At 68.7% G+C, this 55,499-nt stretch carries 59 protein-coding genes; 24 read left to right on the top strand and 35 right to left on the bottom strand.

The window, feature by feature from the left end; genetic code table 11:
• Positions 1 to 94: 94 nt before the first annotated feature.
• Genes ASE48_RS08835 through ASE48_RS08845 form a run of 3 tightly spaced genes read right to left on the bottom strand, consistent with a single transcriptional unit; the run spans position 95 to position 1,778 of the window.
• A complete protein-coding gene (locus tag ASE48_RS08835; protein ID WP_057166704.1) occupies positions 95 to 412 on the bottom strand; it encodes a GNAT family N-acetyltransferase in 318 nt (105 codons plus the stop codon).
• 7 nt (positions 413 to 419) lie between these two features.
• Entirely contained in the window at positions 420 to 1,277 is an 858-nt protein-coding gene (locus ASE48_RS08840; protein WP_057166705.1) for an SDR family oxidoreductase, read from the bottom strand.
• Between the two features lie 9 nt (positions 1,278 to 1,286).
• Positions 1,287 to 1,778, bottom strand: coding sequence for a YbaK/EbsC family protein (locus tag ASE48_RS08845; RefSeq protein ID WP_057166706.1), 492 nt, complete (start codon positions 1,776 to 1,778; stop codon positions 1,287 to 1,289).
• A gap of 211 nt (positions 1,779 to 1,989) precedes the next feature.
• Between ASE48_RS08845 and ASE48_RS08850 the strand changes: the two genes are divergently transcribed.
• Positions 1,990 to 2,622: a sigma-70 family RNA polymerase sigma factor gene (locus ASE48_RS08850; RefSeq protein ID WP_162264207.1), complete on the top strand. Its 633-nt coding sequence runs from the start codon at positions 1,990 to 1,992 to the stop codon at positions 2,620 to 2,622.
• On the top strand, positions 2,619 to 2,921 hold the full coding sequence (gene rsrA, locus ASE48_RS08855; protein WP_057166708.1) for a mycothiol system anti-sigma-R factor: 303 nt from the start codon (positions 2,619 to 2,621) through the stop codon (positions 2,919 to 2,921). Before ASE48_RS08850 ends, rsrA begins: the two co-directional genes overlap by 4 nt.
• 95 nt (positions 2,922 to 3,016) lie before the next feature.
• On the opposite strand, the gene ASE48_RS33800 is transcribed toward rsrA, so the two are convergent.
• Positions 3,017 to 3,091, bottom strand: a complete 75-nt coding sequence (locus ASE48_RS33800) for a 50S ribosomal protein bL37 (RefSeq protein WP_085976028.1) — start codon at positions 3,089 to 3,091, stop codon at positions 3,017 to 3,019.
• 158 nt (positions 3,092 to 3,249) lie between these two features.
• Here ASE48_RS33800 and ASE48_RS08860 point away from each other — a divergent pair, with 158 nt between their 5' ends.
• Positions 3,250 to 3,465 carry a biotin/lipoyl-binding carrier protein gene (locus ASE48_RS08860; protein ID WP_057166796.1) on the top strand — a complete coding sequence of 72 codons (216 nt, stop codon included), beginning with the start codon at positions 3,250 to 3,252 and terminating at the stop codon, positions 3,463 to 3,465.
• 20 nt (positions 3,466 to 3,485) lie between these two features.
• Positions 3,486 to 4,982 (top strand): sensor histidine kinase, encoded by a 1,497-nt coding sequence (locus ASE48_RS08865; protein WP_057166709.1) that lies wholly within the window; start codon positions 3,486 to 3,488, stop codon positions 4,980 to 4,982.
• Between the two features lie 125 nt (positions 4,983 to 5,107).
• Here the strand turns inward: ASE48_RS08865 and whiB1 are convergent, their stop codons facing one another.
• From whiB1 to pcaH, 12 genes are all read right to left on the bottom strand, one after another.
• Positions 5,108 to 5,362 carry a transcriptional regulator WhiB1 gene (whiB1, locus tag ASE48_RS08870; protein WP_029373613.1) on the bottom strand — a complete coding sequence of 85 codons (255 nt, stop codon included), beginning with the start codon at positions 5,360 to 5,362 and terminating at the stop codon, positions 5,108 to 5,110.
• A gap of 256 nt (positions 5,363 to 5,618) precedes the next feature.
• Positions 5,619 to 6,566: a diacylglycerol/lipid kinase family protein gene (locus ASE48_RS08875; protein ID WP_057166710.1), complete on the bottom strand. Its 948-nt coding sequence runs from the start codon at positions 6,564 to 6,566 to the stop codon at positions 5,619 to 5,621.
• A gap of 144 nt (positions 6,567 to 6,710) precedes the next feature.
• Complete coding sequence (locus ASE48_RS08880) at positions 6,711 to 7,223, bottom strand: M15 family metallopeptidase (RefSeq protein WP_057166711.1); 513 nt, start codon at positions 7,221 to 7,223, stop codon at positions 6,711 to 6,713.
• Positions 7,224 to 7,232: 9 nt separating this feature from the next.
• Positions 7,233 to 7,637 (bottom strand): YchJ family protein, encoded by a 405-nt coding sequence (locus ASE48_RS08885; protein WP_057166712.1) that lies wholly within the window; start codon positions 7,635 to 7,637, stop codon positions 7,233 to 7,235.
• Positions 7,624 to 8,553: a LysR family transcriptional regulator gene (locus ASE48_RS08890; RefSeq protein ID WP_057166713.1), complete on the bottom strand. Its 930-nt coding sequence runs from the start codon at positions 8,551 to 8,553 to the stop codon at positions 7,624 to 7,626. The genes ASE48_RS08885 and ASE48_RS08890 overlap by 14 nt, the downstream gene beginning before the upstream one ends.
• 71 nt (positions 8,554 to 8,624) lie before the next feature.
• The gene (locus ASE48_RS08895) at positions 8,625 to 10,931 is read right to left on the bottom strand and encodes a CaiB/BaiF CoA-transferase family protein (protein ID WP_057166714.1); all 2,307 of its coding nucleotides are present in this window, start codon (positions 10,929 to 10,931) and stop codon (positions 8,625 to 8,627) included.
• A 5-nt stretch (positions 10,932 to 10,936) separates the two neighbouring features.
• The gene (locus ASE48_RS08900) at positions 10,937 to 12,133 is read right to left on the bottom strand and encodes an acyl-CoA dehydrogenase family protein (protein WP_057166715.1); all 1,197 of its coding nucleotides are present in this window, start codon (positions 12,131 to 12,133) and stop codon (positions 10,937 to 10,939) included.
• Position 12,134: 1 nt separating this feature from the next.
• The gene (locus ASE48_RS08905) at positions 12,135 to 13,226 is read right to left on the bottom strand and encodes an acyl-CoA dehydrogenase family protein (RefSeq protein ID WP_057166797.1); all 1,092 of its coding nucleotides are present in this window, start codon (positions 13,224 to 13,226) and stop codon (positions 12,135 to 12,137) included.
• A 99-nt stretch (positions 13,227 to 13,325) separates the two neighbouring features.
• Positions 13,326 to 13,688, bottom strand: coding sequence for a 4-carboxymuconolactone decarboxylase (gene pcaC / locus ASE48_RS08910; RefSeq protein WP_082614073.1), 363 nt, complete (start codon positions 13,686 to 13,688; stop codon positions 13,326 to 13,328).
• Complete coding sequence (locus ASE48_RS08915; RefSeq protein ID WP_057166716.1) at positions 13,685 to 14,878, bottom strand: lyase family protein; 1,194 nt, start codon at positions 14,876 to 14,878, stop codon at positions 13,685 to 13,687. The genes pcaC and ASE48_RS08915 overlap by 4 nt, the downstream gene beginning before the upstream one ends.
• Complete coding sequence (pcaG, locus tag ASE48_RS08920) at positions 14,875 to 15,429, bottom strand: protocatechuate 3,4-dioxygenase subunit alpha (protein ID WP_057166717.1); 555 nt, start codon at positions 15,427 to 15,429, stop codon at positions 14,875 to 14,877. The genes ASE48_RS08915 and pcaG overlap by 4 nt, the downstream gene beginning before the upstream one ends.
• A complete protein-coding gene (gene pcaH / locus ASE48_RS08925; RefSeq protein ID WP_057166718.1) occupies positions 15,426 to 16,241 on the bottom strand; it encodes a protocatechuate 3,4-dioxygenase subunit beta in 816 nt (271 codons plus the stop codon). Before pcaH ends, pcaG begins: the two co-directional genes overlap by 4 nt.
• Before the next feature lie 72 nt (positions 16,242 to 16,313).
• On the opposite strand from pcaH, the gene ASE48_RS08930 reads away from it, so the two are divergent.
• The gene (locus ASE48_RS08930; RefSeq protein ID WP_057166719.1) at positions 16,314 to 17,063 is read left to right on the top strand and encodes an IclR family transcriptional regulator; all 750 of its coding nucleotides are present in this window, start codon (positions 16,314 to 16,316) and stop codon (positions 17,061 to 17,063) included.
• Positions 17,064 to 17,066: 3 nt separating this feature from the next.
• Here ASE48_RS08930 and ASE48_RS08935 read toward each other — a convergent pair whose 3' ends face one another.
• From ASE48_RS08935 to ASE48_RS08945, 3 genes are all read right to left on the bottom strand, one after another.
• Positions 17,067 to 18,407, bottom strand: coding sequence for an MFS transporter (locus ASE48_RS08935; protein WP_057166720.1), 1,341 nt, complete (start codon positions 18,405 to 18,407; stop codon positions 17,067 to 17,069).
• Positions 18,408 to 18,470: 63 nt separating this feature from the next.
• Positions 18,471 to 19,331, bottom strand: a complete 861-nt coding sequence (locus ASE48_RS08940; protein ID WP_057166721.1) for a shikimate dehydrogenase — start codon at positions 19,329 to 19,331, stop codon at positions 18,471 to 18,473.
• 146 nt (positions 19,332 to 19,477) lie between these two features.
• On the bottom strand, positions 19,478 to 20,122 hold the full coding sequence (locus ASE48_RS08945; RefSeq protein ID WP_057166722.1) for a TetR/AcrR family transcriptional regulator: 645 nt from the start codon (positions 20,120 to 20,122) through the stop codon (positions 19,478 to 19,480).
• Between the two features lie 65 nt (positions 20,123 to 20,187).
• Between ASE48_RS08945 and ASE48_RS08950 the strand changes: the two genes are divergently transcribed.
• Genes ASE48_RS08950 through ASE48_RS08960 form a run of 3 tightly spaced genes read left to right on the top strand, consistent with a single transcriptional unit; the run spans position 20,188 to position 22,771 of the window.
• Positions 20,188 to 21,933 (top strand): bifunctional sugar phosphate isomerase/epimerase/4-hydroxyphenylpyruvate dioxygenase family protein, encoded by a 1,746-nt coding sequence (locus tag ASE48_RS08950; protein WP_057166723.1) that lies wholly within the window; start codon positions 20,188 to 20,190, stop codon positions 21,931 to 21,933.
• A 20-nt stretch (positions 21,934 to 21,953) separates the two neighbouring features.
• Positions 21,954 to 22,394, top strand: coding sequence for a type II 3-dehydroquinate dehydratase (aroQ, locus tag ASE48_RS08955; protein WP_057166724.1), 441 nt, complete (start codon positions 21,954 to 21,956; stop codon positions 22,392 to 22,394).
• Positions 22,391 to 22,771 carry a hypothetical protein gene (locus ASE48_RS08960; protein ID WP_057166725.1) on the top strand — a complete coding sequence of 127 codons (381 nt, stop codon included), beginning with the start codon at positions 22,391 to 22,393 and terminating at the stop codon, positions 22,769 to 22,771. The genes aroQ and ASE48_RS08960 overlap by 4 nt, the downstream gene beginning before the upstream one ends.
• On the opposite strand, the gene ASE48_RS08965 is transcribed toward ASE48_RS08960, so the two are convergent.
• The 3 genes from ASE48_RS08965 to ASE48_RS33385 are packed head-to-tail and all read right to left on the bottom strand — an operon-like array spanning position 22,768 to position 24,952.
• A complete protein-coding gene (locus ASE48_RS08965; RefSeq protein WP_057166726.1) occupies positions 22,768 to 23,253 on the bottom strand; it encodes a GNAT family N-acetyltransferase in 486 nt (161 codons plus the stop codon). The two genes, ASE48_RS08960 and ASE48_RS08965, sit on opposite strands and share 4 nt — an antisense overlap.
• Complete coding sequence (locus tag ASE48_RS08970) at positions 23,250 to 24,341, bottom strand: isochorismate synthase (RefSeq protein WP_057166727.1); 1,092 nt, start codon at positions 24,339 to 24,341, stop codon at positions 23,250 to 23,252. The genes ASE48_RS08965 and ASE48_RS08970 overlap by 4 nt, the downstream gene beginning before the upstream one ends.
• On the bottom strand, positions 24,338 to 24,952 hold the full coding sequence (locus tag ASE48_RS33385) for an acid phosphatase (RefSeq protein ID WP_057166728.1): 615 nt from the start codon (positions 24,950 to 24,952) through the stop codon (positions 24,338 to 24,340). The genes ASE48_RS08970 and ASE48_RS33385 overlap by 4 nt, the downstream gene beginning before the upstream one ends.
• Positions 24,953 to 25,009: 57 nt before the next feature.
• On the opposite strand from ASE48_RS33385, the gene ASE48_RS08980 reads away from it, so the two are divergent.
• Positions 25,010 to 25,834, top strand: coding sequence for a ParA family protein (locus tag ASE48_RS08980; protein WP_082614076.1), 825 nt, complete (start codon positions 25,010 to 25,012; stop codon positions 25,832 to 25,834).
• A gap of 4 nt (positions 25,835 to 25,838) precedes the next feature.
• Here the strand turns inward: ASE48_RS08980 and ASE48_RS08985 are convergent, their stop codons facing one another.
• Positions 25,839 to 27,056, bottom strand: a complete 1,218-nt coding sequence (locus tag ASE48_RS08985; RefSeq protein ID WP_057166730.1) for an Rv3212 family protein — start codon at positions 27,054 to 27,056, stop codon at positions 25,839 to 25,841.
• Positions 27,057 to 28,625 carry a DEAD/DEAH box helicase gene (locus ASE48_RS08990; protein ID WP_082614077.1) on the bottom strand — a complete coding sequence of 523 codons (1,569 nt, stop codon included), beginning with the start codon at positions 28,623 to 28,625 and terminating at the stop codon, positions 27,057 to 27,059.
• Positions 28,626 to 28,920: 295 nt separating this feature from the next.
• Between ASE48_RS08990 and ASE48_RS08995 the strand changes: the two genes are divergently transcribed.
• On the top strand, positions 28,921 to 29,637 hold the full coding sequence (locus ASE48_RS08995; RefSeq protein ID WP_082614078.1) for a ferritin-like fold-containing protein: 717 nt from the start codon (positions 28,921 to 28,923) through the stop codon (positions 29,635 to 29,637).
• 4 nt (positions 29,638 to 29,641) lie between these two features.
• On the opposite strand, the gene ASE48_RS09000 is transcribed toward ASE48_RS08995, so the two are convergent.
• On the bottom strand, positions 29,642 to 30,526 hold the full coding sequence (locus ASE48_RS09000) for a hypothetical protein (protein WP_057166731.1): 885 nt from the start codon (positions 30,524 to 30,526) through the stop codon (positions 29,642 to 29,644).
• 212 nt (positions 30,527 to 30,738) lie between these two features.
• Here ASE48_RS09000 and ASE48_RS09005 point away from each other — a divergent pair, with 212 nt between their 5' ends.
• The gene (locus ASE48_RS09005) at positions 30,739 to 30,987 is read left to right on the top strand and encodes a DUF3107 domain-containing protein (RefSeq protein ID WP_057166732.1); all 249 of its coding nucleotides are present in this window, start codon (positions 30,739 to 30,741) and stop codon (positions 30,985 to 30,987) included.
• Positions 30,988 to 31,006: 19 nt separating this feature from the next.
• On the opposite strand, the gene ASE48_RS09010 is transcribed toward ASE48_RS09005, so the two are convergent.
• Positions 31,007 to 31,666 carry a TetR/AcrR family transcriptional regulator gene (locus tag ASE48_RS09010; protein ID WP_057166733.1) on the bottom strand — a complete coding sequence of 220 codons (660 nt, stop codon included), beginning with the start codon at positions 31,664 to 31,666 and terminating at the stop codon, positions 31,007 to 31,009.
• A gap of 344 nt (positions 31,667 to 32,010) precedes the next feature.
• Between ASE48_RS09010 and ASE48_RS09015 the strand changes: the two genes are divergently transcribed.
• The 3 genes from ASE48_RS09015 to ASE48_RS09025 all read left to right on the top strand — a co-directional run bounded on the left by ASE48_RS09015 (position 32,011) and on the right by ASE48_RS09025 (position 35,188).
• Positions 32,011 to 33,012 (top strand): DUF3152 domain-containing protein, encoded by a 1,002-nt coding sequence (locus tag ASE48_RS09015; RefSeq protein ID WP_057166801.1) that lies wholly within the window; start codon positions 32,011 to 32,013, stop codon positions 33,010 to 33,012.
• Positions 33,013 to 33,120: 108 nt separating this feature from the next.
• Positions 33,121 to 34,296 (top strand): adenylyltransferase/sulfurtransferase MoeZ, encoded by a 1,176-nt coding sequence (gene moeZ, locus ASE48_RS09020; protein ID WP_057166734.1) that lies wholly within the window; start codon positions 33,121 to 33,123, stop codon positions 34,294 to 34,296.
• A 37-nt stretch (positions 34,297 to 34,333) separates the two neighbouring features.
• The gene (locus ASE48_RS09025) at positions 34,334 to 35,188 is read left to right on the top strand and encodes a TIGR02569 family protein (protein ID WP_057166735.1); all 855 of its coding nucleotides are present in this window, start codon (positions 34,334 to 34,336) and stop codon (positions 35,186 to 35,188) included.
• 77 nt (positions 35,189 to 35,265) lie between these two features.
• Here ASE48_RS09025 and ASE48_RS09030 read toward each other — a convergent pair whose 3' ends face one another.
• Positions 35,266 to 35,562 carry an MGMT family protein gene (locus ASE48_RS09030; protein WP_057166736.1) on the bottom strand — a complete coding sequence of 99 codons (297 nt, stop codon included), beginning with the start codon at positions 35,560 to 35,562 and terminating at the stop codon, positions 35,266 to 35,268.
• A gap of 2 nt (positions 35,563 to 35,564) precedes the next feature.
• Entirely contained in the window at positions 35,565 to 36,356 is a 792-nt protein-coding gene (locus tag ASE48_RS09035) for an alpha/beta hydrolase (protein ID WP_057166737.1), read from the bottom strand.
• A 94-nt stretch (positions 36,357 to 36,450) separates the two neighbouring features.
• Between ASE48_RS09035 and ASE48_RS09040 the strand changes: the two genes are divergently transcribed.
• Together ASE48_RS09040 and ASE48_RS09045 are read left to right on the top strand one after the other, a co-directional pair.
• The gene (locus ASE48_RS09040; RefSeq protein ID WP_057166738.1) at positions 36,451 to 39,555 is read left to right on the top strand and encodes an ATP-dependent DNA helicase; all 3,105 of its coding nucleotides are present in this window, start codon (positions 36,451 to 36,453) and stop codon (positions 39,553 to 39,555) included.
• Positions 39,552 to 42,800 carry an ATP-dependent helicase gene (locus ASE48_RS09045; protein WP_235570966.1) on the top strand — a complete coding sequence of 1,083 codons (3,249 nt, stop codon included), beginning with the start codon at positions 39,552 to 39,554 and terminating at the stop codon, positions 42,798 to 42,800. The genes ASE48_RS09040 and ASE48_RS09045 overlap by 4 nt, the downstream gene beginning before the upstream one ends.
• Here the strand turns inward: ASE48_RS09045 and ASE48_RS09050 are convergent.
• Positions 42,785 to 43,189 carry a DoxX family protein gene (locus tag ASE48_RS09050; RefSeq protein WP_057166739.1) on the bottom strand — a complete coding sequence of 135 codons (405 nt, stop codon included), beginning with the start codon at positions 43,187 to 43,189 and terminating at the stop codon, positions 42,785 to 42,787. The genes ASE48_RS09045 and ASE48_RS09050 overlap by 16 nt on opposite strands.
• Before the next feature lie 42 nt (positions 43,190 to 43,231).
• Here ASE48_RS09050 and ASE48_RS09055 point away from each other — a divergent pair, with 42 nt between their 5' ends.
• Positions 43,232 to 44,323 carry a potassium channel family protein gene (locus ASE48_RS09055; RefSeq protein WP_057166740.1) on the top strand — a complete coding sequence of 364 codons (1,092 nt, stop codon included), beginning with the start codon at positions 43,232 to 43,234 and terminating at the stop codon, positions 44,321 to 44,323.
• Between the two features lie 6 nt (positions 44,324 to 44,329).
• Entirely contained in the window at positions 44,330 to 45,253 is a 924-nt protein-coding gene (gene nudC, locus ASE48_RS09060) for an NAD(+) diphosphatase (protein ID WP_057166741.1), read from the top strand.
• Positions 45,254 to 45,256: 3 nt separating this feature from the next.
• On the opposite strand, the gene ASE48_RS09065 is transcribed toward nudC, so the two are convergent.
• Both ASE48_RS09065 and mrx1 read right to left on the bottom strand, forming a co-directional pair.
• The gene (locus ASE48_RS09065) at positions 45,257 to 45,562 is read right to left on the bottom strand and encodes a hypothetical protein (protein WP_057166742.1); all 306 of its coding nucleotides are present in this window, start codon (positions 45,560 to 45,562) and stop codon (positions 45,257 to 45,259) included.
• Positions 45,563 to 45,602: 40 nt separating this feature from the next.
• Positions 45,603 to 45,845, bottom strand: a complete 243-nt coding sequence (mrx1, locus tag ASE48_RS09070) for a mycoredoxin Mrx1 (RefSeq protein WP_057166743.1) — start codon at positions 45,843 to 45,845, stop codon at positions 45,603 to 45,605.
• Positions 45,846 to 45,944: 99 nt separating this feature from the next.
• Between mrx1 and ASE48_RS09075 the strand changes: the two genes are divergently transcribed.
• From ASE48_RS09075 to ASE48_RS09085, 3 genes are all read left to right on the top strand, one after another.
• On the top strand, positions 45,945 to 48,038 hold the full coding sequence (locus ASE48_RS09075) for an ATP-dependent DNA helicase UvrD2 (protein WP_162264208.1): 2,094 nt from the start codon (positions 45,945 to 45,947) through the stop codon (positions 48,036 to 48,038).
• A 111-nt stretch (positions 48,039 to 48,149) separates the two neighbouring features.
• Positions 48,150 to 48,374 carry a hypothetical protein gene (locus tag ASE48_RS09080; RefSeq protein ID WP_057166744.1) on the top strand — a complete coding sequence of 75 codons (225 nt, stop codon included), beginning with the start codon at positions 48,150 to 48,152 and terminating at the stop codon, positions 48,372 to 48,374.
• Between the two features lie 143 nt (positions 48,375 to 48,517).
• Positions 48,518 to 48,787, top strand: coding sequence for a WhiB family transcriptional regulator (locus ASE48_RS09085; RefSeq protein WP_057166745.1), 270 nt, complete (start codon positions 48,518 to 48,520; stop codon positions 48,785 to 48,787).
• A gap of 29 nt (positions 48,788 to 48,816) precedes the next feature.
• Here the strand turns inward: ASE48_RS09085 and ASE48_RS09090 are convergent, their stop codons facing one another.
• From ASE48_RS09090 to ASE48_RS09100, 3 genes are read right to left on the bottom strand one after another with little or no spacing between them, the layout of a single operon-like run.
• The gene (locus ASE48_RS09090) at positions 48,817 to 50,133 is read right to left on the bottom strand and encodes a macrolide-binding ATPase MABP-1 (RefSeq protein ID WP_057166746.1); all 1,317 of its coding nucleotides are present in this window, start codon (positions 50,131 to 50,133) and stop codon (positions 48,817 to 48,819) included.
• Positions 50,134 to 50,190: 57 nt separating this feature from the next.
• On the bottom strand, positions 50,191 to 51,030 hold the full coding sequence (locus ASE48_RS09095; RefSeq protein ID WP_057166747.1) for a hypothetical protein: 840 nt from the start codon (positions 51,028 to 51,030) through the stop codon (positions 50,191 to 50,193).
• 35 nt (positions 51,031 to 51,065) lie between these two features.
• Positions 51,066 to 52,421: a zinc-dependent metalloprotease gene (locus tag ASE48_RS09100; RefSeq protein WP_200962114.1), complete on the bottom strand. Its 1,356-nt coding sequence runs from the start codon at positions 52,419 to 52,421 to the stop codon at positions 51,066 to 51,068.
• Between the two features lie 290 nt (positions 52,422 to 52,711).
• On the opposite strand from ASE48_RS09100, the gene ASE48_RS09105 reads away from it, so the two are divergent.
• Positions 52,712 to 53,446, top strand: coding sequence for a GntR family transcriptional regulator (locus tag ASE48_RS09105; RefSeq protein WP_057166749.1), 735 nt, complete (start codon positions 52,712 to 52,714; stop codon positions 53,444 to 53,446).
• 4 nt (positions 53,447 to 53,450) lie between these two features.
• Here ASE48_RS09105 and ASE48_RS09110 read toward each other — a convergent pair whose 3' ends face one another.
• The gene (locus ASE48_RS09110) at positions 53,451 to 54,050 is read right to left on the bottom strand and encodes an SRPBCC family protein (protein WP_057166750.1); all 600 of its coding nucleotides are present in this window, start codon (positions 54,048 to 54,050) and stop codon (positions 53,451 to 53,453) included.
• Positions 54,051 to 54,148: 98 nt separating this feature from the next.
• On the opposite strand from ASE48_RS09110, the gene ASE48_RS09115 reads away from it, so the two are divergent.
• Both ASE48_RS09115 and ASE48_RS32635 read left to right on the top strand, forming a co-directional pair.
• Complete coding sequence (locus ASE48_RS09115; protein ID WP_057166751.1) at positions 54,149 to 55,147, top strand: LLM class flavin-dependent oxidoreductase; 999 nt, start codon at positions 54,149 to 54,151, stop codon at positions 55,145 to 55,147.
• Positions 55,144 to 55,413, top strand: a complete 270-nt coding sequence (locus ASE48_RS32635) for a hypothetical protein (protein WP_156409121.1) — start codon at positions 55,144 to 55,146, stop codon at positions 55,411 to 55,413. The genes ASE48_RS09115 and ASE48_RS32635 overlap by 4 nt, the downstream gene beginning before the upstream one ends.
• Positions 55,414 to 55,499: the final 86 nt, after the last annotated feature.

Below are 55,499 nucleotides of genomic sequence, written 5' to 3' on the forward strand. Positions count from 1 at the left end.
CGGCACGCTCGGCGGCAGACAACACAATCTCAGCAGCATGAGGGGTCGGCACAACCCAGATTAACAACTAGATCGTAATTAATGACTCAGGACACTAGGAGTTCTCCAGCAGTTCCAGCACGGCCGGGGTCACCTCGTCGGCGCCGGCCGCGAACTCGTCGTGCTTTTCGATGAACTTCGCCACGAACGGGCATACCGGCACGATGCGCAGGCCGGCGTTCGACGTCTCGGTCAGGGCGGTCTGGATCAGCTTGCTGGCCAGTCCCTTTCCGCCGAACTTCTCGCCGATCTCGGTGTGGTGGAAGATGCGCTGCCGGTCGTGGTCGACGTATTCGGCGAAGCCGGCGATCTCGTCGCCCTCATAGATCTCGAAGCGGTTCAGCGCCGGTGCGTTCCTGACGATGTCGGTCATGGTGTCCTCACGGCCCGGTGTAGCCGGGCGGGTTGGGGGTGTCCACCCACAGGTCGACACCGAGCTCGGAGCCGGGCACACAGTCGTACACCGACAGGTCGGTGACCCCGGCGTCGAGCAGCACGTCCTCGCACAGCAGGCTCTGGCCGGTGTATTCACGTGCCGGACGGGTGAACACGGCGTAGGCGGCATCGGCGTACACGTCGGGCTTGCGGGCCCGGCCCATCGCCTCGTCGCCGCCGAGCAGGTTCTGCACCGCCGCGGTGGCCACCAGGGTCCGCGGCCACAGCGTGTTGGAGGCGATCTCGGCCTCGCGCATCTCCTCGGCGATGCCGAGCGCGCACAACGTCATCCCGAACTTGGCCATCATGTAGGCGGTCGGGGTGAGCCATTCGGACTCCAGCCTGATCGGCGGGGACAGCGTGAGGATGTGCGGGTTGGTGCGACCCTTCATGTGCGGGATACAGGCCTGCGAGACGGCGTACGTGCCGCGGATCTGGATCCCGTTCATCAGGTCGAAGCGCTTGAGGGGCACCTCCTCGATCGAGCCCAGGTTGATGGCCGAGGCGTTGTTCACGCACAGGTCGATACCGCCGAATTGAGCCACGGCTTGATCTACTGCGGAGGCCACCGAGTCACCGTCACGCACATCACCGACGATGGGGAGCGCCTGACCGCCGGCGTCCTCGATCTCCTTGGCCGCGGTGTAGACGGTGCCTTCCAGCTTGGGGTGCGGTTCTGCCGTCTTGGCCAGCAGCGCGATATTGGCGCCGTCGGCGGCCACCCGCTTGGCGATGGCCAGACCGATGCCCCGGCTGGCCCCGGAGATGAACATGGTCTTTCCTGACAGCGGAGCTTCACCCATGGCCCAACCTTAGATCGCCCGGATATCTGCCACGACGCCTTCGGTGAGCCGGACGAGGTCACCGGGCGCCAGCGCGACATCCCAGCCACGCTTGCCCGCGCTGCACAGCACCCGGTCCCATTCCAGCGCCGAGGAGTCGATCACCGTCGGCAGCGCGCGGCGCTGGCCCAGCGGAGAGATGCCGCCGAGCACATAGCCGGTGGACCGTTCGGCCGCGGCCCGGTCGGCCATGGCGGCCTTCGGCACGCCGAGGGCGGCGGCCGCGGCCTTCAGCGACAGTTTCGAGGGCACCGGCAGCACCGCCACCGCCAGCCCGTGCGGGACGGCCAGCACCAGCGTCTTGAAGATCTGTGCGGGGGCGAGGCCATGTGCCGCGGCCAGTTCGGCGACCGCCTCGTCGCCGAAGGACGCGGCGCGCGGGTCGTGCTGGTAGCGCAGGATCTCGTGGTCCGCGCCGTCGACGAGCAGCGCGGCGATCGCGGGGGTCGCTGCTCCTGCCACCCGGCCAGACTAGTGCGGGAATGCAGACCCACCGGGCCGCCGTTGTTGCTTGCATCGACGGAGTCGGGCGCCCTGCGCCCGGGCGATGTCGGTCATTGCCTTTAGGATCGTCAGATAGGGGATTTTGGTGCCAACGGCCTGCCTGGATCGTCCGGTGTTCACACTGGAGCTGTTCGGTGATGCCGCAACAGAAGGGACGGTGTCTCCCGCGATGACCGATATCGATGAGGCGGCTCGTGCCGCAGAGACAGATGCCGAGCTGACCGCCCGGTTCGAACGCGATGCCATCCCACTGCTCGACCAGCTCTACGGCGGTGCCCTGCGGATGACCCGCAATCCGGCCGACGCCGAGGATCTGCTGCAGGAGACGATGGTCAAGGCCTATGCCGGCTTCCGATCGTTCCGCGCCGGCACGAACCTCAAGGCGTGGCTGTACCGGATTCTGACCAACACCTACATCAACAGCTACCGCAAGAAACAGCGGCAGCCTGCCGAGTACCCGACCGAGGAGATCACCGACTGGCAGCTGGCGGCCAACGCCGAGCACTCGTCGACCGGTCTGCGTTCGGCCGAGGTGGAGGCGCTGGAGGCGCTGCCCGACACCGAGATCAAGGCGGCGCTGCAGGCCCTGCCCGAAGAGTTCCGGATGGCGGTGTACTACGCCGACGTCGAGGGATTCCCGTACAAGGAGATCGCCGAGATCATGGACACGCCGATCGGCACCGTGATGTCGCGGCTGCACCGCGGTAGAAAGCAGTTGCGTGAGTTGCTGGCCGATGTGGCCAGGGACCGTGGATTCATCCGAGACCCACAGCTCGGTGCGCCCGAGGAGGTTTCGTCATGACCCAGTCACCCGAGGATGAGCGCTGGTCGCCGCCGGTCGGCCCGGTCGATCCCGAGCACCCCGAATGTGCCGCGGTGATCGCCGAGGTGTGGACGCTGCTGGACGGCGAATGCACCGCCGAGAGCCGTGACAAGCTCAAGCAGCACCTCGAAGATTGCCCGACCTGCCTGCGCGTCTACGGAGTGGAGGAGCGGGTGAAGAACCTGATCGCCAGCAAGTGCCGTGGTGAGCGGGCACCCGAGGGCCTGCGGGCACGGCTGCAGATCGAGATCAGCAGGACCACCATCATTCGGGGCTGAGCGCCCCGTACACAGCACAAAACAACCGCCCGGGCTCTCTTGCGAGAGCTCGGGCGGTTTGTTGCGTGCAGCCCCGTGGGGGCTACGACAACGCGTCAGGCGTTGGGACGACGGCCGTGGTTGGCCTTCGAGTGCTTGCGGTCGCGCTTCTTGCGGCCTCGCTTGGCCATGGTGAACCTCCGGATCAGATGAATACTTGAGGCCCAGTATCTCATGCCGGACGGACTGCTTTTCCCGCGTGGTATTCGATGCGTCTTTTCCGGTTGTGGTTCGATATAGGCCGGTCGGCGGAACAGCAGCCAGCCAAAGCGACGTGAGTGGGGTGAAGATGGCCGAGGATGTTCGCGCAGAGATCGTGGCCAGCGTGCTGGAGGTCGTTGTGCAGAAGGGCGACCAGATCGGTGCGGGCGACACCCTGGTGCTGCTGGAGTCCATGAAGATGGAGATCCCGGTGCTGGCGGAGGTCGCGGGCACCATCACCGAGGTGAGTGTCTCGGTGGGTGACGTCATCCAGGCCGGCGACCTCATCGCGGTGATCAGCTAGCTCGTCTGCGGTAACGGCTCATGTCGACTCTCGGCGATCTGCTCGCCGAGCACACCGTTCTTCCCGGTAACGCCGTCGACCATCTGCACGCTGTGGTCGGCGAGTGGCAACTGCTGGCCGACCTGTCCTTCGCCGACTACCTGATGTGGGTGCGCAGCGATGACGAGGTCCTCGTGTGCGTGGCGCAGGTGCGGCCCAACACCGCCTCCACCATGCTGCTGGCCGACGCCGTCGGCACCGCCACCGCCGCCGCGGAGATGCCGGTGGTGCGCGCCGCGTTCGACTCCGGTGCGATCGGCCGGGAGAGCGATGTCAGCCAGCCCCGCGGGGACGGCCAGTGGCTGAACGTGGAGGCCGTGCCGGTGCGGCACGCCGATCGCGTCGTCGCCGTGCTCACCCATCAGACCGCGCTGGCCGAGGGCCGGACGTCCAGTCCGCTGGAGCGCGCCTACCTCGACTGCGCCGCCGACCTGCTGCACATGCTCAGCGACGGCACCTTCCCGAACGTCGGTGACCTGCCGATGTCGCGGTCCAGCCCACGCGTCGGCGACGGCTTCATCCGGCTCGGGGTGGCCGGGGAGGTCGCGTTCGCCAGCCCCAATGCCATTTCCGCGTATCACCGGATGGGCTTCGCCGCCGAACTCGAGGGGCACAACCTCGTCACGGTCACCCGCCCGCTGATCTCCGATCCCTTCGAGGCCCAGGAACTGGCCGAACATGTGCGTGACTCGCTGGCGGGCGGGTCGAGCATGCGCATGGAGGTCGACGCCGGCGGTGCCGCGGTGCTGCTGCGCACGATCCCGCTGCAGGTGGGCGGCGCGGCCGCCGGCGCGGCGGTGTTGATCCGTGACGTCACCGAGGTCAAACGGCGCGACCGCGCCCTGTTGTCCAAGGACGCGACGATCCGCGAGATCCACCACCGGGTGAAGAACAACCTGCAGACCGTCGCCGCGTTGCTGCGCCTGCAGGCCCGCCGGACCAACAACGCCGAGGGGCGGGAGGCGCTCATCGAGTCGGTGCGCCGGGTGTCGTCCATCGCGCTGGTGCACGATGCGCTGTCCATGTCGGTCGACGAAGAGGTCAACCTCGACCAGGTGGTGGACCGGATCCTGCCGATCATGAACGACGTCGCCTCGGTGGACACCCCGATTCGGATCACCCGCGACGGCGACCTCGGTGTGCTCGACGCCGACCGGGCCACCGCGCTGATCATGGTGATCACCGAACTGGTGCAGAACGCGTTGGAACACGCCTTCGACGGCGATGTGAAGAAGGGGTCGGTGACCATCCGGGCCGAGCGTTCGGCGCGCTGGCTCGACGTCGTCGTGCATGACGACGGCCGCGGGCTACCGGAGGGTTTCAGCCTGGAGAAGTCCGACCGGCTCGGCCTGCAGATCGTGCGCACGCTGGTCTCGGCGGAACTGGACGGCTCGCTCGGCATGCACGATGTGGACTCCGGCGGTACCGATGTGGTGCTGCGGGTGCCGATCGGGCGGCACCGCAGAGCCGCGATCTAGTGCCGAAGCGCCGCGAAATGTGATGCGGCGCACAATGACTGGTGGCTCACAATGGGGCCCATACGCAAAAAGACTGCGGCCCCGACAATTGCTGTCGGGGCCGCAGTCGATGTCTTGCGGGGGACCTAGACGCTGGTGCGTGCCTTGGTCCGCGCGTTGCGACGCTTGAGCGCGCGACGCTCGTCCTCGCTCATGCCACCCCACACGCCGGCATCCTGACCGGACTCGAGTGCCCAGCTCAGGCACTCGGTGGTTACCGGGCAACGGTTGCAGACGAGCTTCGCATCGGCGATCTGGGCGAGTGCCGGGCCGCTGTTTCCCACCGGGAAGAACAGTTCCGGATCCTCATCGCGACAGACCGCCTTGTGACGCCAATCCATGCTTCCATCTCCTAATCAAGTCGTTACAGTGGCGCTACAAAGACACCCTGAGTTTTTTCGGCTGTTAACGCGCACACATCAAATGTTTCTGCGCTGTTGCGTCCAATGCTTTCACAGGCTGAACAGATGTCAATAGAAGTGCGTTAACACGTGGGCAATGTCACTGCGGTACCGGGTTACCAGTCCGCTCACTCGTTTGTACTACACTCAACTCACTTGCGCTCTAAATTTATGCTGCTCACAGCGAATTCGCAGGTCAAGCGGTTTCGGCAGTAGGCGCCACCACGCACAGCGCATCCGGAACCGAAGTAAAAGTCATCGCATCACGTAATCCGATGTAGTCGCCGTCGATCTGGCAAGCCACCGGTGTGTCACTGGTCACCCGCAGCCACGCCAGGTCGTCTTCCCGGATCAGATGGGGTGCTTCGATATTCGGTTTGGCCGACAGCATCCGGCGCACCAGGCCGAGATTGCGCCATACATTCATATTGGTGATCGCGAATACCCCGAGCCCGGTCTCGAAGGTCGTCCCCGGGTTCGTCCACACCGGCCGGGCGTTCGCGTACGTCCACGGGCTGGAATTCGACACGAACGCGAAGTGCACGCCGGACTGGGCCTCGCGGCCGGGCAGTTCGACGGTCAGCAGCGGCTCCCTGCGGGCGCTGGCCAGCATTTCGCGAATCGCCACCCTGATGTACCGGGATGCGGTCACGGTGCGGCCCTTGGCCCGCTGAGCCTCCACCGCGGCCACCACGTCGCCGTCGACGCCCATGCCCGCGGTGAACACGCCCCACCGCTCACCGCAGTTCATCAGGCCGATGCGGCGCCACGGCGCCCCGCGGCGGTAATCGCCGAGCAGATCGACGAGCTGGTTGGTGGCCACGACGGGGTCCGGGCTGATGCCCAGCGAGCGGGCGAAGACGTTGGCCGATCCGCCCGGCACCACCCCGACCGCGGGGGTGCGTTCGGAAGGCTCCTGCAGCACGCCGTTGACCACTTCGTTCACCGTGCCGTCGCCGCCGTGCACGATCAGCACGTCGATCCCGTCGCGGGTGGCTTGGTGGCCGATCTCGATGGCATGGCCTCGGTGATCGGTGTGGATCACGGTCAGATCGACGCGGCTTTCCAGCGCGTGAGCCAGCAGGTCACGTCCCGCCGGGGTCGTCGATGTCGCGTTCGGGTTGACGATCAGCACGGCACGCACGGGGACCCAGCCTAACCGCGAATCCGCCGGGGGCGAATCGGCCTGCGCAACGCAGGGTGAGCAGTCGGCGCATTTCCGGTGATCATCGGGTGAATATCCGGGCCCCCGATACCGTTGGCGTTCAAGCCCGTTCGGTGACCCAGGTCAGTGCGCGCCCGCGGCGTCGGGCAGCAGTGCCGGGCAGGCGCCGAACAGATCGGTGGTCAGTTCGAAATGCCACGTCTCGTTGGCGTAGATCTGGCACAGCCCGAACCGCGGCCCGTTGGCGATCATCCACCGGTCGGCGCCGGGTCCGCCGATGTCCACCGCCGCGCCCACCACATGCCGCGACTGTTCGGGAGTCTGCACGTACTGCCGGGCCGCGGGGTAACTGCCGTAGGTCACGATGGCGTCGTCGAGCAGCTGCTGCTGGAACTCCGGCGAGCGCCACCCGGACGTCACGGTCACGGTGACGCCCTCGGCCGCCGCCGCCGAGGTGGCGTTCTGCACCGCCGCCAGCAGGGTGGGGTCCAGCCGGCCGATGGCGGGATCGGCCACGTCGAAGGCGGTCAGCGGCGCGCTGTCCGTCGCGGTCTCACCGGCAGGTTCGGCATGAGACAGCGGCGCCGACAGCACGGCTGCGACGGCCATGGCCGCCACGATCAGCACGAAACGCATCAGGCCAGTTTACGGACCGCGCCCGATCTCCCCGTCCACATAGCGCCAGGAGCCGTCGCGGCCCCGGCGGAAACGGCTGCGTTCGTGCAGGATGTGCCGCTTTCCGTCCTGCAGGTACTCGGCGCGGAATTCGACGATCCCGGTGTCGTCGTCGGCGCCACCGGCCTCGGTGTCCACGATCTGCAGGCGGCGCCAGGTGATCTGGTCGTCGAGGTCCAGCCGCGCGGGCCGGGTGCCGGGATGCCAGCTGCTCAGCAGGTAGTCGGCGCGACCGCGCGCGAAAGCGCTGAACCGCGAACGCATCAGCGCCTCGGCGGTTCCGGCAACCACCGTCCCGTCGTGTAGCGGTCCGCAACAGTCGCGGTAGGCCTGCCCGGATCCGCAGGGGCAGGGGCCGGTATCAGCCGCGGACATCCGAAGTCCCTACCGCAGCGGCGATCTCGTCGACCAGAGCCTCGATCCGAGCCGGGTCGTCCAGCCGGTCGGGCGCCCAGGCCAGCGCGATCCTGACCGGGGCCCAGGTGCTTTCGTCGATCGGGATCAGTTTGAACTCCGGGGGCGAGAAGATCCGGCCGATCGCCGATGCCGGCGCGTAGGTCACCATCGCGACCAGATGACGGTTGAACACCTGGGTCGCCATCTCCAACTCGCCGCCGAGTTGGTTGGTGGTCCGCACGATTCGGTGCACTCCGCGGGCCTGCAGGCCGCGGGTCAGTCCGGCCAGCACCACCGGGTTGGGGCGCGCGAAGTCGATCACCACATCACGGTCGCGCAGCGCATCGATGGTCACGCTGTCATCGGCGGCCAACGGATCATCGAAGCGGACGGCGATCGCGCCCGGATAGCTGGTCACGACCCGGTGACGTAATCGCTTGTCGGAGTGGGGCAGATGGATCAGGCCCAGATCGAGGTGCCCGGACACCAGTTTGGCGGTGACCTCCGCCGCGGATCCGGGAACGCTGAACTCGGCCGGTGACGTCAGTGCGGCGACCGTCGTCTCCAGCTGCGCCAGAAAGTCCGACGGCGCGTACGCGGTGGCGCCGATGCGGACCGGCTTGACGCCGTTGGTGATTCGCGACGCCATCGCCTTGAGGTCGTCGACCCGATCGAGGATGTCGCGGGCCGGGCCCAGCAGCTTCTGCCCGAGTGGGGTGAGCCGGACGTTGTGGTAGTCGCGTTCGAAGAGCCGGCCGCCGAGCTCGTTCTCGAGCAGCTTGATCTGCTTGCTCAGTGGCGGCGGGGTGATCATCAGCCGGTCGGCGGCACGTTTGAAGTGCAGTTCCTCGGCGACCGCGACGAAATAGCGGAGCCTGGTGAAGTCCACTTGCATGCGGGCACGTCCGAAACGGGTCGAGGCGGATGTTGGCTCCCGGATCTTAAGCCGCTCCGGCCGGCCGGCGGTCAGCGAGGCTGCGAGGCCGCCTCGAGCACGGACTCCAGCACGCCGCGGGCCATCAGGTCGTCGATGTCGGCCTGGCTCAGTCCGAGCAGTTCAGCGGCCAGCTCGCGGGTCTGCTCGCCCAGCAGCGGCGCCTGCCCGAGCGGAGGGTCGGCGATGCGGTCGGAATGGATCTGGACGTTCTCCAGGATGTAGGGCTCGCGGCCGTGCGGGTGCAGCTCCTCCCGGAAGGCGCGGCGGTCGATGTAGTACGCCCAGCCGGGCACATCGGCGGCGTGCAGTACCGCGCCGGCGGGTACTCCGGCCGCCTGCAGCAGGTCCATCGCCTCGCCTGGGCTGTGCTCGGCGGTCCATTCGGCCAGCGGGTGCTGGCCGATCACGGTGCGCAGGGCCCGGTGGTCGGCATCGTCGCGGACGGTCACCGCGACCCACGCGTCGTCGCCGCGGGCCGGGAACAGGCCCCAGGGGTGCTCGGGCTGCTGCTCGGGCAGCCCGGCCACCTTGCCGGCGATCTCGGCGGCAAGGTGGCTGGTCATCACCTCGGACTGCGCAACGCTGGCCGCCCCACCGGTTCCGGTGCGTTCCCGGCGCAGCAGCAGGGCCAGTGCGGCGAGCGCGCCGATCCGGGCAGCGACATGATCGGGGTAGACGGTGACGGCATCGCAAAAGGTTGGGTGGGGCGAGCGAAGCGACGGGGGATGATCCTGCCCGCCGGGGTAGGCCCACTGGGCGGTGAAGCCCGCGGCGGCCCGGACCAGCGGTCCGTAGCCGAGCCGGTTCGCCCACGGCCCGGTCGGCCCGAACGCCGAACTGTCCACGACGACGATGCCGGGGTTGATCCGGCGCAGCGTGTCGTGGTCCATCCCCAGGGCGGCGGCGACACCGGGCTTGAAGTTGGTGAGGACCACATCGGCGGCCTCGACGAGCCGGTGCGCCAGCGCCTGTCCTTCGGCGATGCGCAGATCGATGCTGATGGACTTCTTGTTGCGGTGTCCGGCGGCGTAGGTGTGCGATATCGATGCCAGGTTGCCGCGCAATCCGTCCGGAAACGCCGAGTTCTCGATCTTGACGACATCGGCGCCGAGGTCGCCGAACAACCGGCCGGTATCGCTGCCCACCACGATGACACCGAGATCCAGCACCCGCACGCCCTCCAGCGGCAGGCCCTCGTCGCGGCGGGTGCGCCCGGCCAGGATGGGCGCGCGCTCCGGTCGCCCGGCCGGCATTGCGGGGGCATTCAGCGTGCTGGCCCGGTGACCGTCGATCTCGACGACGCCCACCGGAACCGGAACCGTCACGCCCGTGCCGAGGTCGATGTCGCGAAAGAAGCCGCGCTCGGTGACGTGTTCGCTGCGCAGTGCCTCGTCGAGGGTGAGCACCGCCGCGGTCGGTACCCGGTGGCGTTGACCCTGCTGCTCCAGTTCTGCGCGGGTCTTGCCCGCGCAGAACCGTCCTATCGCGCCCAGCAACTCGACCGAGGTGAGGCGTTCGCGCAGGCTGTAGTATTTTGGGTCGGCGAATTCGGCTGGGCGGCCCATCCATTCGAACATGCCCTCCCACTGCCGTTTGGCCAGCAGACAGATCCGCACGTGCCCGTCACGACAGGCGATGATGGGATAGCGCAGCTGCTCGGCGGCCCAGTTGCGTTTCTGCGCGCTGAGCGCCACCCCCGCCGAGGCGGTGCCTGCGGTGCCGTACGGCGGATCGAGGGTCTGCATGGCGCCTTCGAGCACGGCGAAGTCGATGAGATCACCTGCACCGGTGCGTAAGCGGTCCAGCAGCACGCTGACGGTGAACACCGCCGCCTGTGCGGCGGCCACCTGGTAGGGCAGGTGGCGTCCGGGCGGCACCAGGGGTTCGCGCCCGGGGATCCCGGACCGGGACAGCTCACTGGTGAGCGCGTGCAGCACCGGTGTGGTGGCCTGCCAGGTGCGGAATCGGGTGTCGCGGCCGAAATCGCTGATGGACAGGATGACCAGCGCCGGGTGCGCGGTCCGGATCGCGCGGACGGCCAGTGCGGCTTCGGCATCCGAGCCGGGCGCGGTGTTCTCGATGAGGATGTCCGCGCCGGCCAGCATGCCGGTCCAGCTGTCGGGGTCGTCGACGGTCACCGTTTCCAGGCCGTGCCGGTTCATCGCGGTGTCGAGCGGCACCGGTCCGTCCTGGGAGCTGACGCCGTGCAGCACCACGGGACTGACGTCGGCCCCCAGATCGGCCAGCAGGCGTCCGACGGCGGTCATCGGTCCGGTGGTCAGATCGAGGACCCGTACGCCGGACAGTGGTGGGTCGTAGTCGTTTTCGCGGTTCATCGGGCTCAGTTGCTCCGGGCCTGGCGGAACGGGATGTCGCGGTCGACTTCGGGTTCCTTGGGCAGTCCGAGCACCCGCTCACCGATGATGTTGCGCTGGATCTGGTCGGTGCCGCCGCCGATCGAGGTGAAGAACGCGTTCAGGGTCAGGAAGTTGACGTCGTCGGATTCGGGGTTGTCGGGGCCGGCCAGGAGGGCCTGCGCGCCGATGATGTCGGTTTTCAGTCGCGCCTCGGCGTGCAGGATGCCCGACATCGCCAGCTTGCCCAGTGACATGACCGGACTCGAGGTGCCCTGCTTTGCCTCGGCTTTCGCGCGGGCATTGTTGAGGCCGTTGAGTTCTCGCAGGGCCAGCACATCGGCCAGCGACCTGCGCACCGCGGCGTCGTCGAGTCGGCCGTGCTCACGGGCCAGTTCGACCAGGCTGTTGGCGCGGGACTGGTTTCGTCCGGAGCGGCCGGCGGCGCCCATCAGGGACCGCTCGTAGGCGAGCGCGGTCTGCAGCACCCGCCAGCCGTTACCGGTACCGCCCACGACGTAGGCGTCGGGCGTCGTGGCGTCGGTGATGAACACCTCGTTGAAGTGCGACTCACCGGTGATCTGGTGCAGCGGTCGGACTTCGATGCCGGGTTGTTTCATCGGGATGATGAAGAAGGTGATGCCCTTGTGTTTGGGCGCATCCCAATCGGTGCGGGCGATCAGCAGCGCGTAGTCGGAGGTCAGGGCTCCCGATGTCCACACCTTCTGGCCGTTGATCACCCACTGGTCGCCCTCCTGCACGGCCGAGGTGCGGATGCCGGCCAGATCCGATCCGGCGCCCGGTTCGCTGTAGAGCAGGCAGGTGCGGGACTTCTCGGTCAGGAAGTCGCGCAACAGATCGTGTTTGATCTGCTCGGTGCCGAACGTCAGGACGGTGTTGGCCGGGATGCTGTACTTGTCCTGGCGGGCGCCTGGGGCGCGGACCGCGCGGAACTCCTGGTCGATGACATTGGCGAGTTGGTTCGGGTATTCGCGGCCGAACCACTCGGTGGGGTAGGTCGGTGTCGCGTACCCGGCGTCGAGGACCGTCTCCAGCCAGGCGATCCGTTCCGGGGAACTCGCCCACGGGTCATCGGATTTCGGCAGGCCGGTCCAGTTGGCGGCCAGCCAGTCACGGACCTCGGCGCGCAGTTCGTCGGCAGCGGGCAGGGTGTGCGCGGTCATCTCAGGCGCCCTTCGCCAGCAGGTAGCGCTCGCGGTGGGCCCCGGAGTCGCCGAACAATTGCAGCCCGGAGCGGGCCCGGCGCAGGTACAGGTGCGCGGGATGCTCCCAGGTGAACCCGATGCCACCGTGCATCTGGATGGCCTGCATCGCGGTGTCCACATACGCCTCGGCGCAGGCGAAACCCGCGAGTGCGACTGCGCCGGAACGCGTTTCGGGGTCGTCGTACCGGGCTGCCGCATGCTGGGCCGCCGAGGTGGCCGATTCGACCTGGAGCAGCAGGTCGGCCGCAATGTGTTTGAGCGCTTGGAAACTGCCGATCGGGCGGCCGAACTGGATGCGGGTCTTGAGGTAGTCGACGGTGATGTCGAAGATCCGCCGGGCGCCGCCGGCCTGCTCGCCGGCCAGGGCGATCACCGTCAGATCCAGCGCCTGCTGCACCGCATCCCAGCCGACGGCACCGATGCGCCGGGCCGGGGTGGCGGCGAAGGTGTAGGTGGACAGCGGGGTGGTCGGATCGAAAACCGTTGCCGCGGTGCGCTGGAAGCCGGGAGCATCGGGGGCCACCTGGAAGACGGCGGGCCCGTCGGTGGTCTGGGCGATGACCAGGATGACATCGGCGACCTGCCCGAAGGTGACGTAGTGCGCGGTGCCGGTCAGGGTGCCGTCCGCGCCGGCCCGGATGTCGAGGGCGTCGGCGGTCCAGGTGCCCCGCGGTCCGGTGACGGCGACGGTGCCGATCTCGGTGCCGTCGGCCAGCCCGGGCAGTAGCCGCTGCTTGTCGGCATCGGTGCCGCCGGACTGGACGAGCGCGACGGTGAGCACCGCGCTGGACAGGAACGGGGCGGGCAGCAGCGCGGCCCCGGTCTCCTCGGCAACGGCCACGAGTTCCTGGGCGCCCAGACCGACACCGCCGTACTCGGGCTCCACCAGCAGTCCCGTGACGCCCTGCGCGGCGAGCTTGGCCCACAGGTCGCGGTCGAATCCGTCCGCGGAAGTCATCACCCGCCGCACGTCGGCCTCGCTGCATTCGTCGTGCAGCAGGTCGCGGACTGCGGATCGCAGCTCGGCCCGCTCGGTCACGCTGATCGTCATGGCGTCCATGCAACGCGGTGGCGCGGGCTGTGTAAATCACGCACGCCGACACCGGTACGTTTCCGATCGGGACATGTACCGGCCGCGGGTGCGCGATGGTTACTCGCCGAGAACCTCGGCGGCGATCCGGAATGCGTTGTTGGCATCGGGGACCCCGCAGTAGATGGCGCTCTGCAGGATCACTTCCTTGATCTCGTCGGCGGTCAGTCCGTTGCGCAGCGCGGCCCGCACATGCATGGCGAATTCCTCGTGGTGGCCGCGGGCGATCAGCGCGGTCAGGGTGATCATCGAGCGCGATCTGCGGTCCAGGCCGGGCCGGGTCCAGATCTCGCCCCAGGCGTACCGGGTGATCAGGTCCTGGAAGTCGGCGGTGAATGCCGTGGTGGCGGCCACCGCGCGGTCGACGTGCGCATCGCCGAGGACTTCGCGGCGCACCGCCATACCGTCGTCATGTGTGGTCACGATTCTCCTTCGAGGTTGCGCCGGGCGCGGTGCACCGCGGCATCGACGAGATGGGCGGTGGCGCCGAGATAGTCGGTGGGGCCGGTGTGCCCGGTCAGCGCCCGCATGGACTGTTGCTCGGCGTCGATGCCCGGGGCGGCGGCCAGGTTCGCGGCCGCCGTGGCGGTGTCGACGCGCAGCCCGCTCAGCAGATCGGAGGCCTGGGATGCGGCCACGACGGTGCGTCGCGCCAAGGTCCGCAGGGTGGCCCATTCGGTGTGCCAGCCGCCGTCGGAGCGTTCGTCGACGCTGGCCGCCGACGCGGTGTGCAGGGTGGCGCCCAACTGCGGCGCCGACATCGCGCTCCGGCGCAGCAGCACGGTGAGCACCGGATTGTTCTTGTGCGGCATGGTCGACGATCCGCCGCCGGAGCCTTCGGCGAGTTCCCCGACCCGGACACCGGCGGCGATGTCGTTGGCGACGTGGCCCCACGCGTCGGTGCAGGTGATCAGCGCGTCGCCGTGGCGGGTCAGCACCGAGCGGGTGGTGTGCCAGGGACGTGCGGTCTCCAGATCGAGCGCGTGGGCCAGCGCGTCGGCCAGTCGCAGTGCGGCCTCCGGTGACCCGGACAGTTCGGTCGCCGCCGCCATGGTGCCTGCCGCGCCGCCGCACTGCACCGGAAAGCCAAGGGCCGAAAGGGGTTCGGCGGCGTCCAGGATGGCGGTGAGCCAGACGGCGAACTTGCCGCCGAAGGTGCCCGGCAGCGCAGCCTGAGTCAGTGTCCGGGTGAGAACCGCTGCGTCACGGTGGGTTTCGATCAAGTCCACCAGGGTGTGCACCTGTGCGGTCAGTTGGGTGCGCACGGCGGTCTGCGCATCGCGCGCGCACAGCATCAGGGCGGTATCGAGCACGTCCTGACTGGTGAGCCCGCGGTGCAACCAGGTGGCGGTCGCGTCGCCGGCCCGCGCACGCAGCAGTGCCACCAGCGCGGTGACGGGATTGCCGTCCCGTTCGGCGGCGACGGCGATGTCCTCCAGGTCCGCCTCCGACACCAGCGCGGTCAGATCCGCGGTGGCCGTCGCCGGCGCGACACCGGCGTCGACAAGGACTGTCAGCCAGGCATTTTCGACGGCGGCGAGTGCCGCCAGCAGCGCGATATCCGACATCACCGCGCCGGCGCGGTGGTCACCCGGCCAGAACAGGTCGCTCACTGGCCCGGGTACCGCAGGAAGACCGTCTCGCCGTCGCCCTGCAACCGGATGTCGAAGCGCAGGCCCTGCTCCTCGCGGGTGGCGATCAGGGTGTCGCGCCGGCCGGCGGGCAGCCCGGACAGCAGGGGATCGTCCGCGCAGGCCGGACCGGGGATGTAGGCCCGGGTGAACAGCCGGTTGAGCAGCCCGCGTCCGAACACGGTGATGGCGATGAACGGCGCGCGACCCGGTGTGCCGGGCGCGGGTTCGACGGTGCTGAAGCTGAAATGGCCCTCGTCGTCCGTGGATACCCGGCCCCACCCGGTGAACGTCCAGCCGTCGCGATGCAGCGATCCCGCGGTGTGGGGGACCCGGCCCTCGGCGTCGGCCTGCCAGATCTCCAGCAGCACATCGGGTACGGGCCGGCCCGCACCGTCGGTGACGACGCCGTGGAAGCGGATGGCTCCCGGCGTGCCGGCGGGCACCAGCTCGCCGCCGCGTTCGAACGGCAGGGCGTAGCCGTAGAACGGGCCGATGGTCTGTCCCGGAGTTGCGGCCAGCATGGTCATCAGTGCTCCTCATCCTCATCACGGGCGGCATTCTCGAAATGCGTGCGCTGCGAGCCGGTCAGCACGATGTCCCAACGGTAGCCGGTGGCCCATTCGTGGCTGGTGACATCGTGGTCGTAGGCGGCGACCAGCCGGTCACGCGCCTTCTGGTCGGTGATGGACTGGTAGATCGGGTCCAGGGCGAACAGCGGATCGCCGGGAAAATACATCTGGGTGATCATGCGCTGGGTGAAATCCGTTCCGAACAGCGAGAAATGGATGTGCGTAGGCCGCCACGCGTTGCGGTGGTTCTTCCACGGGTAGGGGCCGGGCTTGATGGTGGTGAAGCGGTAGTTGCCGTCGGCGTCGGTGAGGCAGCGCCCGACACCGGTGAAGTTGGGATCCAGCGGCGCGTGGTGTTGATCGCGCTTGTGGACGTACCGGCCTGCCGAATTGGCCTGCCAGATCTCCACCAACTGGTGGCGCACGGGCCGGCCGTCACCGTCGAGGACACGGCCGGTGATCACCATGCGTTCACCGATCGGGTCGCCGCTGTGCTGGATGGTCAGATCCGATTCCAGGCGGTGGACGTCGCGCTCGCCGAACACCGGCGCCCACAACTCCAGGGCCTCCGGGTCGGCGTGGTGCAGATCCTTGGTGGGATGGCGCAGCAGACTGCTGCGGTAGGGGGCGTAGTCCAGCCGGGGCTGCAATTCTTCGATACCTGTTTGCAGGTAACCGGTTTCGATGGCTGCCATCTCGGCGTTGATCTCAGCCTGGCTCGCCGAAGCGCTATCGGGATTGGTATCCGTGATGGTGAGGTGCGGGGCTGTCATACGGACTGACGTTAGTCAGCAAGGGGGTGGCCACGGAAGAGTAGACTTCCGCTCAGCGAAAGGATTCTGCGGTTGGCGGGGAACACGTCGGTACCGGGCACCACGGTGGCCTCCAGGTTGCTGGCGATCGTCGGCGCCTTTGATGAGCGCCACCGCGCGCTGACGCTCACCGAACTCGCCCAGCGGGCCGGACTGACGGTACCGACCGCATCGCGGCTGACCGGGGAACTGGTGGCGGGGGCGGCCCTGGAACGCCGCGCGGACGGGCGGTTCGTGATCGGCAGGCTGTTGTGGGAGGCCGGTCTGCAGGCACCGGTGGAAGGCCGGTTGAAGCAGGTCGCCGAGCCGTTTCTGTACGACGTGTACGCCGCCACCCTGGCCACGGTGCACCTCGCGGTGCGCGACGGGGCCCAGGTGCTCTACCTGGCCCGGATGTCGGGGCGGGCGTCGGTGCCGATCGTGAGCACGGTGGGCAGCCGGCTGCCGATGCACAGCACCGGGGTGGGTAAGGTCCTGCTCGCCCATGCGCCGGCCGACGTGCGCGGCGAGGTGTTTGCCGCGCTGGTGCGGGTCACCGCCAAGACGATCACGTCGCCGGCGGTGCTCGACGCGCAGCTGGAGCGGATCCGCCGCGATGGGGTGGCGGTGACGGTGGAGGAGATGTCGATCGGGGCGTGTTCGATGGCGGTGCCGGTGATCCGCGCCTCGGACAACGCCGTGGCGGCCGCGATCGGGGTGGTGGTGCCCACCCTGAAACGCGACCGCCAGCGGTTGTTGGGAGCTCTGCAGGTTGCCGCGCGGGGAATCGGGCGCCTGCTCTGAGCCTCAGTGCTTGACGAGTTGGCCCTCGGGTAGCACGCGATGACCCAGCTGTTCGGTGGGCACGTCCCGGGTTTCGCGGGCGGTCAGGGCCGACCCCGCGGCGATCAGGCACACCACCGCGGTGAAGATGCTGATGACCACCCAGCCACCCTCGCGGACCCCACCCAGTGCGGTGACGATCGACGGCGCGAAACCTGCTACCAGGAAGCCCAATTGGGTGCCGATGGCCAGGCCCGAGAACCGCACCTGGGTGGAGAACATCTCACCGTAGAACGAGGGCCAGACCGCGTTGGCGGCGGCGTAACCGCACGAGAAGGTGGCGACCGCCAGGGCGAAGGTCAGCAGATGGTTGCCCTGGCTCATCGAGAGCATGTAGAAGGGCATCAGTGCCGCCGAGGACAGGGCGCCGTAGATGAACACCGGCTTTCGGCCGATGCGGTCGGCGAGCCTGCCGAAGAACGGCTGGGTGATCAGCGCACCGACGTTGGCGACCACGACGAGCCACAGGGTGAGGTCGGCTTCCAGGCCGACCGCTTTGCCGTAGGCGAGGGCCAGGTTTCCGAAAACCGTTGACACCGCGGCGATGAAGGCGCAGAGGATGACCCGCACCACATCGCGCCAGTGGTTGCGCAGCAACGGGATGAGCGGCATCCGGGCGATCGTGCCGGCCTTCTTGGCCTCGGTGAACTGCGGGGTCTCGTGCAGCTGGCGACGGATGAAGTAGGCGACCACCACGACGACGGCCGACAGCCAGAACGGGACACGCCAGCCCCAGCTGTACTTGGCTTCATCGGGTAGCGCCATGAAGGGGATCATCACCAGTGAGGCCAGGATGAGGCCGCCCTGGGTGCCGGTCAGCGTCCACGATGTGTAGAAGGCCCGCTGGTTGTCCGGGGAGTGCTCCAACGTCAGCGAACTGGCGCCGGCCTGCTCACCCGCGGCCGAAAGTCCCTGCAACAGCCGGCACAGCACCAGCAACCCGGGTGCGGCCCACCCGATGGTGTCGAAGCCTGGCAGGCAGCCGATCAGGAAGGTGGAGATGCCCATCAGGACCAGGGTGAACATCAGGACGCGCTGGCGGCCGATGCGGTCACCGAAGTGACCGAGGATGACGGCGCCGACGGGGCGGGCCACGTAGGCGAAGCCGAAGGTGGCGAACGACATCACCAGGGCGGCTTCGTCATTCGACGGGAAGAAGACGTGCGGGAAGATCAGTGCGGCGGCCGAGCCGAACAGGAAGAAGTCGTAGTACTCCACGGCACTTCCCATGAAGCTGGCCAGTGCGGCCTTGCGTGGCGTGCGGATCGGTGTTGATTCCGGAGGCTGCGCTTCGGTGGTGGTCATCCGGGTCTCCTTTGAACGGATCTGGCGGGTGGGTGGGGATCAGGTCAGGCGGGCGGGTTGGTCTCAGGCGACGAGATTGCGGAAATGGGTGGACATGCGGGCGGCATCGGGGGTGATGCCGGTGATCAGTGCGAAGGCGTCGACGGCTTGGTAGACGGCCATGTGGCCGCCGTCGAGGGTGCGGCACCCGGCCGCGCGCGCGGCCTGCAGCAGCGCGGTGTCCAGCGGTCGGTAGACGATGTCGGCGACCCACAGCCCCGGGTGCAGCAGCGCGGCGTCGAAGGCGATGCCGGGGTGTTCGGCCATCCCGGTCGGGGTGGCGTGCACGACGCCGTCGGCGCCGGGCAGCAGCACCGAGAGTTTGTCGAAGGACGAGGCGTCGACACGGGCCAGCGGGTGCCGGCCGCCGAGTTCGTGCGCGAGTGCGGTCGCGCGGTCGATATCCAGGTCGACGATGCTCAGGTGCCCGACCCCGAGGCGCAACAGCGCGTCGGCGACCGCCGTGCCTGCTCCGCCGGCGCCGATCAGCACCACGGTGTCCAGTGCCGCGCCCGGCAAGGCCTCCGTGACACCGTGGGCGAACCCGGTGGTGTCGGTGTTGTAGCCGATGGCGCGGGCACCGTCGAAGACGACGGTGTTGACCGCGCCGAGCGTGGCGGCCACCTCGTCGATGTCGTCGAGGTGGGGGAGCACCAGCTGCTTGCACGGGTGGGTGATGTTGAGGCCGTTGTAGCCCAGGGTGCGGGCCCAGGTGAGGATCTCGCCGACCTGTTCGGGCGCCAGGCCCAGCGTGCCCAGGTCCAGGGTGCGGTAGACGTAGTCGAGGCCCTGGGCGCGGCCCTCGGCCATGTGCAGCGCGGGCGTCAGCGACGGACCGATGCCGTTGCCGATGAGCCCTACCAAGTATGGCTGCGGATGGTTCATCTGCGTCCTGCTCCCTTAATGTACTAACTGGTACGTACGCAAAGTAGAGCACTGTGTCGCGGGTCGCGTCAAGGGGCGAATGTGAACTGGGTCTCTGACCTGGGTTCGGGCCGGTGAGCCGGCTGGTGTGCGGTGCGGTGGCCGCGTCAGGGCTGGGTGGTGAGCCAGCCGACCACCATGTCGCCGAGCATCCGGCGTAGGTGGGCGCGCTGCGACGTCTCGGTGAAGTCCACGTCGAACAGGTATCCGAAGGTGAAGCGATTGGCCACCTGGAACACGCAGTAGGAGCTGATCACCACGTGCACGTCGAGGGCCACGACGTCATCGCGGAAGACGCCGGTCGCGCGCCCGTCGCGCAGGATCTCATCGAGCAGCGAGGTGGCCGGCCGGGACAGGTCGGGCAGTTCGCGCAGCTGCTGAATGAACTCACCACGGTGGATGTTCTCGATGGACACCAGCCGGATGAACGCGTCGTGGGCGATGTGGTGATCGAAGGTGACCTCGGCCAGCCGGCGGATCGCCACGACCGGGTTGTCGTGGTCGACGCGCAGCTTCTGCTCGGCCTGGCGGATGCCGCGGTACGCGTTCTCCAGGACGGCCAGATACAGCTGTTCCTTGCTGCCGAAGTAGTAGTAGATCATCCGCTTGGTGGTGCGGGTCCGCTCGGCGATCTCGTCCACCCGCGCACCGGAATAGCCGGATTCGGCGAAGACCTCGGTGGCCACCGCGAGCAGTTCCGCCCGCGTGCGCTCGGCATCGCGCTGCAGTTCGGCTTTGGGCTTGGCGGCCATGGGGGCAGAGCTTACTGGGGCCGACCCCTTCCCAGGCAATGAACTAACTAGTACATTAATTGGGCATGAAGACTTCGATCGCCACCGTGTCACTGTCGGGCTCGCTGGTCGAGAAGCTGCACGCGTGCGCCGCGGCCGGATTCGACGGCGTCGAGATCTTCGAACCCGACCTGATCGCCAGCGTCCATTCACCCGAAGAGATCCGGCACCTGGCCCACCGGCTGGGGCTGCGCCTGGACCTGTACCAGCCGTTGCGTGACCTCGAAGGCGTCGACGAGACCACCTTCGCCGACAACTTGCGGCGCGCCGATGCCACCTTCGCCACCGCCGAGCGCCTCGGTATCGACACCGTGCTGGTGTGCAGCAATGTCGCCACCGCGACCATCGACTCCGATGAGGTCTCCGCAGACCAGCTGCGCCGCATCGGTGACATCGCGCGGGCCCGCGGCATCCGGATCGCATTCGAGGCGTTGGCGTGGGGCCGCTATATCGATGACTATCGCCGCGCCTGGCGCATCGTCGAGATCGCCGATCACCCGAATGTCGGTGTCTGCCTTGACAGTTTCCACGTGCTCTCGCGCGGGCACGATCCGTCGGCGATCGAACAGATCACCGGTGAGAAGATCTTCTACCTGCAGCTCGCCGATGCCCCGGCACTGTCCATGGACGTGCTGTCCTGGAGCAGGCACCACCGGCTGTTCCCCGGGGAGGGCAGCTTCGATCTGGCCGCCTTCGTACGACACACCCTGGCCGCCGGGTACGACGGGCCGTGGTCGCTGGAGGTCTTCAACGACACCTTCCGCCAGACCGATCCGGGCCACACCGCGGTCCACGCACTGCGCTCGCTGCGCTGGCTGGGCGATCAGGTGCTGCACACGCTCACCGATGCCAAGCCGCCGACCGGCTTCGACTTCGTCGAGATCAAGGCCGAGGACACCAGCGAGGTCGAGGTACTGCTGGGCCAGCTGGGCTTCACGCCGCGCGGCAAGCACCGCACCAAGCCGGTGTCGCTGTGGTCCGCCGGTGATGCCCGGGTGGTGCTCAACGAACAGCAGGCCCGCGATCAGGTGCCGCACGTCGCCGCGGTCGGTCTGCAGGTACCGGACGCCGCGGCCACCTCGCAGCGCGCCGCCGAACTGATGGCGCCGGTGGCCTACCGCCGGACCTACGCTGCCGAGCAACCGCTGGGCGCCGCAGTGGCCCCCGACGGCACGGAGTTTTTCTGGACGGCGGCCCCCCGGTGGGTCGACGAATTCGAGGGCGGCCTCGCCGACGACGGCCGGGCCATGGCGATCGATCACGTCAACCTGACCCAGCCCTGGCAGACCGCCGACGACGCGGTGCTGTTCCTGACCAGCGTGTTCGGTCTGTCCGCCGGGGCGCCCGCCGAGGTGCCCGGCCCCACCGGACTGATCCGCAGCCAGGTCATGCACAACGCGGACCTGTCGGTGCGGCTGCCGCTCAATGTCGCCCCGCACATCCTGGACGGCGCAGGCTTGCCCCAGCACGTCGCCTTTGCCTGCGATGACGTCATCGCACTGGCCCGCGCCGCCGCGGGCAACGGCCTGCCCTTCCTGCCGGTGCCCGACAACTACTACGACTACCTGTCCGGGCGGTTCGGGCTGCCCGATGAGCGGGTTGCCGAACTGAAGGCGCTCAACCTGCTCTACGACCGCAGCCCGCGGGGCGAGTTCATCCACTTCTACACCCGCACGGTCGGCACGGTGTTCTTCGAGTTCGTGCAGCGTATCGGCGGGTACGACGGCTACGGCACCGATAACGCGCCGGTGCGCCTTGCCGCCCAGCGCTAGTGCATCGGTACCGTATTTGCGTGACCCAACCCCGCCTGCTCCTCGTCAACGGGCCGAACCTCAATCTGCTCGGCACCCGCCAGCCTGAGGTCTACGGCGCCACCACGCTGGCCGAGATCGAGTCCGATGTCGCCGCCCAGGCCGCCGGATCCGGGTTCGAGGTGCGCGCCACCCAGAGCAACCACGAGGGCGCGCTCATCGACGCGATCCACGCCGCGCGCGGCGATTGTGTCGGCATCATCATCAACCCCGGCGCCTACAGCCACACCTCGATCGCCATCGCCGATGCCCTGCGATCGGTCGAATTGCCGGTCGTCGAAGTGCATTTGAGCAATGTGCACGCGCGTGAGGAATACCGCCGGCACTCGTTCGTGTCGGAGGTGGCCGACGTCGTGATCGCCGGTGCCGGGCCCGCCGGCTACGAGTACGCGGTGCGCTACTTCGCCGCCAAACTGTCGTGAACCTGCAGCCGCCGATCGTCCGCTATGTGGGGTTACTGGTGGCGGCCGAAGGCGTGGCCGCGCTCGTCATGGCCGTGGTGCTGCTGGTCCGGGCCTTCGCCGGTGCCGATCAGCAGATCGTCAACGGCTACGGCACCGCGGTCTGGTTCCTGCTGATCGGCGGCGGCGTGCTGGCCGGTGGCTGGGCGCTGATCACTGCCCGGCGCTGGGGCCGCGGCATCGCGGTGCCCACCAACCTGCTGCTGCTGCCGATCGCCTGGTACGTCATCACCAGTCATCATGTGGTCTACGGCATCCTGGTCGGTCTGCTGGCGCTGACCGCGCTGGGCATGTTGTTCAGCCCGTCGGCGGTGCAGTGGATGGCGGGCCGGGACTAACCCGTTTCGCCGGCCAGTGCGGTGAGTTCCGGCCCCGACACCCGGTAGGTGGTCCATTCGGTCTGCGGTTTCCCGCCGACGGCGTCATACAGCGCGATGGCATTGACGTTCCAGTTCAGCACCGCCCAGCTCAGTCGCGTGTAGCCGTGGGTTTCGCACTCGGCGGCCAACGTGGACAACAACTTCCGGGCCAGACCGCGGCGGCGGAAATCCGGCCGCACGTAAAGGTCCTCGAGGTAGATCCCGGACACCCCGTCCCAGGTGGAGAAGTTCAGGAACCACACCGCCGTTGCCGCGGCCCGGCCGTCGATCTCGACAATATGGGCGTGTGCCGTCGGCTGATCGTTGAAAAGAGCGTTGTGCAGCGATGTTTCGGTCACCACGCATTCATCGGCGGCGTGTTCGAACTCGGCGAGCTCGCGGATCATGGCGACGATCTCGGCCTCGTCGCCCGGTCGTGCGCGGCGGATCACTTCGGTCATGTGGGTGCCCCCAGCCCTGTCAGGATCGTGCGGAATTTCGTGGTGGTCTCGTCGACCTCGTCATCGGGGTCGGATTCGGCGACGATGCCGCCGCCGGCATGGGCGAGTGCGCTGAGTCGGTCCGCGGCCAGCACCGCGCACCGGATCGACACGACCCAGCGGCCGTCGCCGCGCTCATCGCACCAGCCGACGGCGCCGGCGTAGAAGCCGCGGTCGCCCTCCAACTCGGTGATCAACTCCGCGGCCAGGTCGGTGGGCACCCCGCCCACCGCCGGTGTCGGGTGCAGCGCGAGCGCCAGATCCAGGGCGGTGGTGTCCGCCGACCGCAACCGGCCGCGGATCGGGGTGCTCAGATGCCACAGCGCATCGGTGCCGTGCAGTTCCGGTTCCGCGGCGATCTCCAGATCGACGCACAGTGGTTCCAGGGCCGAACGCATCACGTCGACGACGAGCGCGTGCTCATGCCGGTTCTTGCCGGACGCCGCCAGCGCCGCCGCATTGCGCGCGTCGGCGTCGGGGTCCGCCGAGCGCGGCGCGGAACCGGCGAACGGCTGACAGACGACCGTGTCACCGTCGCGGGCCACGAGCAGTTCCGGACTGGCGCCCACGAGGAACTGTCCCAGATACTCGGGCCCGGCGGGGGACAGGTCGGCCAGGTAGACCGTGGCCGCGGGATCGGCACCGGCCAGCCGTCGCAGCACCGAGCGGGCATCCCACGGGGTGTCGGCGGCCAGTCGCAACGCGCGCGCCAGCACCACCTTCTGCAGCGGCGAGTCCGGCGCGCGCAGGCGGCGCACGGCCTCGGCCACCCGTTCCCGGTGCACGGGGCCCGGCGGCAGGGTGTCGCGGGTGTGGATCGCCGGTGCGGGAGTGTCCGGCCACTCCGGCAATCCGCCGGTCTGCTGCACGGTGCCGGGCACGTGCAGGGCGGCGGGGCCGTCGAGGTCAAAAGGCAACGCGCCCATGATGATCGGCGCGGCACCCGTGCGCAGCGCGTGCTGAGCCGCGGCCACCTCGGAGAAACCGGCGCGGCTGCCGTCGGCCACCAGGGTGCCCGACGGTCCGGACAGGACAAAGGTTGGGGTCACGCCGGCGGTAGGCACGGGTTGGTGTGCCCGGTCAGCCCGAGCGCGCTGATCTGACGGATGCCCTTCTCGAATCCGCACACCGCGATCGAGGCGGCGGCCATCGAGAACCGCACCCCTTCGGAGAGGGGCAGCTCGACCCACCGGCTCAGCACCGACCGGGAGAAATGGCCGTGGCCGACGAACACGACGTCCCGGGACTGCATGTGTTCCAAGGCCAGGGCGATGGCGGCGTCGGCGCGGTCGGACACCTGGATGGCCGTCTCGCCGCCGGGGGATTCGTGCGTCCACACCGTCCAGCCCGGAACCGTTTCGCGGATCTCGGGGGTGGTCAGGCCCTCGTAGTCGCCGTAATCCCATTCGGCCAGCAGGGGTGAGACCTCATCGACGGTCAATCCGGCGAGTTCGGCGGTCACCTGTGCGCGCTGTCGGGGGCTGCTGACCACCAGCGGGTTGCGCAATTGCAGGTCGCCGATGACCTCGGCGGCCAGCTTGGCCTGTTCGCGGCCGATGTCGAGGAGTTCGATGTCGGTGCGTCCGGTGTGCCTGCCACTGCGCGACCACTCGGTTTCGCCATGGCGCAGCAAGATCAGCCGATGCTGGTGGACGCTCACAGGTGCGATTCTGCCGCACGGAGCAGCCAACCGCCGCATCCGTGCTTGGATGGTGCTGTGACGCGAGTATTAGCGGTCGCCAATCAAAAGGGTGGGGTCGCCAAGACGACGACGGTGGCGTCGATCGGTGCGGCGATGGCGGAAAAGGGCCGGCGGGTACTGCTCGTCGATCTCGATCCGCAGGGTTCCCTGACGTTTTCGCTTGGCCACGACCCGGACACACTTGCGGTGTCGATCCACGAAGTGCTGCTCGGCGACGTCGAACCGGACACGGCGCTCGTCGAGACGCCCGAGGGCATGACGCTGTTGCCGGCCAATATCGACCTGGCCGGCGCGGAGGCGATGCTGCTGATGCGGGCCGGGCGCGAGTATGCGCTCAAGCGCGCGCTGTCGAAGCTTGGCGTCGGAGCCGCGGGAGCGGCGACATCGGACGAGGCTTTCGACGTGGTGGTGATCGACTGCCCGCCGTCGCTGGGTGTACTGACGCTCAATGGCCTGACCGCCGCCGACGAGGTGATCGTGCCGCTGCAGTGCGAGACGCTGGCGCATCGCGGTGTCGGGCAGTTCCTGCGGACCGTGAACGACGTCCAGCAGATCACCAACCCCGATCTCAAGATGCTCGGTGCACTGCCCACCCTCTACGACGCGCGCACCACGCACAGCCGCGACGTGCTGTTCGACGTGGCCGATCGTTATCAGCTGCCGGTGCTCGCGCCGCCGATTCCGCGCACCGTGCGGTTCGCCGAGGCCAGCGCCTCCGGATCGTCGGTGCTGGCGGGCCGCAAGAACAAGGGCGCGGTCGCCTATCGGGAACTGGCCGAGTCGCTGCTCAAGCACTGGAAATCCGGCAAGGCGCTGGCGACTTTCACTCCGGAGGTCTAGGAGTTCAGGGTGATCCCAGCGCGACCACGGTGTCTCCGCGCTGTTCGATCAGCGTGGAACCGGCCGCGGCCGGCACGACGGCCGTATCCGCCGGTGGGCGCTCCAGGTCGATATGCCTTACCCCGGTGCCGGTTTCGGCGTTGAACACGTCGTAGCCGTCGGTGACCGGGATCAGCAGTTCGCCGGCCATCATGGTGCCCGGGCCGGTCGGCGCACCGCCCGGTGCGGGCGCGACGGTGTACTTGTAGCGCAGCCCTGCCGCTTCGAAGACCAGCACCGAATCGCCGGTCCACCAGGTGATCAGGTCACCGGCCCGCGACATCGTGGCCGCCGCCGACGGCGCCCGGTCCAGCAGTGTGCTGGCGGTGACCGTACCGGTGTCGTCGACGATGTTGACCACCGGCTTCGGCGTCGGAAGGTACACCGCGGTGGTGGTGTCCGAGACCGCGATCACCCGGGCGTCGGCATCGGATGACACACCGGGCTGCTGCTCGTATTTGACCTCGGGGGTGTCTTCTTCGTCGGACGGGCGCAGCAGGGTCAGGCGCATCTCGGTCTGTTCCGGGCAGGACTCGAGCACCGACACCGCGGCCGAACTTGCCGCCGCCGACACCAGCCGGCACAGCGGTGACTGCGGCACATCGGGTTTCACGCGGGCGTCGAGGGTGCCCCAACCGAGCATGCGGACCATGTCCGAGCGCCACAGTTCCAGGCGGCTGTCGCCGGCCGAGAGCACCGTGCTGCCGTCCGAGGACAACTGCACCTCACGATCGGCGTAGGCGGTGCGAGCCGGGCCGCGCTTGCCGGTCCCGGCGTCGATGGTGCTTGCCTGCCCGCAGCCCCGTGCATCCGGGTAGACCGCCACGGCGTACTGGTACACCGAGGTCACCCCGCACAGCTCGAGATCGCGGGCATAGCGCCACAATTCGTTGCCGGAGACCGGATCACGGCCGATGACGCCGTCTCCGTCACCGGTCACCAGCGCACCTGCCACCACCAGGGGCATCGTGGTCTTGGCGCTCGGTGCCGACCACAGTTGCCTGAGACTGGTCGGCACCTGGGTCGCCGGCGTGAGGGTCGGCACCGGCTCGGCGGCCGGCGTGCTGATGGTGGCGCGGGCATCGCTGGTCCACCAGATCAGTGCCGCGGCCACGGCGACGACCAGGACGATGGCCGCGGCCGCGATCAGATCGCCGCGCGTGCGGCGTTCCGGTTGAACCACTTAGCCGGCGGCAGGAGTGCTGGTCTTGCGCGGACGACGGCGGCGGCGGCGCTTGGCCGGCGCGTCGGCACCCTCGGACTCCGAGCCCGCATCATTGGCCGGACCTTCGGTGCCGTCCTGCGGTGCGGGCGCAGCCTCACCCTCCGGATGGCCGGTCGCGGGCTGGCCGGCGCGGGTGCGCTGCCGGGTGCGGTTGCGGTTGCGGGCCGGGCGTTCGGTGCGCTCGACGCGTTCGGTGCGCTCCCCTTCGGTGCGGGGCTTGGACTTGCGCGGCGCGGCTGTCAGGGAACCGGTCACGTCGGCCGGGATCTTCAGCTCGGTGTACAGATGCGGTGAGCTGGAATAGGTTTCGACGGGATCGGGATTGTTCAGGCCCAGCGCCTTGTCGATCATCGTCCAGCGCGGCAGCTCATCCCAGTCGACGAGGGTGACCGCGATACCGGTCTTGCCCGCACGCCCGGTCCGGCCGATGCGGTGCACGTAGGCCTGCTCGTCCTCGGGGATCTGGTAGTTGATGACGTGGGTGATGTCGTCGATGTCGATACCGCGGGCAGCGACGTCGGTGGCGACCAGCACGTCGACCTCACCGGTGCGGAAAGCCTTGAGCGCCTTCTCGCGTGCGATCTGGCCGAGGTCACCGTGCACGGCGCCGACCTTGAAGCCGCGCTCGGCGAGCTCGTCGGCGACCTTCTGCGCGGTGCGCTTGGTGCGGGTGAAGATCATGGTGGCGCCGCGGCCCTCGGCCTGCAGGATCCGGCCGACCATCTCCACCTTGTCCAGCGCGTGGGCGCGGTAGGCGAACTGCTCGGTGGTGTCGTGGGTCTGCGAGGACTGCGGAGCCTCGGCCCGGATATGGGTGGGCTGGTTCATGAAGGTGCGCGCCAGCGTGATGATCGGGCCCGGCATGGTCGCCGAGAACAGCATCGACTGCCGGTCATCGGGGGTCAGCCGCAGGATCCGCTCGATATCGGGCAGGAAGCCCAGATCGAGCATCTCGTCGGCCTCGTCGAGCACCAGCACCGACAGGCTGCCCAGCTGCAGGTGTCCCTGCTGCGCCAGGTCGAGCAACCGGCCCGGGGTGCCGACGACGACGTCGACGCCCTTGCGCAGCGCCTCGATCTGGGGCTCGTAGGGGCGCCCGCCGTAGATGGAGGTCACGACGAACTTGCGGTCCGCGTGGCCTTCCACGTCGTCGGCGCGCAGGTACTTGGAGGCCAGCTCCAGGTCGCTGTAGACCTGCAGGCAGAGCTCGCGGGTGGGCACCACGATGAGGGCGCGCGGGGTGCCGTTGAGCGGGCGGCCACCGTCGGTGGTGATCCGGTGCAGCAGCGGTACGCCGAAGGCGAGGGTCTTGCCCATACCGGTGCGGGCCTGCCCGATCAGGTCATCGCCGGCCAGCGCGAGCGGCAGGGTCAGCTCCTGGATGGCGAAGGCGTGTTCCTTGCCGGTCTCGGCGAGGGCCCGGACGATCTCCTCGCGGACGCCCAGCTCGGCGAACGAGATTGCCGGCTTGGTCTCGGGTGCGGTCAGTTCGGGTGTTTCGGGTGCAGTCAGGTCAGGTGAAGTCATATTTGTGGTCGGCGTAGCTTTCGCTGCCGTCAGCCTTTCGGTGTCAATCCTCGTCGCGTCCACGCGCGCACGACGATGACGAGTAAAAGGCGGGTATACCCAGGTAGACGGGGGATACCGCTCCGTCGGGCCCTGCCAATCGAGGGCGGGCCAAACCACGTGCACGCACATTTCTCAGGCAGCGGCTGGTCGTAAAAAGTCGCAGATGGAGCTCGAAACGCCACTACCTGACTTCCATGATAGCTGGTCAACCCGCTACCCGAGCGCCAGATGGGCCGGAGACTAGAGTTGGGCCATGATTTCACCGACGCCGCAGACGTCGTCCACGCAGCCTGTCGTCCCCGCCGGCGAGACTCGGACGCCGGGCGTGTCGGTCGATCAGCCCGGTGTCACCGAACTGTTCGCCCTCCTCGCGTACGGCGAGGTGGCCGCCTTCTACCGGCTGACCGAAGAGGCCCGGATGGCGCCGAATCTGTCCGGCCGGATCAACATGGCCAGCATGGCCGCCGCCGAGATGCGCCACTACGAAGTGCTGCACGAGGCGTTGGCCGCCCGCGGGGTCGACACGGTGCGGGCGATGACGAAGTTCGCGCCCGCACTGGAGAACTACCACCGCTTGACCACCCCGAGCACCTGGCTGGAAGCGTTGGTCAAGACCTATATCGGTGATGCGCTGGCAGCCGATTTCTATCTGCAGATCGCCGACGCGCTGCCGCCAGAGGCCTCCGACGTGGTGCGCTCGGTGCTGGCTGAGACCGGGCACTCGCAGTTCGTGGTGTCCGAGGTACGGGCCGCGGTCACCGCCAGCGACCGGCAGCGTCACCGACTGGCGCTGTGGTCGCGGCGACTGCTCGGTGAGGCCATCACCCAGGCCCAGTTCGTGCTCGCCGATCACGACGAACTGGTCGACCTGGTGATCAGCAGCAGCGAGGGGCTCGCCCAGCTCTCGGAGTTCTTCGATCAGCTGCAGCGCACCCACACCAGCCGCATGCAGGAACTCGGCCTGGCCTGACCGGCTACCGGGTGCAGGTCGTGATCATCGTGTTGTTGGCCTGAACCGCCACGGCGGCGCCGCTGCCGTCGACGATCGAGCAGTTGAGTTGGCCGCCGACGCTGGTCGCCGTCACCGATGTCAGCGACACCCCCGGATCGAGGGTGACGGTCTTCACCCACGGCAGCGCCACGTTGACGTCGGTCTGCAACGCGCCCTGCTGGTCGGTGTAGATGACGGTGATCAGATCGATCAGCTGCCGGTTGCCGGTCACGTGATAGGTCACGGTGCGCGCGGCCAGCGCCGGATCGGCCACCGGCGCCTCGGGGACCACGACGGGTGCCGGAGCGGTCGGGATCGGCTCCGGGACGGGAGCGGCGGTGGCGCTCGGGGTGACCGTGGTGACGGTCTCGGGCGGTAGCGCCGGGACCGCCGGTGCCGGGGCGGTGGCGCTGGGGGCGACGGTCGCCGAGGGCTGCGCGCTGGGTTCGGCGTCCGCGGACGTGGTGGCGCCCGCGGAGACGGTGCCGCTGTCGCCGCCACCGAGGATGATGCCGGTGCAGATGACCGCGACCATCAGGATGACGCCCGCGACGCCGGCCACCCAGATCCAGCGACGGTCCAGCGGCTCGTGGTAATCGGCCGGGAACTCGTACTCGGTGTAGTCGGTGTCGATCTCGTCGTCATAGGCGACCTCGTCGTAAGCGGGGTCGTAGGTGTCGTAGTTGGCGTACGTCGCACGCGGGACGCGTCCGTAGCCGGCGCCTCGCCGGGCGGCCCGGCGGCGCTCACGGTCGCTGCGGTACTCGGTCTGCTGATCGGCTTCCGGGTCGGTCGGTGCGGCTGACTGGTAGCCGTTGCCCGAAGAGCGGTCGCGAGTGCTCGAATATGGCGCATATTGCCTGCTCATAACCTATTTCCCAGATAGTTTCGGCACGTACTCCACCGATGTTAATGGGACAGATGTGACAGATGATGTTGACGCGGTCGCGGTCCGGTCACGGTCCGGACTCGGTCTGATCAGGGTGCTTCGCTCACGGCGCAACGACCACGGCGGCGCGATCCGGAGTGCGTCCACTAGCCTTTGACGAAGCATCGCCAACCAACCGAAAGGCCCGCAGCGTGGACATCAAGATCGGGGTCACCGACAGCCCGCGAGAGCTGATCATCAGCACCGCGCAGACACCCGACGAGGTGGAACAAGCGATCGTCAAGTCACTGGGTGACGCGACGGCCGTGCTCGCGCTGACCGACGAGAAGGGGCGCCGCTACCTGGTGCCGTCGGCGAGGATCGCCTACGTCGAGATCGGAGCGGCCGACAGCCGCAAGGTCGGCTTCGGGGTCGGCGCAGAGGCCATCAAGACCAGCTAGTGCTCAGCTGGCCCGGTCCTCAGGACCGGGTCAGCGGCACGTGTGACAGACCGCCCCAGGCGAACTGCACCGTGCCCTCGACCGCCGCGTCCTTGGAGATCGGCCGGTCGTTGTCCAGCCAGTAACGCGCGCAGTCGACGCTGGTGGACACCAGCCCCACCGCGATCATCCGGGCGCGGTGGGCTTCCAGTCCGGAATCCCGGCTGATGAGGTCGAACACCGCGTCGGTGCACGACTCGGTGGCGACCTTCACCTGAGCGGCCACCTGTGGCTCGGTGACGTAGTCGTTCTCGAAGATCAGCCGGTAGCCCTGGCTGTCGTGCTCGACGAACTCGAAGAACGCCTGCACCGCCGCGCGCAGTCGCTGCCGGTTGTCCGTGGTGGTGCGCAGCGCCTGGCGCACACCGGAGACCAGGTTGTCGACATGGCGCTGCAGGACCGCGAGGTACAACTCCAGCTTTGACGAAAAGTGTTGGTACAGCACGGGCTTGCTGACACCGGCCCGGTCGGCGATCTCATCCATACCGGCGGCGTGGTAGCCGCGGTCGACGAAGACCTCGCTGGCAGCAATAAGCAGTTGGCCGCGTCGTTCGTCGCGGGGCAGACGGTTGCCGCGCCGGTTGCCGCCGGTGCCCGCCTTGGCGCCCCGCGCTCCGGCGGCGTTGGCGAGATCGCTCATTACGTCCTCAATTTCACAAATTGTGCTGCTCACGCTCGTGCGCTGGTGTGCGCGTCATCGACGGGTGAACCTGCCGATCGACACGACATTACTACCGCACGCTGGGGGAGCGCCCGGTGTCGGTGCCCGTGTCGGTGGCGCGGCTGTGCCATCCTGGTTCGGTGACCTACGACCCGGGGCGTCGCGTCGGCGACCGTGCCCGGGCAGGGCAGGGCAGAAGCGACCCGGGAAACCGGTTCACCGGGGACTCCGGTGACCGGTACAACGATCAGGGCGCCCGGTACAACGACCAAGGCGTCCGGTACCGCGGCCAGGAGCGCAGCCAGCGCACCGACCCGGACCGCGTGCCCGTGCGGCGCGATGACCAGCGTGAGCCGTTGCGGGCCCAGCGCGACCCGCTGGCCGATGATCAGGGTCGCCCCCGGGCCAACCGCGACGAGCACCAGCAATGGCGCAAGCAGACCTGGCTGGGCCGCTTCGTCTCGACCTACGGCTGGCGGGCCTATGCGCTGCCCATCCTCGCCGTCGTCACCTGCGTCGTCCTGTACCAAACGGTGACCGGCACCGGCACGGCTCCCACCCCGGTCAACGCCGAGGGACCCGTGCAGGGCCCGCCCACCATCGACGCCCCCAGCACCGCGATCGTCGGCGCACCGCCGAAAGGGCTGACCGAATTCGACGCCAACCTGCCGACCGGCATCCTGCCCGGCGGCGGCCCGTTCACCCAGGCCGGCGCGAAGACCTGGCACATCGTGCCGGGCACCTCACCCAAGATCGGTCAGGGCACCGAGAAGACGTTCACCTACACCGTCGAGGTCGAGGACGGTCTGGACACCGCATCCTTCGGCGGTGACGAAGGATTCGCCCGGATGGTCAGCGAGACCCTGGCCAACCCGAAGAGCTGGACCCACAACGCCCAGTTCGCGTTCCTGCGCGTGGACAACGACAGCGAGGGCCCGCCGGATTTCCGGGTGTCGCTGACCTCACCGCTGACCATCCGGGAGGGCTGCGGCTACGACATCCCGCTGGAAGCGTCCTGCTTCAACCCCGCCTATCTGGGGGACCAGGCCCGGGTGTTCATCAACGAGGCCAGGTGGGTGCGCGGCGCCACCTCGTTCCAGGGTGACATCGGCTCCTACCGGCAGTACGTGGTCAACCACGAGGTCGGCCATGCCATCGGTTACCGCCAGCACGAGCCGTGCCCGGAGAACGGGGCGCTGGCGCCGATCATGATGCAGCAGACGTTCTCGACGAGTAACAACGACGGTGCCCGGTTCGACCCGGACTCGGTCAAGGCCGACAACCTGACGTGCCGTTTCAATCCGTGGCCGTATCCCATCGCCTGAAACCCTCAGCTCGGCGCACACTGGGAACGTAATGCCCTGAATTGCTGTTGAGTACGTGTGCCTGGTCTGATTGGCCCAGGAAATCGTCGTCGATTCGAGGAGCACACGGTGACGTCGTTGCCACCGCTGGTGGAGCCAGCCGCTGAACTGACCCGCGAAGAGGTCGCCCGCTACAGCCGGCACCTGATCATCCCGGACATGGGCGTGGACGGTCAGAAGCGCCTGAAGAACGCCAAGGTGCTGGTCATCGGTGCCGGCGGGCTCGGCTCGCCGACCCTGCTGTACCTGGCTGCCGCCGGCGTCGGGACCATCGGCATCGTCGAATTCGACGTCGTCGACGAGTCCAACCTGCAGCGCCAGATCATCCACGGCCAGTCCGATATCGGCCGGTCCAAGGCGCAGAGCGCCCGCGATTCCGTGCTCGAGGTCAACCCGCTGGTCAACGTGGTGCTGCACGAGGTGCGGCTGGAGCCCGAGAACGCCGTCGAGATCTTCGAGCAGTACGACCTGATCCTGGACGGCACCGACAACTTCGCCACCCGCTACCTGGTCAACGATGCCGCGGTGCTCGCAGGCAAGCCCTACGTCTGGGGCTCCATTTACCGCTTCGAGGGCCAGGTGTCGGTGTTCTGGGAGGACGCCCCCGACGGGCTCGGCCTGAACTACCGCGACCTCTACCCCGAGCCGCCGCCGCCGGGAATGGTGCCCTCCTGCGCCGAGGGCGGTGTGCTCGGCATCCTGTGCGCCTCGATCGCGTCGGTGATGGGCACCGAGGCCATCAAGCTGCTCACCGGCATCGGCGACCCCCTGTTGGGCCGGCTGATGGTCTACGACGCGCTGGACATGACCTACCGGACCATCAAGATCCGCAAGGACCCGTCCACCCCGAAGATCACCGAACTGATCGACTACGAGGCTTTCTGCGGTGTGGTCTCCGACGAAGCCGCGCAGGCTTCTGCGGGCGCGACCGTGACCCCGAAGGAGCTGCGTGAGCTGCTCGATTCCGGCAAGCCGGTGGCGCTGATCGACGTCCGCGAACCCGTGGAGTGGGAGATCAACCACATCGAGGGCGCCAAGTTGATCCCCAAATCGGTGATCGAGGCCGGCGAAGGCCTGGCGACCGTCCCGCAGGACAAGACCGCGGTGCTCTACTGCAAGACCGGGGTGCGCTCGGCCGAGATGCTCGCCGTGCTCAAGAAGGCCGGCTTCTCCGATGCCCTGCACCTGCAGGGCGGCATCGTGGCATGGGCGAAACAACTCGAGCCCGACATGGTCATGTACTGACACCGTGTCGACCGACGCACCGCTTAGGCTGACGTGCGTGTCTGACGATCTGCCACCCGACCATGTGATGGCGGCGTTTGGTCTGGCCGGCCTGTCGCCGGTTCCGCTGGGTTCCAGCTGGGAGGGCGGCTGGCGCTGCGGCGAGGTCGTGCTGTCGATGGTCGCCGACCACGCGCGCGCCGCCTGGTCGGCCAAGGTCCGCGAGACGCTGTTCGCCGACGGTATCCGGCTCGCCCGCCCGGTGCGCTCCACCGACGGGCGCTACGTGGTCGCCGGCTGGCGTGCCGACACCTTCGTGGCCGGCACCCCCGAACCCCGGCACGACGAAGTGGTCTCCGCCGCGGTCCGGTTGCACGAGGCGACCGCGAAACTGGAGCGTCCGCGCTTCCTGACCCAGCCCCCGGTGGCGCCCTGGTCGGATGTCGACGTGTTCATCGCCGCCGACCGCGCCGCCTGGGAGGACCGACCCCTGCACGGGCTACCCCAGGGCGCGCGGCTGGCGCCCGGCTCGGCCGACGGCCAGAAGTCCGTGGAGCTGATCAACCAGCTCGCCGCGCTGCGCAAGCCGACCCGCAGCCCGAGCCAGCTGGTGCACGGAGATCTGTACGGCACAGTGCTTTTCGCCGGCACCGCGGCGCCGGGCATCACCGATATCACCCCGTACTGGCGGCCTGCCTCCTGGGCGGCCGGCGTGGTGGTCGTCGACGCGCTCGCCTGGGGCGAGGCCGATGACGGCCTGGTCGAACGATGGAATCCGCTGCCGGAGTGGTCGCAGATGCTGTTGCGTGCCTTGATGTTCCGGCTTGCCGTGCATGCGCTGCATCCACGGTCGACGGCGTCGGCGTTCCCGGGTCTGGCCCGCACCGCGGCCCTGGTCCGGCTCGCGCTCTAGGCTCGCCTTCTTTCGGCGAGCAGACGCAAATGGCCCGTAAAGGCGCCTATTTTGGCACCATTTGTGTCTGCTCGCGCCTAGAACGCGTGGCGGTACTCGCGCAGCGGCACCCGGCCGTCGACGGCCAGCACCCCCTCGGCGCGTAACCGCTCCAGCTGCCGGGTGGCCAGGTGCGGCGCCGGCCATCCGGAGGCCCGAATCACCCGGTGCCACGGCAGATCCGAGGAATCGGTGCGCATGATCCACGCCACGATGCGTGGGCTGGACAACCCGGCCTCCTCAGCGAGATCGCCGTAGGTACTCACCCGCCCGGCCGGGATCCGGGCCACGAGCGCCCGCACCACCTCGACCTGATCCTCGGTGATCGGCGCCACGCTCAGGCCAGGTGCCCGCGGATGATCGCTGCGGTCTCAGCGGGCAAAGCCTGGGCCACCATGTGGTCGCAGTCCACCTCGGCCACCGTGAAACTGTCACCGAGCGCGTCGCGCAGGGTGCCGATCAGGGTGTCGGTCGCATACGGGGGAGTGGTGCGGGTGGCCAGCATCAGCGTGGTCGGTGTTCCGCTGCGCGGCAACGGGATCGGCCGGGTCAGCTCGCTCCAGTAGGACATCGCCGCCGGGACGCTGATCCGCCAGCCCACGCGCCCGTTGGGCAACTCGATCAGGTGCTCGTCCAGTTCACGGGTCAACTCCTCGGGGAACGTGGCGGCCACCTCGGCCCACGACCCGGACAGCTTGTCGGCGGTGGCCTCCTCGCGGTCGGGATAATCGGGGGAGGACAGCATCGCGTCGGCGATCTCGGCCATCCAGGCGCCGTCCAGCGCGACCGCCGGATCCAGCAACACCAGCGAGGAAACCAGATCGGGCCGGGTCGCGGCGAGGCTGAGCGCCACCGCGCCGCCGAACGAATGCCCGGCCACCAGGACCGGCCCGCCGCCCTCGGCGTCCAGCAGGGCGGCCAGCGCCGCCACGTTGGCCTCCACCGTCCACGGCGCCGCCCAGGTGGACCGGCCGTGCCCGATCAGATCCGGTGCCAGCACCGAGAACTCGGGCAGATACTCATTGGACAGCGTTTCCCAGCGCCGGCCGTGCCCGGTGAGCCCGTGCACGCCCAGGATCTGGGCCGGCCGGGACGGTCCGTAGCGGTAGGTGTGCAGGCGATCGGTCACGCCTCGATCGTAGGTGCCACCGGACAGTGGGTGCCTGCCGGGCCGTCTGCGCTGGTCAGTGCGACTTGTCGGACCTCCCTGATCAAATGCTGACATGTCCGCGCCGCACACCGATCTCACCCCCGACGCGCTCACCACACCGGGTGTCCGCGGCACGGTGCGGGTGCTCGGCGGCGCCGGCACCGGCAAGAGCACGCTGCTCGTGGACACCGCGGTGGCCCACATCGCCGCCGGCGCGGACCCGGAAAGCGTTCTGCTGCTGACCGGTTCGGCCAAGCTCGGCGCGCAGGCCCGCGCCGCGATCACCGCAGCACTGCTCACCGCCGGTGCGCGCGGTGTGGTGCGCGAGCCGCTGGTCCGCACCGTGCACTCCTACGCCTTCGCGGTGCTGCGCCTGGCCGCGCAGCGCAACGGTGATCCGCCGCCGCGGCTGATCACCAGTGCTGAGCAGCACGGCATCATCCGAGAACTGCTCGCCGGCGATCTCGAGGACGGCGCCGATGGCTGGCCGGTATCGCTGCATCCGGCGCTGGGCACCGCCGGTTTCGCCACCGAACTGCGTGATCTGTTGGCGCGGTGCGCCGAACGCGGTGTGGACCCGGTCGCCCTGCAACGCCTCGGCAGGCTGTCGGCGCGCCCGGAATGGGTGGCGGCGGGACGGTTCGCGGCCACCTACGAGCAGGTGATGTTGCTGCGTTCATCGGTCGGCATGGCCGCACCGCAGGCCACCGTGCCTGCGCTGGGCGCGGCCGAACTGGTCGGCGCCGCCCTGGATGCGCTGGCCCTGGATCCCGCCCTGCTGGCCGCCGAACGCGCCCGGGTCCGCGTTCTGCTGGTCGACGATGCGCAGCAACTCGACCCACAGGCCGCGCTGCTGGTGCGGGTGCTGGCCGCCGGATCCGATCTCGCGGTGCTCGCCGGTGACCCGGATCAGGCCGTGTTCGGTTACCGCGGCGGCGATCCGGCGCTGCTGCGCACCGACACCCCGGCCGTCGTGCTCACCGAATCGCATCGGTGCTCGACGGCAGTGGCCGCCGCGGTCACCGGGATCGCGCGTCGCCTACCCGGAGCCGACGGGCTGCGCGAGTTCACTGGGGCGCCCGGGCGGCCGGGTTCGGTGGCGGTCCGCATCGCGGCGTCCACACACGCCGAGTCCACGCTCATCGCCGACGCACTGCGCCGCGCCCATCTGATCGACGGTGTGCCGTGGTCGCGGATGGCCGTCATCGTCCGCTCGGTGTCGCGGGTGGGCGCCGCGCTGGGCCGCACCCTGACCGCCTCCGGGGTTCCGGTCGATCTGCCCGGCACCGAAGCCGGCCTGGCGCAGCAGCCCGCGGTCCGCGCGCTGCTCATCGTGGCCGACGCGACCGCGAACGGGCTCACCGGCGCGGCCGCGATGGACCTGGTGACCGGACCCATCGGACGGGTCGACCCGGTGTCCCTGCGGCAGTTGCGTCGGGCTCTGCGCCGCACCTTCGGCCATCAGCAGGAGTTCTCCGAGCTGCTGGTGAAATCGGTGCAGCGCGTTCCCGACGGCCTGCCCGCCGATCTGGCGCGCTGCCTGCAACGTGTGCAGACGGTGCTGCGCGCGGCCAAACACAGCCACCGCGGCGGTGAAGACCCCCGGAACACGTTGTGGCAGGCCTGGAATCGCAGCGGTCTGCAGAAGCGTTGGGTCACCCAGGCCGACCGCGGCGGTGCCGGGAGTGCGGCCGCTGAACGCGATCTGGCGGCGGTCACGGCGCTGTTCGACATCGCCGACCAGTACGTCACCAATACCACCGGCGCGACGCTGAGCGGCCTGGTCGACCACGTCCACGCGCTGGAATTGCCGATCACCGGCACCCGCCCGGACCGGGCCGACGCGGTGGCGATCTGCAGCCCGCACGCCGCACTGGAACGGGACTGGGACTTTGTGGTGCTGGCCGGACTTCAGGAAGGGTTGTGGCCCAACACCGTTCCCCGCGGCGGGGTGCTCGGCACCCAGCACCTGGTCGACGTGCTCGACGGCGTGACCGGTTCCGACGGCCCGACGGCCCGGGTGTCGACCCGGGCGCCGTTGCTGGCAGAGGAGCGCAGGCTGCTGATCGCCGCGATGGGCCGCGCCCGTGACCGCCTGCTGGTGACCGCCGTCGACAGTGACACCGGCGATGCCGCGATGCTGCCCTCACCGTTCTGCGCCGAGCTCGCCGCCCTGGCCACCGAGGATCCGGACACCGGCGACGAGCGAGAGATCGTGCCGGCGCCGCGGGTGCTGACGCCGGCCGCGCTGGTGGGCCGGCTACGGGCCGTGGTGTGCGCCCCCGAGGGCGACGTCGAGGCCGACGCCAAGGCATGTGCGGCAACGCAGTTGGCCAGGCTCGCCGAGGCGGGTGTGCCCGGCGCGGACCCGTCGTTGTGGCAGGACCGTACCGAACCCTCGACGTCCGAGCCGCTGTGGTCGGGGGATGACCACGTGAGCACGCTGTCGCCGTCCACGTTGCAGACCCTGACGGACTGTCCGCTGCGCTGGCTGCTGGAACGCCACGGCGGGTCCGACAGCCGCGATGTGCGCTCCGCGGTCGGCACATTGGTGCACGCGCTGGTGTCGGACTCGACCAGGACCGAGAGCCAGATGCTTGCCGAGCTGGAGAGCGTCTGGGCCGGGATGCCCTACGAATCACAGTGGTACGCCGACAACGAACTGGCCCGCCACGGGGCCATGCTCTCGGCGTTCGCGCAGTGGCGCCAATCCACCCGCGACCAGTTCAGCGAGGTCGGCACCGAGGTCGCCGTCGACGGTATGGTGGCCCCCGGCGTGCGGGTGCGCGGACGCATCGACCGCCTGGAGCGGGACAACGCCGACCGGCTGGTGATCGTCGACGTCAAGACCGGCAAGAGCCCGGCGACCAAGGACGACGCCCAGCGCCACGCCCAGTTGGCGATGTATCAGCTCGCCGTCGCCGAGGGTGTGCTGCCCGACGGCGACGAGCCCGGCGGCGGGCTGCTGGTCTACCCGGCCAAGACGACCGCCAGTGGAGTCACCGAACGCACCCAGGATGCGCTGACCGCCGACACGGCCCAGCAGTGGCGCGATACCGTTACCGCGGCGGCCGCAGCGACGCAGGGCCCGCAGTTCGTCGCGCGCGCCAACGACGGGTGCGGACACTGCCCGGTGCGTGCCATCTGCCCCGCCCAGAACCCGGAAGGCCGGTCGTGATCGCCCAGCAGCAGTACAGCCCGGCCGAGCTGTCCGAGGCGCTGGGGCTGTTCGCACCAACCACCGAACAGGCCGCGGTGATCGCCGCGCCGCCGGGCCCACTGGTCGTCATCGCCGGCGCCGGCGCCGGCAAGACCGAAACGATGGCCGCCCGGGTGGTCTGGCTGGTGGCCAACGGATATGCCCGGCCCAGTGAGGTTCTCGGCCTCACCTTCACCCGCAAGGCCGCCGGTCAGCTGCTGCGCCGGGTCCGCACCCGGCTGGCGCGACTGGCCGGCACCGGCATCGGCCGCGACATCCGGGCCGAGGACCCGCCCACCATCAGCACCTACCACGCCTTCGCCGGGGCGCTGCTGCGCGATCACGGGCTGCTGCTCCCGGTCGAGCCCGATACCCGACTGATCGGCGCAACCGAGTTGTGGCAGTTCGCCTTCCGGGTGGTCTGCGATCACCCGCGGGTCCTGGACACCGAGAAATCGCCGGCCGCGGTCACCGCCATGGTGCTGCGACTGGCCGGTGCGCTGTCCGAGCATCTGGTCGACACCGCCGCACTGCTGGACACCCACACCGAGCTGGAACGCCTCATCCACCACCTGCCCGCCGGTGGCAGCCGTGCCGATCGCGGGCCGGCGCAATGGCTGCTCAAGTTGCTTGCCACCCAGAACGAACGCACCGAACTGGTGCCGCTCATCGACGAACTGCACCGCCGCATGCGGGCAGAGAAGGTGATGGACTTCGGCGCCCAGATGTCGGCGGCCGCCCGGTTGGCGGTGGCCGCACCACAGGTCGGTGCCCAGCTCCGGCAGCGCTACCGGGTGGTGTTACTCGACGAATACCAGGACACCGGGCACGCCCAGCGCATCGCGCTGTCATCGCTGTTCGGTGGCGGCGTCGACGACGAGCTGGCGCTGACCGCGGTCGGCGACCCCATCCAGTCCATCTACGGCTGGCGCGGGGCGTCGGCGACCAACCTGCCGCGGTTCGCCACCGACTTTCCGCACGCCGACGGCAGCCCGGCGCCCACCCTGGAACTGCGCACCAGCTGGCGCAACCCGCCCGAGGCGCTGCACCTGGCGAACGCGGTGTCCGAGCAGGCCCGCACGCGGTCGGTGAGCGTACGGGAACTGCTGCCCCGACCGGACGCCGAACCGGGCACCATCCGCGCCGCCCTGCTGTCCGACGTTGTCGCCGAACGCAATTGGGTGGCCGATCAGGTGGCCACCCGCTACCGGGCCACCCCGACGCCGCCGACCGCCGCGGTCCTGGTCCGGCGCAACGCCGACGCGGCGCCGATGGCCGAGGCGCTGACCGCCCGTGGCATCCCCGTCGAAGTGGTCGGGCTGGCCGGGCTGCTGGCGATCCCCGAGGTCGCCGACGTGGTCGCCATGCTGCGCCTGGTGGTCGACCCGACCGGCGGCGCGGCTGCCATGCGGGTGCTGACCGGGCCGCGCTGGCGGCTGGGCGCCCGCGACATCGCGGCGCTGTGGCAGCGCGCCGTCGACCTCGACGTGCCCGCGCCCGGGCAGCTGGGCACCATGGAACGCATCGTGGCTCAGGCGGCGCCCGACGCGGACACCGCCTGCCTGGCAGACGCCATCTGCGATCCCGGCCCGACCGAGCTGTACTCGGCCCCCGGGTATGCGCGCATCGTCGCACTCGGTCGCGAACTCACCGGTCTGCGTGCCCATCTGACGTATCCACTGCCCGAGCTGATCGCCGAGATACGGCGGGTGCTCGGCGTCGACGTGGAAGTCCGAGCGGCCCGCCCGGTGCCCGCGGGCTGGGGCGGCACCGAGCACCTGGATGCCTTCGCTGACGTGGTGGCCGACTTCGCCGCCCGCTCCGATGGTGCACCGGCCGGGTTGCTGGCCTACCTGGATGTCGCCGCGGACGTGGAGAACGGGCTGGCGCCGGCGGAGGTGACGGTCTCGACCGACCGGGTGCAGATCCTCACCGTGCACGCCGCCAAGGGCCTGGAATGGGAAGTGGTGGCCGTGCCGCATCTGAGTGGTCGGGTGTTCCCGTCCACCGCGATGGCCCGCACCTGGCTCAGCGACGCGGGGGACCTGCCGCCGCTGCTGCGCGGGGACAGAGCCACCGTTTCCGAGCATGGGGTACCGGTGCTGGACACCTCTGATGTCAACGACCGGAAGACGTTGTCCGACAAGATCGCCGATCACAAGGACATGCTGGCGCAGCGCCGCGGGGACGAAGAACGGCGGCTGCTGTACGTGGCGCTGACCCGCTCGGAGGACACCTTGCTGCTCTCCGGGCACCACTGGGGCCCCACCGAGGCCAAACCCCGCGGGCCCTCGGAGTTCCTGCTGGAACTCAAGGCCATCATCGACGCCTCGGTGGATGCCGGGCAGCCCTGCGGCGTCATCGACGAATGGGTGCCCGACCCGCCCGACGGTGAGCCGAACCCGTTGCGCGGCAGCATCGTCGAAGCGACATGGCCGGTTCCGGCGGCCGGTGGTCGCCACGCCGATGTCGAGCGGGGCGCCGCCCTGGTCGCCCAAGCCGCCGAAGGAACCGTCGGGTCGGCGTTCGATCCCGAGGACTGGGCGGCCGACGTCGACGCGTTGCTCGCCGAGCGGGAGCGCGCCGCCGAGCAGGCCCCGGTCGAGTTGCCCGGGCAACTCTCGGTGAGCACCCTGGTCGATCTGGGCAAGGATCCCGCGGCCGCCCGGCAGCGGCTACGCCGCAGGCTGCCGGCGCGGCCAGATCCACATGCCCTGTTGGGCACCGCATTCCACGAGTGGGTGCAGCGCTACTTCCACGCGGAACGGCTGTTCGATCTGGACGATCTGCCCGGTGCGGTGGACGGTGACACCGGACGGCTACATGCCGAAGAGCTGGCCGATCTGCAGGCCGCGTTCGCGTCCTCGCCCTGGGCGTCGCGCACCCCGATCGACGTCGAGGTGCCCTTCGACATGATCCTCGACGGGCCGCGCGCCACCGTGGTGCGCGGCCGCATCGACGCCGTCTTCGCCGAACCCGACGGCGGCGCGGTGGTCGTCGACTGGAAGACCGGTGAGCTACCGAGCACTCCGGAGACCCAGCGCCACGCCGCGATACAGCTCGCCGTGTACCGGCTGGCGTGGGCGGGCCTGCAGGGGTGCCCGGTGGAGTCGGTGCGGGCCGCGTTCCACTACGTGCGCAGCGGGGTGACCGTCATGCCGGACACGCTGCCCGACGAGCAGGAACTCGCCGGGTTGTTGAAGGACGCTCAGGCGCTGCGATAGATCTTGTAGGCCTGGGTGATCATCGGGACCTGCAGCGGCAGCCGGGCGACCGCGCCGATGCGCATCCAGACGGGCTTGGCCGGCTCTTGGGACCACAGGCGCACCATGTTGACGTTGGCGGGAAACACCCCGAGGAACAGCGCGATCGAGGCCAGTGCGCCGAACTTGCGGGTTTTCGGCGCGATCAGCAGCGCACCCGCGGCGACCTCGGCGACACCGGAGGCGTGCGTGTAGAAGCGGGCACTGCCGGGCAGCTCGGTGGGCACGATGGTGTCGAACGGCTTGGGCGCCACGAAATGCAGGACGCCCATGCCGACGAGCCATCCACCCATCTTCACGGCACGGCTGGCAGCTGCTTGCTTCTGATCTCCGGATGCGGGGCTTGTCATGGTTACATTGTGACGTGCCCACCCCGTCCCGATCGGTGATACGTGGCCAAAGGTAGATTGCGCCGGCGTTTGGCGGCCGTGAACGAGAACCTGACGTCGCGTCATGACGCCGACCTCGTTGACGTACTCAACATCCCGGAGAAGTTCGTCAGCCCGTGGCGGCGGATCTTCACCCGGGTGCTGTTGGCGCTGGGTGCGTTGTTCGCCGCGGTGCTCATCGTCTACATCGACCGGCACGGCTACCGCGACATCGGTGACAGCCCCAACCCGGACGACCCGCTGTCGTTCCTGGACTGCCTGTACTACGCCACGGTGTCGCTCTCGACCACTGGCTACGGCGACATCACCCCGGTGACGGCCTCGGCCCGACTGGTCAACGTTCTGGTCATCACGCCCCTGCGGGTGGCATTCCTGATCGTGCTGATCGGAACCACGGTCGAGACCCTGACGACCCAGTCGCGTCAGGCGTTGAAGATCCAGCGATGGAGGAAAAGCGTGCGTAACCACACCGTCGTCGTCGGCTACGGAACCAAGGGCCGCACCGCGGTGGCGGCGATGATCGGTGACGATGTCCTGCCCGCCGACATCGTCATCGTCGAGAACAACCCGGCTGCACTCGAGCGCGCCAAGAACGCCGGTCTGGTCACCGTGCGCGGCAGCGCCACCGACTCGGAGATCCTGCGGCTGGCCTCGGCTCAGCACGCCAAGTCGATCATCGTCGCCTGCAACAGCGATGACACCGCCGTCCTGGTCACCCTGACCGCCCGGGAACTCAACCCGCGGGCCAACATCATCGCCGCCGTGCGCGAGGCCGAGAACCAGCATCTGCTCAAGCAGTCCGGCGCGAACACCACCGTCGTCACCTCCGAGACCGCGGGGCGGCTGCTGGGCATCGCCACCCAGACCCCGAGCGTCGTCGAGATGATGGAAGACCTGCTGACCCCCGACGCCGGATTCGCCATCGGAGAACGGCCGGTCGAGCCCAAGGAGGTCGGCGGCTCACCGCGCCATCTCACCGACATCGTGCTCGGCGTCGTCCGCGAGGGCGAGCTGCTTCGGGTGGACGACGAACGGGTAGATGCGCTGGAGCTGACCGATCGGCTGCTCTACATCCGCTCCAAGGAAGACCGGTAACGCTCCGTGAGTTTCACGCTCCGCAACATCCCTCTGTTGTCCCGGGTCGGGGCCGACCGCGCCGACACCCTGCGCACCGATATCGACGCCGCCATCGCCGGCTGGCCCGACGCTCTGGTGCTGCGGGTGGACCGGCGTAACCAGGTGCTGATCGCCGGTGGCAGCGTGGTGCTCGGCAAGGCCACCGGCCTCGGCGACGCCCCGCCAGAGCAGGCGGTCTTCCTGGGCCGCCTCGAGGACGGCCGCCACGTCTGGGCGATCCGCGGCGCGCTGGAGGCGCCCGAGGATCCGACCGTGGAATCCGAGGTGCTCGACCTGCGTCGTGCCGGTGCAATCTTCGACGATGCCAGCGCGCAGTTGGTGTCCACCGCGACCGCCCTGCTGAACTGGCATGACAACGCCCGGTACAGCCCGGTCGACGGGTCACCGACCAAGTCCATCAAGGCCGGCTGGTCGCGGCTGAATCCCGACAACGGCCACGAGGAGTTCCCGCGCATCGACCCCGCGGTGATCTGCCTGGTGCACGACGGCCACGACCGGGCGGTGCTGGCCCGCCAGGCCGTCTGGCCGGAGCGGCTGTTCTCGATCCTGGCCGGGTTCGTGGAGGCGGGGGAGTCCTTCGAGGCCTGCGTGGTCCGCGAGATCTCCGAAGAGGTCGGCCTCGACGTCACCGAGGTGCAGTACCTGGGCAGCCAGCCCTGGCCGTTCCCGCGTTCGCTGATGGTGGGTTTCCACGCACTCGGCGATCCCGAGCAGCCGTTCGCGTTCAACGACGGCGAGATCGCCGAGGCGCAGTGGTTCACCCGCGCCGAGGTTCGCGACGCGCTCGCAGACGGGGACTGGAGTAGCGAATCGACGTCGCGGCTACTGCTCCCCGGATCCATCTCGATCGCCCGCGAGATCATCGAATCCTGGGCGGCGCTGGACTGATCGCTACGGCCCCAGCGCGTCGATGTCCCGCAACACGAGGCGGGCGTCGTCGTGGGTGACTTTCAGCTGGGTCGACACGAAATCCACCCAGGACCGTGCACCGAGAGCGCCCGGCGTGGTCTTCGATTTCAGGGTTGCCAGCAGCCGAAGCTGTTCCTCGCGGGCCAGGTGTTCGGCTCGACCGTAGAGCGCGATGGCGTGTTCCATCGTCGGCCGTGACCGTGACCTCGCCAGCAGTGCTTCGGCTTCGGCGACGAGCGCTGAGCGTTCGGTGCGGAGGGTGTCGATACCCGGAAGACTCTGAGTCATGCATCGAACACTAGTTCGATGCACCGACAGATCTGCCGCGTCAGCTCAGCTTGGCCTTGACCTGCTTGATGTTCGGGTTGGTCAGGGTGGACCCGTCCGCGAACTTCACCGTCGGCACCACATGGTTGCCGTTGTTCACCGACCCGACGAATTCGGCGGCGGACGGATCGGCCTCGATGTCGATCTCGTCCCACGCGATGCCCTCGGCCTTCAGCGCGGTCTTGAGCCGATTGCAGAAGCCGCACCACGACGTGGTGTACATGGTCAGCTGAGCGTTGGTCATGCTGGAAACAACCTATCGACGTCGGTGCGTATTTCCGTGCCAGCCTAGGTGGCGGCACGGGCGCTGCTGATGTCGGAGCCCCCTGCCATGATGGACGGCATGCCGTCCGTCGACAGTCTCCTCGGCGACCTCGATGACGAACAGCGCGAGGCCGTGCTCGCGCCGCGTGGTCCGGTCTGCGTGCTGGCCGGCGCGGGCACCGGCAAGACCCGCACCATCACCCGCCGCATCGCCCACCTGGTGGTGGGCGGGCATGTGGCGCCCGGCCAGGTCCTGGCTGTGACGTTCACCGCCCGCGCGGCCGGCGAGATGCGCAGCCGGTTGCGGGCCCTCGGCGAGCAGTCCGGGGTGCCGACCGCTGCGGTCCAGGCCGTCACCTTCCACGCCGCGGCCCGCCGTCAGCTGCAGTACTTCTGGCCCCGGGTGGTCGGCGACACCGGCTGGCAACTGCTCGACAGCAAGTTCTCGGTGGTGGCGCAGGCCGCCAACAAGGCGGCCGTGAAGGCCAGCACCGATGACGTGCGCGACCTCGCCGGCGAGATCGAATGGGCCAAGGCTTCGCTGATCACCCCCGAGCAGTACGTGGCCGCGGTCGCCCAGGTCCGCCGCGACGTCCCGATGGACGCGGGCACCGTCGCCAAGGTCTACAACAACTACGAGCGGCTCAAGACCCACCGCGACGGCACCGCCCTGCTGGACTTCGACGACCTGCTGCTGCACACCGCTGCCGCGATCGAGAACGACGCGGCGGTCGCCCAGGAATTCCGGGACCGCTACCGGTGCTTCGTCGTCGACGAGTACCAGGACGTCACGCCACTGCAGCAGCGTGTGCTCAACGCGTGGGTCGGCGAGCGCGACGACCTGACGGTGGTCGGGGACGCCAACCAGACCATCTACTCGTTCACCGGCGCCACCCCGAAGTTCCTGCTGGACTTCTCCCGGCGCTTCCCCGAGGCCACCGTGGTACGGCTGGAGCGCGACTACCGGTCCACCCCGGAGGTGGTGTCGCTGGCCAACCGCGTCATCGCGGCGGCGCGCGGCCGGATGGCCGGCAGCAAGCTGCACCTGATCGGTCAGCGTGACCCGGGTCCCAAGCCGTCTTTCGCCGAGCATCCCGACGAGGTGGCCGAGGCCACCGGCGTCGCGAAGAAGGTCAAGAAGCTCATCGAATCCGGCACTCCCGCAGCCGAAATCGCGGTGCTGTACCGGATCAACGCCCAGTCCGAGGTATATGAGGAGGCGCTCACCGAGGCCGGCATCGCCTTCCAGGTGCGCGGCGGTGAAGGGTTCTTCAGCAGGCAGGAGATCCGCCAGGCGCTGCTCGCGTTGCAGCGCAACGTCAACAGCGAGTACGGCGACGATCTGCCCGGCCTGGTCCGGTCGCTGCTGGAACCGCTGGGCCTGACGGCCGAGCCACCCGCAGGCACCCAGGCGCGGGAGCGCTGGGAAGCGCTCGCCGCGCTCGCCGAACTGGTGGACAACGAAGTGGCGCAACGCCCTTCGCTGGACCTGCCGACCTTGCTCGCCGAACTGCGCCAACGGGCCGACTCCAGGCACCCGCCGGTGGTGCAGGGCGTCACGCTGGCCTCGCTGCACGCCGCGAAGGGCCTGGAATGGGATGCGGTGTTTCTGGTCGGGCTGGCCGACGGCACCCTGCCGATCTCGCATGCGCTGTCCCATGGCCCCGACAGCGAGGCCGTCGAGGAGGAACGCCGGCTGCTCTACGTCGGTGTCACCCGGGCGCGGGTGCATCTGGCGCTCAGCTGGGCGCTGGCCCGTACCCCCGGCGGGCGGCAGGGCCGTCGTCCCTCGCGGTTCCTCAACGGGGTGGCCCCCCAGTCCCCGGCCGACGCCGCCCCGGCCCGCCCGAAGCGCGCCAAGGGTGCCACCCCGCGCTGCCGGGTCTGCAATGGCCCGCTGAACAGCCCGACGGCGATCATGCTGCGCCGCTGCGAGAGCTGCCCGTCCGACATCGACGTCGAACTGCTGGCCGAACTCAAGGATTGGCGGCTGCGCGTCTCCCAGGAGATGAAGGTGCCGGCGTTCGTGGTGTTCACCGACAACACGCTGATCGCCATCGCCGAGACGCTGCCCGCTGATGCCGCCGCCCTCGTCGCGATTCCCGGTATCGGTGCCCGCAAGCTGGAGCAGTACGGCCCCGATGTGCTGGCGCTGGTGAAAGCCCGGTCCTGAGGCCGGGTCGCAACGTCGGCCAAGTTTCACACATATTCCGCCAAACCCGCTGGTCAGAAATTCGCTTGTGCGTTTGCACTGTTAGGCTCTAGCCTCAAGATCACAAGTTCCGTGTGGGACTACATCTTTGTCTGGCGAGAGGAGGGATTCGGCATCATGACGATTTTCACAATGCAGCAAGGCGTAAACGTCAGTGGCATGCCGCTGTCCGCCCGCGCCGTCGTCGGCATTCCCGCCGCGCATCGAGCTGGTTGGGCGCCCGCTGCCGCCGCGCCGCAGCACAAGCGCCGCACCGCCGAAACGACCGCCGAGTCCGTGAAGTGGGGCACCACCTAGGTAGCCCCCAGCACCGCCGAAAAGGCCACGGACCCGCGCAACCGGATCCGTGGCCATTGTTTTCGGAACACCCGAACACCCTGGTCACCCGGTCCGGACAAGTACACCGACACCGAAGAAACGACCAGGAAGTAGGGAAAGACATGTCCGTCCAGACATGCCCGCAACGATTACTGCCCGCGGTGCCGTGCCACGAGGCCGATCCCGACCTGTGGTTCGCCGAGAGCCCCAGCGAACTGGAGCGCGCCAAGGCGCTGTGCGCGGACTGCCCGATCCGGAGCCTGTGCCTCGACGAGGCGCTGGAACGTCAGGAGCCGTGGGGAGTCTGGGGTGGCGAGATCATCGAACGCGGAACCATCGTGGCGCGCAAGCGGCCCCGTGGACGTCCGCGTAAGGACGCGCAAGCGGCCTGACGAAATACGTCAGGCCGCTTGTCGGCGCGCTATGCGGCGTCGGTGAAGCCCGGAACCAGTTCGGTGGCAATGGCTTTCATCGGAACGTGGGCGTCCAGCTGGCAGCAGATCGCGATGGTCGACGCGATCACGCGCAGCGGGATGGCCAGGTTCGCCGGCAGGTCGAGCTGGCGCGCCATCTTGATCTGGGCCACCGAGTTGTCCATCTGTCCGGCCGCCATCCGCTGCAGCCAGCGCCGGGTGTAGTGGAAGACCTCGGTCTGCACCGGTTCCACGTACTGGCGCAGCATGTCGTCGACTTCCTGGGCCGAGACTTCCTGACCCTTCTGGATGAACCCGGCGGCTTCCATCGCCGGTAGCAGCTCGACGTAGTTCTTGTCCCGGGCCAACCGGATGCACTTGCCGAGTGCGGGCGGGAAACCACCGGGAAGCGGTGCGACAGCACCGAAATCGATGACGCCCATGCGGCCGTCGGGCATCAACATGAAGTTCCCGGGGTGCGCGTCGCCGTGCATCATCTCCAGGCGCTCGGGGGCGCCGAAGGTCAGTTCGGTCAGCCGGGTGCCCATCGCATCGCGCTGCTCGGGGGTGCCCTCGCGGATGATCACCGACATGGGGATGCCTTCGATCCATTCGGCGATGACGACCTTGGGGGCACTCGCGATCACCGCGGGCACCACGAAATGCGGATCGTCGGCGTAGGCCTTGGCGAACGCGCGCTGGTTGTCGGCTTCCAGCCGGTAGTCCAGCTCCATCTCGGTGCGCTCGATGAGTTCGGCGACGACACCGTCGATATCGGCGCCCGGGGCGAGTTGTTTGAACACACTGGTCAACCGCTGGATGGTCTTGAGGTCGGCGCGCAGGGCCTCATCGGCACCGGGGTACTGGATCTTGACCGCGACCTCGCGACCGTCGGACCACACCGCTTTGTGCACCTGGCCGATGCTGGCCGACGCGATCGGCTTGTCGTCGAAGGACTGGAACCGTTCGCGCCATTTGGTGCCGAGCTGTCCGTCGAGGACGCGGTGCACCTTGGCCGCGGGCAGCGGCGGGGCTTCGCGCTGCAGCTTGGTCAGCGCCTCGCGGTAGGGCTTGCCGTACTGCTCGGGGATCGCGGCTTCCATCACCGACAGGGCCTGGCCGACCTTCATGGCGCCGCCCTTGAGTTCCCCCAGGACGGTGAACAGCTGCTGTGCAGCCTTGTCCATCAGCTCCGCGGTGACCTCGTCCCGGGATTTGCCGGCCAGTCGCTTGCCGAACCCGAGCGCGGCCCGTCCGGCAAAGCCGACGGGAAGGCTGGCGAGCTTCGCGTTTCGCGCGACGCTGCCTCGTTTGATTTCGGACACCTAACCATCATCCACGACGGGCCTGAATATGCCGCAACGAACTGGCAACATGCGATGTCAGCATGCGCACGCCGGGTGCCGCGACCAGCGCCTCGTCACCACCGAACCGGTGCCGACGTCGAATTCGACGGTGGTGTCCAGTGTGATCGGCGTCGGCGAAGCGTCCTGAGAGTCGGGCTCCTCACGCATCGCCCGGAGCACCAGATCGACCTGCGTGAGCGCCAGCGCGGCGGTGCCCAGCACGGTGGCTCGGTCGGCGGTGGTGACGGCGTGGCGAAGCTGCGCGGCCAGCGCCGGCCAGGCCGCGTCACGGTCGCTGCGGTGCAGATCCGCGCACGCCAGGCAGGAGGTCAGACCGGGGATCACCAGCGGTCCCACCAGCCCGGTGCCGTCGCGCACCCGAACCGGAAGATGCGGCACCCGGGCGGTGTGCAGATCGCGCAGCACCCGCGGATCGGTGACCAGCGCGTCGGCCAGCACCACCAGGTCCGTCTTGTCGGTGGTCACCACCGAATGCCGTCGGCTGCTGCGCGTCACCCGGGTCCCCGAACAACTCAGCGCCCCGGACAGCAGGTCTGACAGCGGGCCCCGGCCATGTACCCGCACCGACACCGACCGCAGCGACGGACGGGTCCGGGTCACCACACCGGCCGCCAGCAGCGCGTCCAACAGGTCCGGAAGGGCATCCGGGGTCAGGCCGAAAGCTTCGGCGCGCGTGGTCAATTCATCGGCGGTGGCAGGGTTCTGCATGGATCGGAGCAACCGGGCCAGCGTCGCGCCGGTCGATCCGGCGGGAGGATGCACCAGCACGGCGCGGCGCGGGTCCCAGCCGACCTGCACGGTTCCGTCGGGCCGCAGCAGGACCGGCATCGCCGGGTTGAGTGCATAGCGCCGCATGCCATGACTGTGTCACGGCAGGCGCGATCGCCGCGTCAGTTATCCACAGGGCCGTCGGGGCGCTCGTTGCGCTCCAGGTCTTCGAGTAGCTGATCGATGCCACTGGTGTCCCCGCCGATGGCCCGGTCGATGAAGGCGGCCGGCTCGTCGAGATCGGCGGCACCGGGCAGCAGGTCGGGGTGCTGCCACACCGCGTCGCGGGCATCGGCGCCCACCGCCTCGGTGAGCTTCTCCCACAGCGCGGCGGCCTCACGCATCTTGCGGGGTCGCAGTTCCAGCCCGACCAGGGTCGCGAAGGTCTGCTCGGCGGGCCCGCCGGTGCCGCGCCGGCGGCGCAGCGTCTCGCTGAGCGCCTCGGTGCCCGGCAACCGGTCCCCGAGCGCGGCGATGACGACGGTCTGCACCCAGCCCTCGATGAGCGCCAGCAGCGTCTCGAGTCGCTCCAGCGCGGCGGTCTGCTCCGGGGTGGCCTTGGGTTCGAACATGCCCTGGCTGAGCAGCTGCTCCATGGCCGCGGGATCGGCCAGCGACGCCGGGTTGAAGCCCTGCGCCATGTCCTCGATCCCGCTCATGTCGATCTTCATGCCCTTGGCGAACGCCTCTACCGCGCTGAGCAGCTGGCTGGACAGCCACGGCACATGGCTGAACAGCCGGTGGTGGGCCGCCTCGCGGGCGGCCAGGAAGGTCAGCACCTCGCTGCGCGGCTGCTCAAGACCCTCGGTCAGGGCGTCCACGGCCTCGGGCATCAGGGCGGCAACACCCTTGGGGCCCAGCGGCAATCCGATGTCGGTGGAGGTCAGCACCTCCTTGGACAGCTTGCCCAGGGCCTGGCCGAGCTGGCTGCCGAAGGCCATTCCACCCATCTGGGACATCATCGCCAGCAGCGGCCCGGCCATCGCCTGGGCCTCCTGGGGCAGCGCCGAGGCCCAGACCGTGGAGATCTGCTCGGCAACCGGGTCGCACAACCGCTTCCAGGTTTCCAGGGTGTTGTCTAGCCACTCCGTCGGCGTCCAGGCCACCGTGCGGGTGGTGCCCGCGGGCAGCGCGGTGGCGCCGTCGAGCCAGGTTTCGGCCAGCCGCACCGCGTCGGCGATCGCGGAGCTGGTGGATTCGGGTACCGGTGCCACAAAACCGATGGAACTCGTTGCCAGCTGGCGGGCCAGGTCGTAGTTGACCGGTCCGGCCTGCTGGCCGCCGGCGGCCATATTGCCTGTGCCGCTGAACATCTCGCCGAGCCGGGTGAAGATCTGGCCGAGATCGGACATGTCGAAACCCTCACCGCCCAGCCCGAACGGATCCCCGGAGGGATCTTTCTTGCGCTTGTCAGGATCCGGGTCATCTCCGTGGGAGAAGCCGAAGGGCAGGTCAGCCATAGCGTCAACGGTACCCACCGGCGGCGGTGCGGGTGGGGCCGCGGGTCACGCTGTGAGCGAAGGAGCGTCGAGGGAAGCCGTCGAGCGCGGCTGAAGCACAATCGGATAGAATATCCAACGCCGATGCATCGAAGACGCCCCAATCGAACCTTCGGTGGACGCGCGAAATCGACAAGCAGTGAATCCTGCTCAAGCGGCGAATGGGCCTTAACGTGACCAAAGAAGGCCTGACGGCCCCATGACACCGCGCATATACCGGCCAGGACCACGAATTCGAATAGAGTATCCAATACTTGAAAGGAGAGCTGATGCCACCGCGAGCAACGAAGCGCAGCCCCCGTGTTGCGGCCGGCGCGAGCGCGAGTGCACGCTCGGAGTTTGTGCGCCCGAAGACGGCGAACCAGGCCGTCGCCGAGGCGATTCGCCGCGACATCAGCAGCGGTCGATTCCCGCCGGGCAGCTGGATCGTGCAGGAAAGCCTCGTGGAAATGTACGGGGTGTCGCGAATTCCCATCCGGGAGGCGTTGAAGACGCTGGAGGCCGAGGAGTACGTCACCTACGTACCGCACAGCGGCTATCGAGTCACCGAACTGGGTCTCGAAGAGCTCCGGGAGATTTTCCAGCTGCGTGCCACGCTGGAAGAGATGCTGATCCGCGATGCAATGCCCCATGTCACCGACGAGATCGTCGATCAGATGCGGCTACGGATGGCGGAGATGGACGAAGGTGTTGCCAGCGGCGACCTCGTCGCAGTCGGCCTCGCGAACCGGCAGTTTCACTTCCTGACCTTCGAGAAGAGTCGGCTGGCCCGCACGAAACGTATTGTGACCCAGCTGTACAACACGGCTGATGCGTACCGGCCGCTGTACGCGCATCTGATGAATCTGCCGAAGGTCAATACCGAGCACATCCTGCTGACGGACGCGATTGCCGACCGCGACGTGGAGAGGGTGATCGCCCTGAATTACGAGCATCGTTCGCACGCGATCGATAACCTGACCAAGGCGCTGGCCGAGGACCTGAAGGACACGGCCGCCCAGTAAGCGGTTACCGCGGCCCGCCCAGGGTTCGTCCGAGAGCGAGACCCAGCGCCACACCGGCGAGCGCCGTGACAGCGAGCACCAGGCGTTCGTCGGCGTTGGGGGAGTAGCTCGCAGCCCGACGGTGCGGCGAGCTGTCGGCGGCAGGGCGGTGCGGGTCGTCGGGGCCGGCGATGGCGTCGTTGAGGCGATTGGCGAACTGCTTGAGGATTCGGTTGCTGACCTGAGCGATCACCCCGCTGCCGAACTGCGCGATCCGCCCACTGAGCTCCAGATCGGTGGTGACGGTGACCGCCGAACTGCCGCCACGCTCGTGGGCAACCATGGTGACCGTGGCCTCGGCCGAGCCATTGCCCTTGCCGTCGCGGGCGGTTCCCCGGACCACCATCCGATGCGTTCGGTCGTCGCGGTTCACGATCCGTGCCGTCCCGCCCAGCGTGAGGCCGACGGGTCCGACCTTCACTGTGACGTTGGCCCGGTGCTCATCACCCTCGCTGCTCTCCAGTTCGGCGCCCGGAATGCACGCCGCCACCTGCGGAATGTCGGTGAGTACGGCCCACGCGATATCGATCGGTGCATCGACGACGAACTCGTTGACCAGCTGCATCGCGGTGCTCCCTGTGTGACTGCGCTGTTGAAGAACCCGGTGAGGTCCGCTTTACTATTGGATATTCTATCCAAGACGCACCGTAAAGGGAGTTACGCATGTTGAGCAAGGGTGTTGGACTTTTTCCCACCGAGCCGGTCGGTCCGATGTGCGACTACGTCAAACTCTGCGAATCGCTGGGCTATGACAATGTGTGGTTCGGCGATTCGCAGAACATCTGGCGCGAGTCCTCAACCGTGATGGGCGCAGCGGCCGTCGGTACCGAAAAGATCGTCTTCGGCACCGGGGTGACCAATGCCGTGACGCGGCACCCGTCCGTGCTGGCGTCGACCTGGGCGACCTTGGCGGAGTTCACCAACGGCCGAGTGGCGCTGGGCATCGGCACCGGAGACTCTTCGCTTCGGACCATGGGCCTTCGCCCGCAGAAGCTTGCCGAGCTCGAACAGTCGATCACCGACCTGCGTGCCTTGTTCCGTGGGGAATCGGTGGCAGAGTCGAGCAGTGGCGCCGATTTTCACCTCAACTACGTGACCGAACCGATGGACATCCCGATCTACATCGCGGCGTCGGCACCGAAGATCCTGCAGATGTCCGGCCGTATCGCCGATGGCGTCATCGTGCTGGTGGGAACGGCACCGCATTTCATCGAAGCGGCGCTGCAGACCATCGAGGCCGGCGCCAAGGAGAGCGGCCGCACACTCGACGACCTGCACATCGTGTTGTGGACACCCACAGCGATCGCCGAAGACCGCACCGAGGCCCGCGATCTGGTGCGCGCTCATGTATCCCGTGTCGCCATCCGTCCGTTACCGGCCAAGGTGGACCCGGCGCTGGAGAAAGCGATCGACCGCATCCGGGACAGCTACAACTACTACGAGCACATGAACACCGAAGCCGCGCACGCCGACCTCGTCCCCGACGAACTGGTCGATCTGTTCGCCCTGGCGGGGACCCCCGATGAGTGTGCGCAACGGCTCAAGGAGATCGAATCCGTGGGTGTCAACCAAGTGTCGATCGTTCCTTTCGTGCGTCCCGGGCAGAGCAAGGAAGCAACCATCCGCACCTTCGCCGATATCGTGGGCGGCCTCGGGCAATGACGGACCGCCGAGGTGCGCCCGCTACGGCTGCCGCCGGCTTCCCGGCTCCGGGCAGCAGGGTCGCCGGGGCGCCACCGGCACTGAAGCGCGTGCTGACACCGGCCGACGGGGTACTTCACGCTCCGCCCGTTGCTGAAGTGGCGACCGCCGCGGTGCCCGCGGCCGATCTGCGACGACCGTCCTTGTCGTCGTTCACCGCGGCCGCCGCCATGGCGGGCATCGCGGTCGGCCTCGAGCTGGCGCGACTGTCGAGAGGCGCTCGGTGAGGTGTTATTTACGTCAAGTTAACGCGATCGGTTGACGCACCTCACACCCCCTTTTATAGTTGGATCCAATATGCAGTTACCAGATG

This window comes from Mycobacterium sp. Root265, assembly GCF_001428895.1.
In the GTDB taxonomy this organism is placed as follows: domain Bacteria; phylum Actinomycetota; class Actinomycetes; order Mycobacteriales; family Mycobacteriaceae; genus Mycobacterium.

Bases quoted from the DNA above. Each gene is read 5' to 3' on its own strand.
- ASE48_RS32635 (WP_156409121.1), top strand. From the start codon at position 55,144: ATGACGGACCGCCGAGGTGCGCCCGCTACGGCTGCCGCCGGCTTCCCG.
- ASE48_RS08860 (WP_057166796.1), top strand. From the start codon at position 3,250: ATGGCCGAGGATGTTCGCGCAGAGATCGTGGCCAGCGTGCTGGAGGTC.
- ASE48_RS09105 (WP_057166749.1), top strand. From the start codon at position 52,712: ATGCCACCGCGAGCAACGAAGCGCAGCCCCCGTGTTGCGGCCGGCGCG.
- ASE48_RS08865 (WP_057166709.1), top strand. From the start codon at position 3,486: ATGTCGACTCTCGGCGATCTGCTCGCCGAGCACACCGTTCTTCCCGGT.
- ASE48_RS09040 (WP_057166738.1), top strand. From the start codon at position 36,451: ATGTCCGCGCCGCACACCGATCTCACCCCCGACGCGCTCACCACACCG.
- mrx1 (WP_057166743.1), bottom strand. From the start codon at position 45,845: ATGACCAACGCTCAGCTGACCATGTACACCACGTCGTGGTGCGGCTTC.
- ASE48_RS09075 (WP_162264208.1), top strand. From the start codon at position 45,945: ATGCCGTCCGTCGACAGTCTCCTCGGCGACCTCGATGACGAACAGCGC.
- ASE48_RS08940 (WP_057166721.1), bottom strand. From the start codon at position 19,331: ATGAACCATCCGCAGCCATACTTGGTAGGGCTCATCGGCAACGGCATC.
- ASE48_RS08895 (WP_057166714.1), bottom strand. From the start codon at position 10,931: ATGAACCGCGAAAACGACTACGACCCACCACTGTCCGGCGTACGGGTC.
- ASE48_RS08840 (WP_057166705.1), bottom strand. From the start codon at position 1,277: ATGGGTGAAGCTCCGCTGTCAGGAAAGACCATGTTCATCTCCGGGGCC.
- ASE48_RS08885 (WP_057166712.1), bottom strand. From the start codon at position 7,637: ATGTCCGCGGCTGATACCGGCCCCTGCCCCTGCGGATCCGGGCAGGCC.
- ASE48_RS09010 (WP_057166733.1), bottom strand. From the start codon at position 31,666: ATGAGCGATCTCGCCAACGCCGCCGGAGCGCGGGGCGCCAAGGCGGGC.
- ASE48_RS08905 (WP_057166797.1), bottom strand. From the start codon at position 13,226: ATGACGATCAGCGTGACCGAGCGGGCCGAGCTGCGATCCGCAGTCCGC.
- ASE48_RS09095 (WP_057166747.1), bottom strand. From the start codon at position 51,030: ATGCGGCGCTATGCACTCAACCCGGCGATGCCGGTCCTGCTGCGGCCC.
- rsrA (WP_057166708.1), top strand. From the start codon at position 2,619: ATGACCCAGTCACCCGAGGATGAGCGCTGGTCGCCGCCGGTCGGCCCG.
- ASE48_RS08900 (WP_057166715.1), bottom strand. From the start codon at position 12,133: ATGACCGCGCACACCCTGCCCGCTGCCGACGAACTGCGCGCCGAGGTC.
- ASE48_RS09115 (WP_057166751.1), top strand. From the start codon at position 54,149: ATGTTGAGCAAGGGTGTTGGACTTTTTCCCACCGAGCCGGTCGGTCCG.
- ASE48_RS09050 (WP_057166739.1), bottom strand. From the start codon at position 43,189: ATGACAAGCCCCGCATCCGGAGATCAGAAGCAAGCAGCTGCCAGCCGT.
- ASE48_RS09085 (WP_057166745.1), top strand. From the start codon at position 48,518: ATGTCCGTCCAGACATGCCCGCAACGATTACTGCCCGCGGTGCCGTGC.
- ASE48_RS09065 (WP_057166742.1), bottom strand. From the start codon at position 45,562: ATGACTCAGAGTCTTCCGGGTATCGACACCCTCCGCACCGAACGCTCA.
- whiB1 (WP_029373613.1), bottom strand. From the start codon at position 5,362: ATGGATTGGCGTCACAAGGCGGTCTGTCGCGATGAGGATCCGGAACTG.
- ASE48_RS09000 (WP_057166731.1), bottom strand. From the start codon at position 30,526: ATGAGCAGGCAATATGCGCCATATTCGAGCACTCGCGACCGCTCTTCG.
- ASE48_RS08880 (WP_057166711.1), bottom strand. From the start codon at position 7,223: ATGCGTTTCGTGCTGATCGTGGCGGCCATGGCCGTCGCAGCCGTGCTG.
- ASE48_RS08995 (WP_082614078.1), top strand. From the start codon at position 28,921: ATGATTTCACCGACGCCGCAGACGTCGTCCACGCAGCCTGTCGTCCCC.
- ASE48_RS08945 (WP_057166722.1), bottom strand. From the start codon at position 20,122: ATGGCCGCCAAGCCCAAAGCCGAACTGCAGCGCGATGCCGAGCGCACG.
- ASE48_RS08835 (WP_057166704.1), bottom strand. From the start codon at position 412: ATGACCGACATCGTCAGGAACGCACCGGCGCTGAACCGCTTCGAGATC.
- pcaH (WP_057166718.1), bottom strand. From the start codon at position 16,241: ATGACAGCCCCGCACCTCACCATCACGGATACCAATCCCGATAGCGCT.
- ASE48_RS08890 (WP_057166713.1), bottom strand. From the start codon at position 8,553: ATGCAAGTGGACTTCACCAGGCTCCGCTATTTCGTCGCGGTCGCCGAG.
- ASE48_RS08965 (WP_057166726.1), bottom strand. From the start codon at position 23,253: ATGACCGAAGTGATCCGCCGCGCACGACCGGGCGACGAGGCCGAGATC.
- ASE48_RS08935 (WP_057166720.1), bottom strand. From the start codon at position 18,407: ATGACCACCACCGAAGCGCAGCCTCCGGAATCAACACCGATCCGCACG.
- ASE48_RS08990 (WP_082614077.1), bottom strand. From the start codon at position 28,625: ATGACTTCACCTGACCTGACTGCACCCGAAACACCCGAACTGACCGCA.
- ASE48_RS09110 (WP_057166750.1), bottom strand. From the start codon at position 54,050: ATGCAGCTGGTCAACGAGTTCGTCGTCGATGCACCGATCGATATCGCG.
- ASE48_RS08850 (WP_162264207.1), top strand. From the start codon at position 1,990: ATGACCGATATCGATGAGGCGGCTCGTGCCGCAGAGACAGATGCCGAG.
- ASE48_RS08950 (WP_057166723.1), top strand. From the start codon at position 20,188: ATGAAGACTTCGATCGCCACCGTGTCACTGTCGGGCTCGCTGGTCGAG.